We start from the raw sequence: 50,914 nt of genomic DNA, 5'->3' as shown, positions 1-50,914 counted from the left end.
ATCAATTGAAGAATTAGAATGTTTGTTAAATCATCTTTTAAATGAAGGAGGGTTAATTATAAAATGGGTACGAAAAATAAAAAACAAAGGCAATGCTGTTATCACAGTTTAAATGCGCAACAGCTTAACTATCAAGTACACAGGATTTTCTCCTTCTTTCCTCTTCCGAAGTCCCTGCTCCGAAGTCCCTGCTCCGAAGTCCCTGCTCCCTAAAAACCCATAAATTTGTACCTAATTGAAGTGCAAACCGCTGTATTTCTCTAGGGCGTGTCTGCAAACCCAATAATTTAGGTTAGAGAGATTTGCGATGCTCCTTTGGAGCCGCTAAAAGCGAACGCGAGCATAAGGAAGGGAATTTGGGCAAAGCCCGACCCTAAGCAAACGTTTTGCTCAACTTGACCATAAATCTTTCTTAGATCAACAGTTAAAAGATTTATTTTTATCTATAGCAGTCAGAAAAAACATGATTTCAACTAATGGTACTTTAGCCAAAATCAAGCCCAAATATAGCCCAAGCTGGCTTTATATCTAGGGCGTGTCTGCAAACTGTTGTATGCTAATTGACACTCCCCGCCCGCTTATGGACGGGGATTCTTGTTTCATAGAGCCAACTTGCGTGAACCTTGCCGGAGTCAGGAAGAGTAGAGGTCGATTCTCCGCAAGGGTATCGGCGTTCGCCTTTGGCGTGGCCTACGGCCAAGCCGACGCTACGCGAACGGATCAACGATCCAGGTTCCAGTATGCCCCACCGTACCTTACCTTTTTTTTACATATAGATAGATACTTTTTTTATCTAATTTTTTTTCATAGACGTTGTCTTGATGCAAAGCGCGAGTGGGGGAAACCACGGCAGTCGCTCATGGTTTGAAGTTACCGTAAGACAGGCTCGCCTTAATCAATAAGTTTTAACCCTTTTTTGCATAACCTACCAACCATAAAGGCTCAACGTAATCAGGTTTCGTCTCCGGGGAGACCCCCAAGACCGCGCTGCCTCCCCAAGACCGTAATGGTGCGCTTGACCCGTAATTAAATTCGCCACGGGTCGCACCTCTGCATCGCTTAAGTCGTGCTTACCAAATTACGCAATATGTATCTGATACATATTTTTTACGTTGTCTACTTATCATTAGATAGTATTTATCTAGTTTTTGGTTTCTTGTTGAGATTTTTAATAACACGCAGTGCGAAAACTGTCAAGTTTTCACTTAAAAAGAAAGCCGTCTCTAGAAGTTACCGTAAGAGTTAAGAAGCCTTAATTAATAAGTTTTAACCCTTTTGCTCATAGCCTGCTCCCAATAAATGCTTCTTAACTCTGAGGCGCGCGTCTCCTATAAGGACGGGGCGCGATTACCCAAAATTTTTGGTAAAAAGACGCACGGAAGTAGCACAAAAACGAATGGAGATTGCTAACAGAGGCGAGTTAACCGACGAACAGTGGGAAAAGCAAAGCGCCCTTATTACCACCTCAAAAAGCTTGGGAACGAAGTTACCGTAAGATAGGGTCGCCTTAATCAATAAGTTTTAACCCTTTTACCCATAGCCTGTCGCCCATAAAGGCGACCCTATCTAAGGTTTCGTCTCCGGACTGGAAAACCAGCACATGACAATCGTTCCATCATTAATGGGATTATCACCGATCTTGAGAACAGGCGCACCCTGGAGAGATTTACCTCCGGATTACGGAATTCACAGTACAGTCTCCAGTCGGTTCTACCGATGGCGAAAACCTGGTATTTGGGATCAAATTTGGGCAGGTCTTCAACAAAAAGCTGTAGCCGTTGGGCTGATTGATTGGGAAGTCCATTTTGCCGACAGTACCGTAGTCAGAGCACATCAACATGCGGCGGTCGCAAAAGAGGGCAACAAAACCAAGCTAAGCGGCGTAGCACTTGGAGGTTTCTCTACAAAAGTCCACAAAGCGAGCTGAAGGGTTTGGAAAACCAATGGTTTTTGTCCTAACATCAGCTTGTAGTCATGACACCATTGCTTTTGATGACTTACTGACTGGAGGAAAAGTCAAAGGAATTGGACTTCGAAGACCAAAAAGTCGATTTCGCTACTTTTTAGGTGATAAAGCTTACAGTAGTCAAGCAATTAGAGAAAAACTGCGTTTTCAGGGAGCAACCCCTATTATTCCCCCCGAAAAGCAATGAGAAAAAACGAGAACGCTTCAATCGGGGTCTGCAAACGAGAACGAAATCGAGTCGAACGACTTATTAATCGCCTCAAGCAAAATCGACGAATCGCAACTCGTTATGAGAAATATGCCATCAATTATCAAGCGATGTTGACTATTGCCTCTATATTACTCTGGCACGAGAAGTGCATGGGGTCAGATCAGTCAAACGAGCAGGGATTTTCAACCAGCCGTACCAGCAATCCCGGTGCTTGTTTACTACCTCCCGTTGATTAGCTGACGCCTAAGGGCTGATAGCACCTCAAGCAGCGTGCGCTACGCGCATATGCTTACGTTGATTTTATCCTAATCAGCATCCCCTGGTGAATAAATCACACCAGGTGTGTGGTCAGGATTAATTTCAACCACCAAGTCTACTAGATTTGGGTTTCGAGTCAGGGGTGTAATAAATAATTCTGGATGGAGAGCTTTCCAAAAATAGTTGACAAAATCTCTAATTTGTGAATCTTCCATCCCTGACTTACCCTGAGCAATCATCTGTTTCTCTGCCTGTAGTCGCCATTGCTGACTGAGGCGGTAGTCAGTAGGGTAGAGTACCATCAATCGGTCTAATCGTTCCCACAGGGGTACATAAAGCCTCAGTTGCTGATTCATATCCCGAGCAAACTCTCGGTCTTCCAAGGTATGAATCGGTTCTGGAACAGAGCCATCAAACGCTTCTGGCTCAATGGGTCGAACCCCAACAAACCACCCTTCAAACAATACAATATCAATACTTTCGACCACCTCTGGAGTGATTCGGTCTCCAGCCCCCCCAAAAGCTGATTTATCAAACCGAGGCACGAGGATTTCTGCGGTAGGGGAAGGGGATCGTAATTGGTCTAATAGCTGTAAACCCAGCTCAACATCATGAGTTCCAGGGGGACCACGCCAGATCAGCCTGCGGTCTTGTTCTTGAAGCTGTTGTCGCTCCTTGTAGGTTTTGTAGAGGTCATCGATAGACAGGCTGAGAGTGCGTTCGCTGAAAGCGGGACGAAGTCCATCGCCTAATTTGTGGAGAATCACACTTAAGACTGCCGCTAGAGTGGTTTTCCCGGTGCCCTGCCCTCCTAATATGCCCTGAATCAAAGGACGTCCCAGCTGTTTACGACAGGATACCAACTCCATGGCTAAAGGAAGCCAGAGGTTCCAGAGGCATAAGAGAGTCTTTTGCTGTGTTTCAGGAGTAGTTTCAAAATACGGTAGACGGAGAATATCTGGGTAGACTATCTCAAACAAATGCGATCGCGCTTGGATTACCTGTTCACCATTATCCTCTGTGATGCCAAACGCCTTTGCCTTTAGGTGATCAGCCAGTTCCTCAGCCAAGAGTTGCTGAGATTCAAGGGGATTGGGTGTTTTTCCTGATACCCACTGCTCGAGAATTTGACCAACGCTCTTGGTGTCACTTGTCATTTATCGTTTCTCGGTCAGTAGTTGCATCAGACGTCTCCCTTGTTAGGATTCAGCAGTAATTACTCAGCAGTGATTACTAACTCATTAGTAACTGATTACTATTTTAAGAGCCAAGCTTGAAGGCTTCTAAATACATACTGTATACCAGACCAATTTTAAAAGCATTGACTACATCTGCCAACCATGAAACCCGGTCAACGGTTTGATTTAATTGGCCTTTTGGAAATTTACCGCTATAAATCAACCGGTTAACTGCTTCTGTAAAAACAATCAACATCCCAGATAGTATCCATTCCTGGCCAGTTCCTGCTGTAGTACACAGGGCTTGTCCTACCAAGAAGCCAAACAGAAAGCTAATCAGGACCATCGACAGGCGTCGCCAGGGATTAGCAAACCATAGCCCCAGCCGCGTCCATAAAAAATCAACTAAATTATTAAGACGGGTATTCTGCATCTACTACACTCGTTGAAATAAGAATAACACACGTGTAGACCATGCTATCCGTTTTTGGAATAATGATAGCCTGCTAGACCTCAATCACACCCTAGCCCATTGATGAAGTTTACATTAGCTAATAGGTTTAAAAATTGGTGGCAATCTTGGCAACAGCATCCCACCACCATCTGGACACTTTCTATTCTGTGGTTACTCCTGATCAGCTGGCTAGCTTTTTTGTGGAATTTGGGCAACATCGGTTTAGTAGATGAAACTGAACCCTTGTTTGCTGAGGCCGCTCGCCAGATGACGGTGACAGGTGACTGGATTACCCCTTATTTCAATGGTGAGACTCGCTTTGATAAACCCCCCCTAATCTACTGGTTGATGGCAATTGGTTACCGGTTGATTGGGGTGAATGAATGGGCAGTAAGACTGCCGTCAGCCTTGAGTGCGATCGCATTAACTGGATTAGCCTTTTACACCCTACGATATTATGGGATTTCCCGTCCTGCTGCCTTTACCCCTGATGTAGAGTCAAGTCAGCACAGGGATAGCAAAATCAACTCTTCCTATCGCCAGCGCCAGTTGTGGATCTGTGCCTGGATTGGTTCAACCCTGATGGCAGTGAATCTTCAAACCATTATCTGGGCAAGAACCGGTGTCTCAGATATGCTACTCAGCGCCTGTGTCGGGGGTGCATTACTAAGTTTTTTTCTAGGGTATGCCCATCGAAACCATAGGAACACAGGAGCACAGGAGCTCGGAAGCAGCGAAAAAACTGTTGCTAAAAGCCCCTCACCCCCTCACAAATACCCTTGCCGTTGGTACCTAGCCTGTTATGTGCTCATTGCTCTAGCTATCCTTACCAAAGGACCAGTCGGTATCGTTCTACCCACACTAATTATTGGTGGTTTTCTGCTTTACCTGGGCAATGGCAGGGAAGTATTGCAGGAAATGTGCTTATTTAGAGGCATTGTGATTATTTTGGCTCTGACACTACCTTGGTATCTATTAGTAACCCTAGCCAATGGGCAAGCCTATATCGACTCGTTTTTTGGATATCACAATATTCAACGCTTTACTCGCACCGTTAACCGCCACGCTGGGCCTTGGTATTTTTATTTTCCAGTAGTACTAGTAGCTTTTGCCCCTTGGTCGAGCTACTTGCCGTTTGCGATCGCACGACTAAAATTTTGGCGGCGGGTGCGGTGGAGTAACTCACCCCGTTCTACTCATTTGGGTTTATTTGCTCTGTTCTGGTTTGTAGGGATTTTCGGCTTTTTTACCATTGCTGCCACTAAACTACCCAGCTATGTGCTACCCCTAATTCCAGCTGCCGCCATTCTTTTGGCTTTATTGTGGAGTGACCAACTCACCCATACTAGTACCCTTTCCTGGTCTGCCCGTGTGCCCCTTTCCCGATCCATGCTACTCAGTAGCCTATTTAACCTCTTGTTGTTAATTGCCCTTGCCACTGCCATTTTTTTGGCTCCCGAATATATCGGTAGTGGACCAGCAGCACCAGACTTACCGGAGCAGTTGCAAGAATCCGGCTTAATGGTGAGGGGAGGTATTATTTGGAGTATAACTGCTATTGTAGCAGCACTGTTGCTCTGGCGACGTTGGTTGTTTGGGCTATGGATAGTCAACCTAGTGGGATTTTTAGCCTTTCTTATTTTCGTGTTGACCCCTACTTTCTTGTTAGTGGATCAAGTGCGTCAATTACCCCTACGGCAATTATCTGCCATTGCTGTTCAAGAAAAGCAATCGTCAGAAGAATTGATTATGATTGGTTTCAAAAAACCCAGTGTGGTTTTTTACACCCAGCAACCCGTCACCTACATGAGCAAAGGTAAAAAAGCACGAAATTACATGAAAGAAATAGCAGTGACTCAGCCTTCACCTCCCTCCGTTTTGATGTTAGCTAGGAAGAAAAGGCTAAAGAAAGCCAAGCTAAAACCTGAGCAATATACTACCTTAGCTAGTCTTGGTCCCTATAAACTCATTCGCGTTTCCAAACAAGTTTTTGTTGATAAATCTAAAATTAAAAACTAAAAGTTTAGTTGTCACACTTCACACTTCACACTTCATACTTCATACTTCACAATTTTATTCAAATAACAAATTACTAATTATTAGCTGTTGACTAGTAAACCAAAATTGACATCATTATTTTACTTCTGTTGCTTAAGTTGTAATAGTTGATTTAGTCTGGGGCCGTGCTTGTCAGCCAGATTCCTCGGTCGATAATCAGGCCGCTTCATCCAGCGTTCTATTACACTCTGGTGAAGGTCATCAAAGTTATCCGAAATCTCCCGTAGCTTGCGCCCTGTGAACTTGAATAGACCCAGAGCATTGTTGAAATCAATATCATAATCAAGGTTGATACCAGTAGGAATTGCCCTTGGGTCAAACTCAAGACCAAGACCGATCTTGCCGATTGAGTCCATCATCCACTGCAGTGCGCCGTCGGACAAGCCGCTCTGCTCCTGGGAGCCACCACCGACGGAGCCGTGAACCCCTGGAAACCATACTTCACGAACAACCTGGGTCTGGGAAAGGTGGCTTTTGTCCATTGGCGTCACGTCAAAGACTTTGCGCTGCTCATCAATGGATACAGCGTGCAACCCATGCTCAATAATCGGACTCAAAGAGGTATCGTGGAATCTGTACCTCTTGTTAAACCTTTTGTCAAACCACAAAAAGGGGGATAAATTAGGGATACCAAGGGAACCAACCGTGTCCCAGCAGCCAAGCAAGGTAATGGGGACACTTTCTCCGTATTTTTTGCGGAATTCTACCATTTGTTGGTGATTGGGCTTGATATCCCGAGAGCGGTACATTTCGTAGGCTTCCGGAGCTTTACGGATCTCGGAGCGGGATAGCAAGCCTGATTTATAAATCATTCCAGCTAGACTGCGCACTGTATAAGCCCCACGGCTGAAACCGAATAGGTAGATTTCGTCACCAGGGATGTAGTTCAGGCAAAGAAAGCGATAAGCATCCTGGATATTGGTATCAATCCCTCTGCCAAAAGCGCCACCGAAAAGCTTGCTCTTCAGAGAGTCTTCTGTGCCAATTCCCTCATCGTAGAATACGATTTGTAGAACTCCGTGACTACCCAATGCTTTAACTGCCTGAGAAATCTTAACCACATTGCTTGGGTAAGTACTTGATAACTCTTGCCATGTTCCATCACAACATACCACAAGACGTTTCATGGTCTACCTCCTTTAAAAAACTTACTTACTCTTACTTACTATTTAAATTAACGTAAATACTTTCTAGCAACTCAGATTAAGCGACCGCTCCATTCATTAACCATAAGCAATACTATTGTTGGCACTTATTTTTGGTAATCTTACTATTTAATCATCCTTTTGTTAACCGTAAACAGTTTGTTGGTTTGCCGTTTTCATATTTATTTTTATGCTTGTTATTACGTTTTAACCTTGTCCTGTTTTTCGTTTAATTATTTTTAGTAAAACTAATTAAACATTACGATATTAATTAGCCACAAATATTAACTATGATTAAATATAAATGCTAAGGTAAACGTGAGATAAATCCAAATAACTTTGGCTGGATAGGAGGTGTCTTCTCCATATTAGCTTGAATTTCGAAAGAAGGCTCACGCCATAATCGTTGATTTGCCGTGGGCTCAATTGCAACCAACCAATATAGCAATTATCATAGCTATGAGGTACAAAATTTCGGGATTTTAGGGAACAGCGGATCACCGGAACAGCGGATCACCTGAAGAGAGAAGAGGGAAGAGGGAATAGGGAATAGGGAATAGGGAATAGGAATGCGCTGCATCAAAACAGGGAATCAACGTCAAAAAAGACTGTACCTCATAACTGCGATCAACGCTATAAATTGGGCGAAGGGCATCCTTATGGTATAATAAACTGATCAGATAGTTAGGAATTGCTGTTGTTTGTACTTGAATCCAAAAGAGGAAGGTTCAACAAAACAGTTTGGCATCATTGGCTTTATGATCCCCACGGCTGGCTTTGTTCGCAACAAGTGTCTCCAAGACTGGATGGACAATCACGGTGTCGGACAATATGACCGACTTGCATCCCACCCCTTTAAAGGGTTGGGTTCATGAGCTGCTTAATCTGTTTCAATAACTGGGTCATTGACTGAGAATGCCAGTGTACAATCTGAGTAGCAATTTTCTCAAGCAGCAACTCCAACTGAGAATTCGAGTTACTACTGTTACTACTCTGGATTACTGGATCGTGCTGCTTAGCCTCTAATCGATGATCCAAAACCAGAATGGGTGGTCGCTCTGGCAATTGAGCAAGAGTTATCAATCCTTTCGAATGTTCTGAAGGATTAGTGAGATCTGTTAATCGAATCAGCAGCAAGTCCACACTTTTTCCCTGAATTTGACGGTATACTTCTGCCCAAGAACAGGCCACTAAGCTGCAATAACCAGCAGTTTGTAAGTATTGAATCAGTGCCTGTAGCCAAGATGTTGATGATTTTCCGGCCATTGACAACCCGTAGGATAAGTGAGAGGATTCAAGGTTCAACCTGTTAACCTGTAACGGATTACCCCTAAACTTTGTCCTCTGCTCCCCCGTGTCCATCACTAAAATGGTAGGCTTGCAACTGATTCCAGCTGCCACTTGAATGACTTGCAGTATGGCAGCCATCTTTTGTTGATTATTTGGTGCTAAACAGGGATAGACCGAAAGACCAGTTACTTGATTAGCAGCTTCTGTAGTTTGGTGATCCAGGGTTACTAGTGGTAAAGTACTCAAGCAAGGATATGATGAAAACTGATTCAAGTAGATTAAAGGGTTTATCAGTCGAGCACCATTTAATACAATCACATCTGGATTCCAAACCCGGCTCAATAACTCAGCTTGATCGAAATCATCGGCTTCGAGTACCCGATAATTGAGGTCTAAGTTTTCTAGACTCAATAGTGAAGTTAACTCATAAGTCAGTGCAGACGAGTCAGGGTTCTGGTAGGACTCTACAGAATAGCCTTTTCGCCCATCACCAGGATTGAGATAGAGAATCGTTAGCACACTACTGGTATTACTCTCATCTTTAGCCAGCCGAGACAGGTTTTCTCGTAATGCTTCCTCTTGTACTGGCAGACTTAAGAAACCATCAGCTTTGTTGTGGGTGGCCTGCTGTTTTTCGGCCTGGGTGGCTGTTACCAAAACCGGGATGTGATTAGTTTGGGCATCGGACTTTAGCAGTGTTAGGACATCCCAACCAGAAAGTTTTGGTAGTAGGGGATTGAGTAAAATAGCATAGGGTTGTAGACGACGGGCTTTTTCGATTGCTTCCGTACCAGAGCGGGCAACCACCACCCAATAGCCTAAACTCTTGAGCTGTTCCGTCAATCCTTCCAGGTAACGAGGTACAGCTTCCACAATTAACACTAAACGGTTGGGCGTCGAAGATGGGGGGTGAGACCTTGCCGTAGGGGCAATCTCTGATAGTTGCTCATCCCAATTGTCCAATTGATCAGATGAAGCGTGGGGAGGACAGGGGGGGAAGAGTAAGGTAAACTGACTACCGAGCCCTGCCTTGGAAATAAACGAGACATCTCCACCATGCAAGTGAGCTAGATGTTGTGTTAAGACTAATCCCAGACCCGTCCCCTCAAAGCTACGAGTCAGAGGCTTTTCCAGCTGTTGGAATTTCTGAAAGATCAAGTGCTGTTTATCAGCAGGAATACCAATGCCAGTGTCCCAGACCGTGAAAGCAATCCAACCTTGCCACCAATTGACCTTCAGACCAATTTCACCACTGCCATCGGTAAACTTAAGGGCATTAGAAAACAGATGGGCCAACATTTGCCGTAAACGCAACTCGTCAGCAATCAGCATCTCTAAACTTGCTTCAATCTCTAGGGTGAATTTTGTGGGATAATCTCGATTGTTGTCCTCCGAGTGTTTTGAGTCTATTTCAGAGCGAGCCTGGTCATAAGCGCGATCGCATACAGTCCGAATTGGCACCGGTTCGAGGGTAAGTTTCAGTTGACCAGTCTCCATACGGGTCAAATCGAGAATATCGTTGACCACGGTCATTAGCTTACGCCCACTCTGATAAATTAACTGCGCATAACGGGATTGACGTTGATTGAGTTCCCCTAGGGCTTGGTCTTTCAACAAAGTTGACAAACCCAAAATCGCAGTTATAGGTGTTTTCAGTTCATGGCTAATACAAGCTAAAAACTCATCTTTGAGTCGGTTTAGTTGCACTAAATCAGCATTTTTTGCTGCCAGTTCTTGGGCAAAGAGTCGTTGCTCTGTGGTATCTTGAGCCAACACTAGGTACAATTGAGAGTTAGGTGACTCAGACCGAGATATTGGAGATGGGGAATAGTTAAAAGCTACCTTAGGCTCGCAACTGTCAGTTTCTAGTCCTCCTTCCCAAAGAGCAGCGATAGCAGGTGACAGAGGAATTTTGACAAACGAGAATACCCGCTCCTGGCTGTTTGAAAGAGTTGGATCAGTTGGCGCAGCGGTTTCCTGGCAGGGGGTATGGTTTGCCCCGGTTTTCTTGACTGGTGGTGAAAAGAGCAGCACGCGCTCGTGAATAGTGGTTGCTGCTTGATAGGGAGTATCAAGAGCACAGTATTGCCCAACAGCAGCTTGTTCAGATGTTTTGTCTCCCTGGTCACAAACATTGCCCACAGATAATGGCCATTGTCCTGGAGATCGAGGAGCAGATTGGTTATGGAAGGTTGGGGAATTCTGGGTATCAGGCTGACGCCACTGGAAGTCTAACGATGTCCTAGGCTCTTCCATCGATTGCTTCAAACCTTCCTTACTGACTTCCCTCGGTACATGATTAGATAAGAGACGATTGTAAGAAGAACGGTAGGGTATCTTTTCCCTAGCTCCAGGGTTTTTCATAGCAGAGGTAGTATTCTTAGTGCCTGTGGTGCTACTATTTCCCGGAGTCCCCTCGGATGATGTCTCAATCTGCTCACGCCAGGTCAGATTCTCAACTAAAACTTTTCCCGTCGAGGTTTGTATGCTTAGGGGTAATGGCAGTTGTTCTAACAGTTGCACTAAGGGTTTCATGCCCTTGAACTGGGCACTGTAAGTTAGGGCTTCTTCCTGAGTTTTCAGTCCTGAGTTGATTCGAGATGATAATCCTAGGGAATTGGCCCAAGAACTCTTGGCTGTTAATCCATAGTGTGGGTGGTGAGTCCTGAGGGGATTAGGGTTCAGTCCCTTGGGTTGAGTACGCTTTACTATCGATTCAGAACGTTGTTGGGTGAATGTGGATGCTAAGAATTTTAACAGCAGGCAACTGTTAAGGAGTCCGATAAATTTCTGGTCCCCATCTACTAATGCCCAGTGTTCCTGATCTGGGATGGGGAATTGGTTAAATTCTCTATCCCAGTTTCTGCCCAACTCCCCTAACCCCCCCTCCCTACTTCCATGGTCTTGTAGGTAGTACCAGAATTGGTTTAGACTCAGCTTACCTGGTAGGATGGTTATGGGTTCAATGATGTTTGGCTGTATCCAAGATAGTGGTTTGTGAAGAAAACCAGTTGTCATTGTTGCTCCTGAGCTACCTACCTTAGCGTATGAGAGCAGGTGAGGCATGATCTGCCTTAGGTTAACCACTCCCACAGGATATTGCTGTTCGCTGACTACCACAATCGAGTCATGCCTTGAAGCATGAAAAATATCAAGAATAGTAGCCAAATCAGAAGTCCTTTGACAAATAGGAACTAGCTCGGCAAATTTTTGGATACTGGGAGTAGGCATCGACATAACCAATCTAGCTTCAACAGCGGTTGAGCCCTACAGTAGCAACACATCCTCCTAAAGTAGCAACAAAGGAATTCACTCAAACCCAACAGGGCATGGGCGATCCCCTAATGCTTGAAGAGCAAGTACTTTTCAATATACTGCTCAACACTGGGCATATAGTGAGGCGCGAAATCAAAATTAATTTCAATTATCAGACTGTTTCAATTCAATTTAATTTATATTAAGCTCATTGTTAAAAAAAATGTTAAAATTTTACTGGTTTAAGGACTCTTATATAGTAAGAGTAACCAGTTTGTTATTCCAGACCTGTTGTGTTGCTTTCCCAACTAACCATATGTACGCTGATCAGTTCTGATTCCCTAGCTCAATCCCTTTCTCAGGTTTTGGGTAGCGAGCAGTATATTATACACTCTACTAGCTCCGAATCTGAATTTTTCGAGGTGGTTGAGCAACATAAACAGGATCTTGATTGTTTGGTATTGCAGGATACCGACACACTTCCCAAGGTGATCCACTACTTGTACCTGCAAGGAACCACCTTACCTGCAGTATTTTTGCGGTCGGACTCCCCAGAAATCCCCCCTAGGGTTGACAGCAATCAACAGCTGGCTTCTAACCAGACGACGGATAAATTCACCGCTAGGTCTAGCGCTCATCTGTTCCATCCGGCAGAAGTCGAACTTAGTATTCACCAATTACCTGAGATTGGCGATTTCATCCAACAGGCGATGACAGAGTTTTTGTCCCTAGCTCCCGCCTGTAACTTACCCAGGTCATCTGGCCCAGTTTATCCTAACCTCGCAGTAGCTAATTACAGTTTCTTGAGTAAGCAGCAGCATCGGTTAGCTGAAAAGCTCAGGGAAAGACTTGGATACCTTGGTGTGTACTACAAGAGAAATCCTCGGCTTTTTTTTCGTAATCTATCTCTCAACGACAGGGATGAGCTGTTAGAACACTTAAGATCACAGTATCGTCAAATTGTTCTACAGTACTTTGCACCGGGAGATACCCTAAACCAAGACATCGATCATTTTGTAGAACAAGTGTTTTTTGCGGATATTTCTATATCTAAGATTGTGGAAATTCATATGGAACTGATGGATGAATTTTCCAAACAGTTGCAGCTGGAAGGGCGTAGAGAGGATATACTGCTGGATTATCGCCTGACGTTAATCGACGTGATTGCTCACTTAGGTGAAATGTATCGCCGCTCCATCCCCAGAGAACTGTAAGATCAGCATAATCGGATCAACATTGAGTAGTAAGCTTGATGGGAGGCTCTCCTAAAAAACCGTTTCCTTGAGTTCCTTGATCCCTTGTATTGACCTTTAACCCATCTTCTCCTAAACTTAAGAGCCTATGAGTTCCTATAAAAAAACTTATGTTCTCAAGCTTTATGTAGCTGGGAACACCCCCAACTCCGTCAGGGCTTTGAGAACACTGAAAACTATTCTCGAACAGGAATTCCAAGGGGTTTACGCTCTCAAAGTAATTGATGTTCTCAAGAGCCCCCAACTAGCTGAGGAAGATAAAATTTTGGCAACACCAACCTTGGCAAAAGTTTTACCGCCTCCTGTGCGAAAAATCATTGGGGATCTCTCGGATCGAGAAAAAGTCTTGATCGGCTTAGATTTGCTCTATGAAGAACTCCGTGAAGGAGATTTGGATTTCTAAATATCTTATACCATTTTAGATTAATAGTCAAGATTTAGCAAGTCAGCAACACCATTAAACTTTTTTTTGATTAAGAACATTTACTTAAGACCAATATGAATCAATTTAATCAAAATGAACTATATCAAAACTCAGTAACAACGGTCGGTGTCCAGAAAATACGGACAATGATCGAAGGCTTCGATGAAATCTCTCATGGGGGTTTACCATCTGGTAGAACCACCCTGGTCAGTGGAACGTCTGGCACTGGAAAAACTCTATTAGCCGTTCAATTTCTCTACAACGGCATTAGCAATTTTGATGAAGCTGGTGTGTTTGTTACATTTGAAGAATCACCCACAGATATCAGCAAAAATGCATCAAGCTTTGGTTGGGAGCTAAATAAACTAGTTAATGAAGGCAAGCTATTTATTCTGGATGCTTCCCCGGATCCAGAAGGACAGGACATTGTCGGCAACTTCGACCTGTCTGCCCTGATCGAGCGTATTCAGTACGCCATTCACAAATACAAAGCCAAGCGAGTTTCCATTGACTCAATCACTGCCATATTTCAGCAGTACGATGCTGCTTCTGTGGTACGTCGAGAAATTTTTCGCCTAGTGGCACGCCTGAAAAGCATTGGCGTAACCACCATTATGACTACAGAGCGAGTTGAAGAGTATGGACCAGTAGCTAGATTCGGGGTGGAAGAGTTTGTCTCGGATAATGTGGTCATTGTCCGTAATGTTCTGGAAGGGGAACGCCGACGCCGCACTATAGAAATTCTCAAGCTGCGGGGTACCACCCATATGAAAGGAGAATACCCCTTTACGATTACGGATCAAGGGATCAATATCTTCCCCTTAGGAGCAATGCGACTGACTCAACGGTCTTCCATGGCCAGAGTGTCTTCCGGAATCAACACTCTTGATGTTATGTGTGGTGGTGGTTTCTTTAAGGATTCCATTATCCTGGCAACGGGTGCCACAGGTACTGGCAAAACCTTGTTAGTGAGCAAGTTTATCCAAAATGCTTGCATACAAGGTGATCGCGCGATTTTGTTTGCTTACGAAGAATCTCGGGCTCAGCTATCTCGTAATGCATCGTCTTGGGGCATTAATTTTGAGGAAATGGAACAAAAGGGTTTATTAAAAATTCTTTGTTCTTATCCAGAATCAGCGGGGTTAGAAGACCACTTACAACGGATAAAAACAGAAATTGCTGAATTTAAACCCTCTCGCATTGCCATCGACTCTCTTTCTGCTTTAGCACGGGGAGTGAGCAACAATGCCTTTCGGCAGTTTGTGATTGGTGTGACGGGCTATGCGAAGCAAGAAGAAATTACCGGATTTTTTACCAATACCACAGATAAATTTATGGGAGCTCACTCCATTACCGATTCCCATATTTCTACAATTACTGACACAATTATAATGCTACAGTATGTGGAAATTCGTGGTGAAATGTCCCGTGCTATCAATGTATTTAAGATGCGTGGCTCTTGGCATGATACAGGTATCCGAGAGTACACTATCAGTAAGGATGGACCAGAAATTAAGGATTCCTTCCGCAATTACGAACGAATTATCAGTGGTTCTCCCACTCGGATTCCCGTCGATGAAAAGAGCGAACTCTCTCGGATTGTTAAAGGCGTTCGTGATAAGTCGGGGGAATAATATCTAGTCTTATTAAGTAAGCATTCAGCTATCAGCATTCAGCTATCAGCTTTTGAATAAAACCAGTAAGCTGTCGCGTATTTAAACTCCCTTTGATTAAATCAGAAAAAAAAACTGAAACTCTTTTACATTCTGCCTTCTGCCTTCTGCCTTCTGCCTTCTGCCTTGGTGTTGTAGAATTTAAATGCACAACAGCTTAACCATTGGTTTAATCTCTGTTACGTCAGCTGACGGCACCTCAAGTAGCGTGAGCTAAAAGCTGACGGCACCTCAAGTAGCGTGAGCTAAAAGCTCACGGCTGACGGCTGAATGCTTACCTTATTAATCACTTCGTATTCAGGAAAATCGTTAATTGTTAATTGTTAATTGTTAATTGCTAATTCATCCTTTACCCCTTTGGGGAATTAAAAATTAAAAATTAAAAATTAAAAATTTACGCATCAAGTTTAGAACAAATTTTGAATTAATTAATTCCGGGTACAAGCCCCCACTGATTGTCATTTTGAATTAATAATTTTTAATTTTGAATTGGAGCGTTCGCGAAGCGTGACCAAAGGTCAAGCGAGTTGACTATTGACAATTTTCAATTTTCAATTTTCAATTGACGAAAAACCTTTAATGATAAGTAGTCAACTGGATACGATATGACCCTATCTCCTTCTGCGGATGGCTTCAACTCACTGTCAACGGATTTAGCAACACTGATTGACCAGCTACCTAATCTAGAAAATCGTAAATTGATCAAACGGTCTCTGGCAGTGCTAGTGCGACTAACTGGGGAAGAAATTGACCGTCTGGACTGGAAAATAATCACCGCTTCTCTAGAAGATATGGAGCGGGCATTTCAAGTTTTTTATCCCTATCGTCATGTTCGGAAAGTTACCATTTTCGGTTCCTCACGCCTTGCCCCAAATACTCCTGAATATCAGCTGGCAGCTGAATTTGCCTATCATTTAACCCAGCAGGGATTTATGGTAATGACTGGTGCTGGTGGTGGCATTATGGAGGCAGGAAACAAAGGTGCTGGCTCTAAGCATTCGTTTGGTCTGAATATTCAACTACCGTTTGAGCACGGATCAAATTCGTTTATCGCAGGGGATCCCAAGCTAATTGAGTTCAAGTATTTTTTCACTCGCAAGCTATTTTTCATCAAGGAAACGGATGCGCTTACCTTATTTCCTGGTGGCTTTGGTACTCAGGATGAAGCCTTTGAGTCTTTAACCCTTTGTCAGACAGGACGATTAGAACCAACTCCTTTAGTACTGATTGATAAACCTGGTGGCACCTACTGGAAAGATTGGGATGCTTATATTCACAAGCACCTCATGCAACGGGGTTTGATCAGGCCAGAGGATTCCAGTCTCTATACCATCACAGATAACTTAGATGTGGCTTACGAAACCATTAATCGGTTTTACCGGGTTTATCACTCTAGCCGCTATGTCAGAGATCAATTCGTGATTCGCCTCAAATCTGAGTTGTCAAACCCTGAGGTTGAACAGCTAAATCAGCATTTTAGCGATATCTTGGTTCAGGGACGGATTGAGAAAAGTCAGGTTTTACCGGAAGAACTACCTGATGAAACCGCTGAACTCCCCCGTCTGGTTTTCCACTTCAATCGACGAGATGTTAGCCGTCTTTACCAGCTACTCGCTACTATTAATCACATGGGTGTTTCCGAAGAAAGTACAACTCATCCGGAACTGAAATAAGGCTTGGATGCTTGCATCCTTAAAATACACAGGAGGCTCGACCAATGACCAATACCGGAAATGACCCACTCTCTTGCTGGTAATGGAATTAGAGCGACTTGATCTTAAAATTCCAGAAAGGGTGCTTGCGTGATCGCATCTAAGTCAACAGACTGCAATAATTTCACCCAATCCTTGATCAGCAGGTCATTGCTAGAATTTTGCTGACGTAGCTTAGCTAGAGCATTAAGGGTATCATACCAGATCCCTGATCTGGCATAGATAATCGCTTTCTGTTCTAATGTCGCTTGGTCTAACTGATTTTTGAGGGATGGGTTGAGTGACATCCGTTTTACCCACCCTGTCACTACAGGAGATCCCAGTCGCTCACATTTAACCACAAAGTACCAACGATACTGTTTACCAACCTCAAGGGAGGCGACTGTTGATGGAAGTTCGATGCCTACTACACTTGGTGAGGAAGATGAGGCAACAAATTTAGTCCAGTAGATTTCGTTATGGTTTTCATCTTGTAGCACAAACTCCAAAGGCAAGTCCGGTGTCAGGGCATAGGGAACATAAAACCAGAAGGTGGGATGAGAAACAACGGTTAAGCCGAAAACCGATTCTGATGCAATTTGACCCTCACTGGCAATGGTGGGGCTAGCAGGGACCAAGGCAGTCAAAGGTGGCTCGACTTTTGGACATCCCCCACGGCTTGCCGCTGCTTTTCGTTTACCGGGTACACCTCGTTCCGGTACATTTGGTGGCACCCAATCTAGACTGATACCTAATGGCTGTGGATTCCTTGAAGTAATTCGCTCTTGCTCTCGGTGGTTTTGAGCCACTTCTGCTGTTGGAGAACGTTGATTTGAGTCCAACCGGGAATTGCTAGGATTAGCTGTTGAAATCCCTGGCAAGGCAATACTGCTACTAAAGCTGACAATTGCTAATGCAATTCCTAAGATTGGCGGTGCTAACGGTAGTTTTATCTTGCTCATGATTCATAAAGAGTAATTTTGAAGGAATGTTTTCCTTGTAATTGGTCAGGTGATTGGTCAGTTGTTAGTTACTATCCCTAATTTTTTCGATATCGTTGCTAGGCTCATGATCACTCAATTGAGTGTATAGCGCTACGGGCAATGGCATTGGCAAGAGGCAAAATTTTACTACAAAAGCTTTTCAGGTTGTATCAATTTCCTAACCTTAATGGGTAGTGCTATATCTAATTTTTACTACTGACCAGTGATTATTTTCTATATCTAGTTTGGGGTCTTCAGTACCTTTTATGCGAAAGTTCCAGTTAAAAAACTCATAAAGCTTACTTTACAAGCGATGCAGCTTCGGAACAGGGGAGGCAGTGGGGCTAAAGGGGAGGCAGCTCGGTCTTGGGGGAAACCCCCACTCGCTATTGCCGTTTCCACGGGGCAAACAGCGGTGCGGACGAAGGTTTGCTTTGAATTACCGTAAGGAGAGGGGAGCCTTATTTCATGTAACTTAAAATTATTACTCTTTACCTATCGACTATAAACGCTCCCCCATCCTGCGGTTATGTCTTAACACCCAGCCCCTCCCCATGAGGAACTGCCGTGGTTTCCCCCACTCGGGCAATAATCAAGACAGGAAAATTCTGCTATTCAACTCACAAAATTTTCTGAATACGGCCTTTTTCCACTATTCCCTGCTCCGAAGTCCCTGCTCCGGAGTCCCTGCTCCGAAGTCCCTGCTCCGAAGTCCCTTTGCCAGACTGTTTATTTAGCATAACAAGTACATAAGAACCCTAGTTTGATCTACAATCTAGTAATTGAAGAATCCAGAATTTAAAAATGTTTCATTTTCAGGACTTACTTAGCTATTATAGCTGGTGAATTTCGACTATTTATTAGCATAAAATTATTATTTTGTCAACTGCATTTTGATAGATATAGATAGTTAACAGTTCCGGTAATTCATCCCCAGATCCAATCTATAATTTAGTAGGGGATAGGGATCCGTGTAGGAATTGTGAGAATTTTTGATGCCATATTCCCTACTCCCTATTCCCTACTCCCTATTCCCTTTGCTAGATGATGAGTCAATACTATTAGGATCGTGAAGTTTGGTGGCAGACATGAAAATTTACCAAAAATCTTTTTTGAATAACAAACTCTGTAGCATCCTCTTGTTGCTGACTGTGGGAGTAACATTACTCAGTAGCTGCTCCCCTAACAAAATGGAGAAGTGCAAGCTGATTGAGGTTGAACCCAGGGAAGTTGAGCTAGACATCAAGGACACTGATATTGAGGGATGGGAATTAGAGGTACTTTGTGGTGACCAACTTTGGGATATCCCATGGTCAGAAATTAATCGGCACTTCAAGATTGACCTGAAGAAGTATTACTCGAAGAATCCACAAGCAGCTCAACGGCAGCTGCAACGACTGGAGCAACGACTACTTTTCTATAAACCAGACAACAAGAGGGGAAATATCCTATACGGTTCTTTAGATGGCAATCCAGAGTTAGTTGGGGTGAAGGCGAAAAAAGATGATTAAGATTCAACCGGCACCAAGCCCAAGTCTCACCACCAAATACAATGTCTAATGTCTACTGACCCTTATGCTTGGCTAAAGCTATCCCTGGCCACGATTGAGAAAGCCAATTGGTATCGTTCAGTACAAACTCTACAAAGTATGCCTGGTGCTGTGGTGCAACTGGAAGGGCGAGAGGTGATTAACTTTGCTAGTAATGACTATCTGGGACTGGCGGGCTCTCCTCCTTTAATCGCAGCCGCAGTTACGGCTACTAAGGACTATGGTACTGGTAGCACTGGCTCAAGATTACTCACTGGACACCGGGAACTGCATCGAGAATTGGAAAATGCGATCGCATCTCTCAAACAAACTGAAGATGCGATCGTCTATAGCTCTGGGTATTTGGCAAATATAGGTACGATTGCGGCGTTAGTAGGGAAACGGGATTTAATCCTAGGGGATCAGTACAACCACTCCAGCCTAAAAAATGGGGCAATTTTGAGCGGAGCCCAGGTAATTGACTATGAGCACTGCAATATGGCTTCTTTGCAGGGTCAACTGATTCAATACCGACAACAGTACCGCCGTTGCTTAATTGTTACTGATAGCGTCTTTAGCATGGATGGTGATTTATGCCCCTTGCCTGAGCTATTAGGGTTGGCAAACCAATTTAATTGTATGCTCCTGGTGGATGAAGCCCATGCTACGGGAGTTTTGGGCGCTACAGGCGCTGGGTGTGTGGAACATTTTGGCTGTACTGGAGAAACGATTATTCAAGTTGGCACCCTCAGTAAAGCTTTGGGTAGTTTGGGAGGGTATGTTGCAGGTTCGGCAGTTTTAATTGATTTCCTCCGAAATCGTTCTCCTAGCTGGATTTACACCACTGCGTTATCTCCAGCAGATACAGCAGCAGCATTGGCAGCAATCCAAATTGTCCAACAAGAACCAGAACGGTGCGCTCAACTTAGGAATAATGTAGAGACTCTCAAACAGTTAATTACTCAACAGCTGCCTAATCTCAACTGTTTGCCCTCCGAGTCACCTATCCTTTGCATTTCCATAAATAGTGCTACTGAGGCTCTTGCTGTTGGGGAAACCTTGAAAGCAGCTGGTATCTTTGCCCCTGCTATTCGTCCTCCTACAGTGCCTACGAGTCGAATTCGGATCTCAGTTATGGCAACTCATACATTGGATCATTTCGAGCAGTTAGTTGCTGCTTTGGAGACCTGTCAGCTATAGCGCTAAATTGATCATGGCGCTCATTTTGGGTCAGAGTTAAAAATAGGTAATAAAACACGAGTTGGATAATCTCCTCCACAACTCACTATCAAAGTAATAATCTCAGCATCCATCAATCGACTTTCACCAGGAAAAGCCCCGGTGCCGGAATTGACTGGATAAGCGGGAAAACAAGCCCCACTTAAGCTCAAGCGCAACTGATTCCCTTGGGCAATACGCACAAAAGTTGCTTGGAATCGAATACGCCACGGATTAGTATTGTCTCCAGGATTCACCCGCCCATATCCCTGAGTGACATTGTAAACCCTGCCATCGGGATGGACTTCCGACAACACTGCACAGATATCAAAACTGGGAGTATCAGCTGTGCAAAACACCTCTACCAGCACATCCCCTACCAAATGTAAATTTTCTGCTAAGGGTGGAGAGGTGTAGGTTAAAACATCTGTGCGACAATCTATGGAAGTGCGATCGCATGAACCGACTGGCATGGCTGCATGACCCCCTATTGCTGGAACTGGACGCCAAGGGTCATGAACTAATAGATCACAGGATAGATCAAAGGTATGCTGGATTTGGGATACTCCCTGTGTCTGCGATCGCTGTTGCATTCCTTGAGACTCTTCTGGGACTAATTTTCCAGAATCTTCCCTGACACTGGCTAAACCGGAAGTTACCAGATAATAAGATTTCTGATTTCCATCAGGCCAACTATCAAAATAACGCCACCGATTAGTTCCCATCTCAAATAGAGAAACAGGGGGTTGCTCAACCACGTTGGTATCAATTCCTTTGAGGAACTGGTCAAACCAACGCACTTGCAAGCCATCAACGGGACTATTCGCCTCGGGACCGTAATCGACTGCTCCCACTTTACGCCCCCAAGGCAGGTGCGCCCAAGGTCCAATGATCAGATGCTGGGGCGAACTGCCATGAGATGCCATATCCTTATATAAATGAAGTGTCCCTCGCAAAAATGGGTCAAACCATCCGCCAATATGTAACATGGGCATGTCTACATCCGGCATCATTCCCTTGGGAGATAGTTTTTCCCAGTATTGATCTGGGTGAGGATGGTCTAACCAGTCGTGATAAAAGGAGTCTGGTGCTAAGTCTTGGAGAATTTGAGGCCGAGCCGGAATTGGGTCATACAGGGGTAAATTCCGAGATGCCGCATACAGCAGTTGATAGGCTTGCTCATCTCCCCGCAATCGTGCCGTTTCTGTTGCTAATTGTATCGCCCAACCCAGATTAGCTTGTAAACAAAACGCTCCTCCCTCATAGGCCCAATCGCTGTATAAGTCATAGCCAATCATCGCTGGACAGATCGTTTTCAGAGCGCTGGGATAGCTGGCAGCAGCGTACAGTTGAGTCATGCCCTGATAGGAAAAGCCATACATGCCCACATCCCCAGTGCTACCGGGTAAACTTGCTGCCCAGTTAACACTATCAAAGCCATCTTCCACTTCATGGGCAAACAAATCAAACTCACCGTCTGAAGTGCCCCTCCCCCTGACATCTTGAATCACCACAATGTAACCCTGGGTAGCATACCAAGTGGGATGAGCATAGACTACCGTAGATGCGATCGCTCTTCCATAGGGTTGCCGCATCAGCAAGACGGGAAACTCACCAGCACTATCGGGACGGTAGATATCCGCATCCAGCCGCACTCCATCCCGTGTTACCATTGATGCTGTTTCTTGTTTAACCTTCAACCTTCCAACCTTCAACCTTCCAACCTTCAACCTTCCAAACTTCAACCTTCCAACCTTCAACCTTCCAACCTTCAACCTTCCAACCTTCAACCTTCCAACCTTCAACCTTCCAACCTTCAACCTTCCAACCTTCCAACCTTCAACCTTCCAACCTTCAACCTTCCAACCTTCAACCTTCCAACCTTCCAACCTTCAACCTTCCAACCTTCAACCTTCCAACCTTCAACCTGTAACCTCTACCCATCCCAACATGGGGATAGCTACAAAATTCATCAACAAACTTACTAAAATCACCCCCACTATATTTAAAACTAATCCTACCTTAGCCATGGTAGAAATTGGAAAATATTCCTGAGAGTAAACAATGGCATTGGGACCAGTTGCGACTGGCAGCATAAAGGCGAAGGAAGCAGAAAGTGCGGCGGGCCACATCAACAAAGCAGGTGAAACATTTATAATCGATGCAGCAGTAGCTAAAATAGGCATGATCAGAGCCGTGGTTGCTATATTCGAGGTAACTTCTGTTAAAAATGTCATAAATACACAGATGCAAACTACCATCAAAACCGTTGAAAGTCCCTGCAATCCGATTTGTAAATTATCCCCTAGGAATTGAGATAATCCTGACGCAGCAAACCCTTTAGAAATTGCAATTCCACCCCCGAATAGCAGCAATATTCCCCAAGGAATTTTTACAGCGGTTTCCCAGTCTAGGAGGTTTATTTTATCCCCCGTCTCTGTTTTCACAGGAAGTATAAACATGATAACAGCAATTAGGGCAGCCACACTGGAATCATGAACAAAGTTAGCCACCCCCAGATAGGTTGCCCAACCAGTTAATGTAAAGGAACCGATGGTGATATCTGCCCTAAAAATCCACAACAATGCTGTTAACCCAAATAAAATGGCAACGTATTTTTCTCCCTGAGACATTTTTACCAGTTTCTGGACTTCTTTGTCTGGAATATTAAAATAGTCTGACGATAAAGTGTTATTATCAAGCTTTACTGTAATTTTCGTTAAATAGATCCAAGTTAACAAGATAAATATAAAAACAGCTGGCACTCCCACCATCATCCATTGATAAAATGTAATCGGGGTATTGTCTGGAAAATTTTCTTTTAATTGTGCCAGAAATATCAGGTTAGGTGGCGTCCCGATCGGGGTGCCAATCCCACCAATATTAGCGGCGTAGGCAATTCCCAGCATTAGCGAAGTTCCCAGAGTTTTACCTACATCAATTTTGGGATTGACAAGAGCCGTTTGTTCGATGATAGAGATAGCTATTGGCAGCATCATCAAGGTTATAGCTGTATTCGATATCCACATCGACAATACTGCTGTTGCTAGCATAAACCCCAAAATTAACCTGGTCGGTTGGGTACCAATAATGCTAATAATGTGGAAAGCAATCCGCTGATGTAGATTATATTTTTCAACCGCTTTAGCAATAAAAAAAACTGTCATAAATAGCAATACTACATCAGAAGCATAGGCGGAAGCAACCTCTTCAGCAGAAACAATTCCTAAAAAGGGGAATAAACCCAAGGGAATTATCGAGGTGGCCGCAATTGGGATAGTTTCAGCAATCCAAAAAATTGCCATGAGAAGCGTTGCTCCTAGCATTTTCACAGCAGTTGGTGGTAAATTTGCAGGGAGTAATGCTGGAAAAAATGAAAGGAGCCAGCATAGGGTAAAAATACTAACTCCTAGGTAAAAGCTTTTTTTCATCAATAGGACTTACGCAGTAACTCTACTTCTATTAGTAAGATGCTTTCTTAACGAAGCCTACACTATAAGTGAGTTTGGAGTCCAGTTTTCCGTAAGTCCTGTTATTGCTGGATTGAACAATTCTGGGATTTTACTAAATACGAATTTATTAACAGTTCCAGATATCCAGCTATTTAATTATTCAACATAAATTATTCAGCAAGCTACCAACACATCTTGACGCCCAAGCACTCTCAAATCCTCTTCATCGAATTCAACCGGTGTACCACTGCGAACCAGTTCAGCAAAGTCCTCATTAGGCACCATCCAGCACAGGGTATATAAACGCTCAGTCCCAGTATTTCTAATTTCATGAATTCCTGTAGGCGGAACTAATAACGTATCTCCAGTCCGCAGCGTAACGATTTTGCCATCACAGCTAGCTAGCCCTTGACCCTTGAGGATATAGAACATTTCTACTCCAATTTTATGATAATGGAGCGGAGTCTTTCCTCCTGGCTCAAAAATCTCTACACAAAATGTTATTGAAGCATTAGCACTGTCTGGATCAAAGACAATAGCTAAGCGATTTTTATCTTGGGGACTAATACGATAAGCTTGGTAGTCTTTGGGAGATCTAACTACGGGAATCATGCAACGATTATCCATGGTTGATTTATTACTGTTGAGGGTTGACTGTTGAGAAGTTAATTGAGAATTTAATTAGTTAAGTGCTTTGAGACTTGTTGGAGAATCTTTGACAACTCAAAGCCAAGGATTGGTTAGGATTATAAGTGGTAACTTTTATTCAATAATTTTAGTCAATAATCTAGTAAGATAGTCGCCGCATAGTCTTAGACTAGTTGCAGTTTACTTTATCTACCAATCCCTAGCTATTAAATTTAATATTATCTAAATTTTTGTTGGGCGATTGACTTAATCCGGGAGAGTTTGTAAAGAAATATGAAATAGCCCTTGAATTCCCCTACACCCCACAGCCTATAATTCACATTTTTGTTTGGGGCGATTGACTTAATCTGGGAGAGTTTGTAAAGAAATATGAAATAGCCCTTGAATTCCCCTACACCCCACAGCCTATACTCCACATTTTTTTTGGGGCGATTGATTTACATCTGAGACAGTTTGTAAAGAAATATAAAATCGCCAGTGAATTATCCTAGATCCCACAGCCTATACTCTAACTCAACCAGCAATCTCTATTGGTCTCTAAGTACGTAATAAATAGGGGTAGGTAGTAAATCGGTAGGGGGTTGACAAAATTACCTTTTACCTGATTGTTTTTAGGGTTTTCCATGGCGTCGCATCAGATAATCCAAGATTCGGTCTAATCTTTCGACAGCAGCATTAGTCGAAACCTGTTGTTTAGCGAGTTGTTCTTGTAGAGCCGTGCATCGCTCGATACTTGGAGTAAGTGATCGCTTGGATTCAATTACTAAACATCTGAAACAGTTTAGTTATCCTGTGATGACCATCCCGTGAATCTTGATGAGATTTTACTTCCTGTTGCTGGAGTAGGGCATTCTCCAACACTTGTTCAATGCGATCGCATAAAATAAATTCCATTTGGTTACGCACATCGTCCGGCACGTCAACTAGGTCTTTCTGATTCTGTTGGGGTAATAGCACTCGTTTGATACCAGTCCGGTGCGCTGCTAACACCTTTTCTCGCACTCCACCAATGGGGAGTACTTCACCACTGAGGTTAATTTCTCCGGTCATGGCAGTATCCGTGCGTACCGATTGATTCATCAACAGGGATGCGATCGCTGTTACCATAGTTACCCCTGCAGAGGGTCCATCTTTGGGAATTGCACCGGCTGGCACATGGAGGTGTAAGCCATTATCTTTGAATGCACTCAAGTCAATTCCCACAGATGCAGCATGAGACCAGACATAGGAGCGAGCAATCTGAGCCGACTCCTGCATTACTTCCCCAAGCTGACCGGTGAGCATCAAGTCTTTACCCTGGGGTAAAAAGACAGCCTCAACAAAGAGGACTTCTCCCCCTTGGAGAGTCCAAGCCAGACCTGTGGCTACTCCAGGTTGTGTAGTTTTGCGGATCTGTTCGAGCAGAAAGCGCCTTGGTCCGAGTGAGGCTTCCAACTGTTCCGGATTGATTGCCATTGGCTCAGTTTTACCATTGGCATACTGAACGGCAACTTTGCGGCACAGAGTCCCCAGTTGTTGCTCTAGTTTACGTACTCCTGCCTCACGAGTGTAGTTTTCAATCACCTGGCGTAGGGTTTCTGTGGGTAGTTCCACAGCATTAGCTGGCAGTCCTGCCTTTTCGATCTGTCGAGGCAATAGATATTTCTGAGCGATCGCAATTTTCTCCTGTTCGGAATACCCGGATAATTCAATAATCTCCAGCCGATCTATGAGGGGAGGGGGAACACGAGATAGGTCATTAGCGGTACCAATGAAGATAATCTGGGACAGATCGAAGTCCAAATCCAAGTATAGGTCTCGGAAACTATGGTTTTGCTGCGGATCAAGGATTTCTAGTAATACAGAGGCAGGGTCACCACGATAGTCCATGCCGACCTTATCCAACTCATCTAGCATAATCACTGGGTTCTTCACCCCAGCTCGATATAGCGCCTGTATAATCCGACCTGGCATAGCACCGATATAGGTGCGACGGTGACCCCGTAATTCTGCCTCATCCCGTAATCCACCCAGGCTGACTCGCTCGAAGGGACGACCTAAAGCATGAGCAATCGAGCGACCTAGACTGGTTTTACCTACCCCCGGAGGACCAGCAAAACAAATTACTGTACCGATGGTGTAGCGCTGATCTGGTTTCTGTGGCTGTTCAGCATCCCTTGTTTCGAGATCCTGCTGAGTCCAAGCCATTTGTTTGAGCTTGAAGGTAGCTAGGTGTTCGATAATACGTTCTTTAATTTTGGTCAGGCCATGGTGATCGGCATCAAGGACTTCCCTAGCATGTTGCAGATCCAGGTTGTCCTGCACCGTCTTGTGCCAAGGCATCTCTAACAACCAGTCGAGGTAAGTGCGAATCACTCCACCTTCTGCCGAGGCATTCCCAATACGTTCTAAGCGAGCTAATTCTCGTTTCGCTTGCTTTTGGGCAGTTTCCGGTAATTGGCCTTCCTTGATCCGAACCCGCAATTCCTCAATTTCCTGACTATCGGGATCCAGCTCACCTAATTCCTCTTGAATTTGCTTCAGTTGCTGGCGCAGGAAGAATTCCCGCTGCTGCCCCTCAATTTCCTTTTTCGTCTCTCCCAGAATTTCTCTACGCAGGCGCTGGACTTCTACCTCCTGCTTCAAATCCGCCAGCATTTGACGCAAGAGCATCTCCAGGTTTTCCTCCTCTAACACTGCCTGCATTTCCGGAACATCCTGCTGTAACAAGATGGAGGTCTGGTAAGCCAACTGCGCTGGATCATCGCTATGTAATAAGACTGCTAAAAGTTCTTCAGGGAAGTTGGAATTTAACATAGCAGCCTCTTGCCAAAGGGATTGAATCGCACTAGTTAGGGCTGCTAGGGTCTGTTGTTCTGTTCCTGCTGCGATCGCTGTTTCTGTAGTAACTTGAGGCAGGAGTTGATAGTTAACAGTGTAGGTGGGTTCGGTCTGAATTAATTGCTCAATTCGGACTCGCTCGAGACCTTCAATGATCAGTTGGACTGGTCCGATGGGTAGTCGGCTTATTTTTTTGACCACAGCCAGGGTAGCAACCGGATAGATCTCGTCGAGGCTATTAATTTCAGCTTTTTCGTCTTCTTCCAGTTTCCCCTGGGCTTCTGGGCGAATCGCAGCCACAATTAGCTGCTTGTGCTCAGTCAGCATAGTTGACTCAGCTACTGCCACAGAACGACGCCTACCTGCTACGATTGGCAGCGTAATCCCTGGCAGTAACACAATGTTGCGCAGGGGAAGTAGTAAGCTGGTTTCCAGCTGTTTCTCTTGCCTGGAAAATACGCTAGCAGTGATATCCATAAAACCTTCCTCTCCCATCGATTCACGTTCTGCCTTTCGCCATCTCCGGGATATTTTGGTTGCAGGGAGCAGGTAAGCAATCTCAACAGCTCACTTTAGCCTGTATTTCAATTTTATGGTATTTTTTTTATGTTTATATAGGCTAAACCCTATTATTAATATTCTACCTTATCGATTTTTTCTTGCCATTCTTGGAAAGCTCTTAAGGCTTCATCCGGCATCAATTGAATTATTGGGAGTTTGCGATCGCTTATCGGCAAGTCCAATTCCTCGTAAATGAACTGGTCATCAAATCCAATTTGAGCGGCATCAGCTTTAGTATTGGCATAGTAAACTTTGTCTAGCCTAGCCCAGTAGATCGCCCCGAGGCACATCGGGCATGGCTCACAGCTAGTATAGAGTTCGCAACCGGTCAGTTGAAAAGTCTGTAAGACCTTGCAAGCATCACGGATAGCTACAATTTCAGCATGTGCGGTGGGATCATTAGTGGAGGTGACTTGATTATGAGCTTTGGCAATAATCTCTCCATCCTTGACAACCACTGCTCCAAATGGACCTCCCTTTCCAGAGCGAACGCTGATCACAGATAGAGCAATTGCCTCATTCATAAAGCGACTGTTGGGCTGTGTCATGAATTTCCATGGTTTAGAATTCTCGCTTCGCCATGATAGCTCAGTAGTCAGGAGCGCAATTTTGAAGAAGGTGGGTTACGGCGCTTTTCAAGACTGATTGCTAATCGATCAAAATCTTTCCCGCGCCTCACCCACCCTACTGGACTGACATCTCTAAAAATGTAGCTTGGCTTGAACGAAGGGAAATTTGAAGAAGGTGGGTTACGGCGCTTTTCAAGACTGATTGCTAATCGATCAAAATCTTTCCCGCGCCTCACCCACCCTACGCAATAGCTAGGGGTTTGCCTTAACCTCGTGTCATTTTGATGTGCTCCATAATTATCTGCTTCCTAGCCTCTGATAAGGAAGGCTGCTCCTGAGGCAGTTCCGTAGTTTTCTGCAGGTGCTCCATGATTTTCTGTTTGCGTTGTTCTTCTGAAGTAGCCATAGTTAATATGTTGATAAATATTGTCTTACATTAATTTATGTTAAAATTTATCGGATCAAATGGCAAGCTCAAATCCCCATCTTCCCCTAAGGCTTGAAGCTGCTGGAGTTTTTGGGGTGCTAAACCCAGCATCTGTTGAGCTTTGTTGATCTTTGATATAATGTATAGTTTTAAATCCCATACCGAAGTTCTTCTCAATAAGCTGGTGGTTCCGATTGCGTTCGCGAAGCGGTTCTTTTGGAACATTGAATTGTCCACAATCCCTGTCAAAAAATTTTTTTCTTAGCTTGATAGAGAGGATGCTTAGCAGTTATCAGCACTTTGTAAATTACCCAATTCATAACTGCTATAGAGAGTAATTATATAATAAAAAAATGACCTATTATTAGCTTCGGAGACCAAACTAATGGTAGTGACGAAACCGAGAGCAGATCGGGTGGTTTTACATAACATTTCCTGGGAACAGTTTGAAAATATGCTGCTGGATTTAGGTGACCATCGCTCTGCTCGTTTAGCCTATGATTATGGTACCATTGAGATTATGACTCCCTTACCTGAACATGAATATTATAAAGAGGTGATTGGTGACTTAGTTAAAGACCTGGCAGATGAACTAGATTTGGACTACGAAAGTTTAGGGTCAACAACCTGGCGGCGAGAGAGTAGCTTAGCTGGGCTAGAAGCAGATAATTGTTTTTATATCCAAAATGAAGCGGCGATTCGAGGCAGGTTGGACTTAGATATCAACCAAGATCCCCCCCAGATCTCGCTCTAGAAATTGATATAACTAGTAAATCACTGCCTCGTTTGCCAATCTATTCTCGCTTAGGAGTCCCAGAAATCTGGTGCTATGATTCTGGCAAACTAACAATTTACTTACTGCAAGAGGGTGAGTATGTAGAACAAGCAAAGAGTAGGGTTTTTCCTGAGTTGCCGATTCAAGAGCTTCCTAGTTTAATTGAGCGCCATCGGGCTGATGGTAGGCGGGCAATTCGGCGAACAGTGCGAGATTGGGCAAGGAACTATTTTTAAAACATTCGATATTTTTGGATAATATTTAAGTCATATTAATGTCAAGTAATAAAGAATTATAGCGTTAATCATACTTATAAGATAAAGTCAAGTTTATTCCCCCTACTCCCTACTCCCTACTCCCTACTCTCTAAAATTCCAAGGGCTTGACACTCCCCGGTCATTAGACGCGGGGATTCTTCACTCAACGACCCAGCTTGCTGAACCTGACCGGAGTCAAGAACAGTAGAGGCCAAATCTCCTGAAGCGTATCGGCTTTCGCCGACGCTACGCGAACGGATTAATAATCCAAGTTCCGACGTGCCCCGTCGTACTTATGGCTCTATTACGGATGTTGATGGCGGCATTGTGGTCTCTATCTAGCTGGCAACCACACTTACAGGTGTGAGTCCTAGTCGATAGAGACTTTTTGACAACTTCGCCACAATCAGAGCAGTTTTGACTGGTATAGGCAGGATTTACTGCAACAGTTATCCTGCCAAACTTGGTTCCAAAATGCTCTAACCATTTCCTGAATTGGTACCAACCAGCGTCATTAATAGACTTAGCTAGACAGTGATTTTTTGCTAAATTCTTAACTCTTAAATCTTGCCTTCGGCACGCTGCGCGAACGTAAGCGACCAAATCGTTAGATTGGATTACGCAACGTGCCAGTCCTTTGGCATGTTCTTGACGTTGCCTACTTATTTTAAGGTGTTGTCTACCTAGTCTATTAACCGCTTTCCTGCGATTGGATGTTCGCGTAGCGTGGCCTACGGCCTTGCCTTTCTTTTTTCGGGAAACCCGACGTTGATAAAACTTTAATCTCTTTTCCCCGATTCTATAGAATCGGGGGTTAGGTTCAGATCGACCGTTAGAATCTGTATAGAATTCCTTAAGTCCTACGTCTAGTCCTATTATTTCGCCAGTGTAGGGTAGTTCTTCTTTTACGTTAACTGCAACGCAAAATTGAACATAGTACCCATCAGCACGTTTGACTATCCGAACCCGATTAATTTGCTTCTTGTCGAAACGCCATAAGTCCCAGGTGCCCTTGAGCTTAAGTTTTCCAATCCCTTTCTTGTCCGTGAACGTTATCGATTTTTTGTCAGGGGATAGCTTCCACCCTGACTTCTTGTATTCGACAGAACGAGCACGTTTCTGGAACTTTGGGAAACCCTTATTGCCTGGAATTTTCTTCTTGCAATTATCGTAGAAGTGAACAATCGATGACCATGCCCTCTCGGACGCAGCCTGACGGGCGGTAGAGTTTAATTCATTAGCAAAGGAGAACTGTTTAGCCAGGATTTTAGAATACCTGCTAAGGTCACTTTTTCCTGTGCCTTTATTGTCTAACCACAAACGAAGACAGCTATTTCGGATAAACTTAACCGTCCGAATGGCTTCGTCTATAGCTGAATATTGGGACTCTTTGCCTTTCGCTTTAAACTCTAATATAATCACCGAATTTCGACCTATTTTGATATAAATTTATACTAACATTAGTCTAGAAATCTGTAAAGCACCAGTCAATACTTTTCTCACGGCGACTAAAGTCGCTATGAGCTTTCATCCCCGGTTTGAAAACACGGGGCTTTCAGCTTGGGGAGTGCCGTAACTAACTTACCCAAGTTAAAACCCCTATAACTGGTATAGTTAGAACGGCAAACCATCAGATGCTCTACCAATCAAAGTATGCCTAAGGCTGATGTTATTGGATTAGGACGGTCAGGTCTTGCAGCCGCAAGACTCCTAAGAAAAGAAGGTTGGGATGTCACTCTCAGCGATGCCGCTAGCCCTGAACGCATCGCTGCACGTTATACCCCAGAAGACTGGCAACACCAACAACAACAGCTTGCCAGAGATCGAATTAACCTTAAACTGGGTTATTCCCTAACCCTAGAGTCTTCAGACTTACCCGAGCTGATTGTAGTTAGTCCTGGTGTTCCCTGGGATATACCAGTGTTAGTTGCGGCCAGGACCCAAGGCATTGAAACCATAGGGGAAATTGAACTAGCTTGGCGTTATCTCCAATCCTGTCCATGGGTAGCTGTTACTGGTACTAACGGCAAAACTACTACCACCTCCCTGATTGCTGCTATTTTTCAAGAAGCTGGTTTCCATGCCCCCGCCTGCGGTAACATTGGTTATGCGGCTTGCGAACTACTGCTAGCACCAGAAATCAATGGCAAAGCCCAGGAAACATCCCCAATCGATTGGGTAATTGGGGAAATCAGTAGTTACCAAATCGAATCTTCCAAAGACCTTGCCCCTCGTATTGGTGTCTTGACAACCTTGACCCCTGACCACCTCAGCCGCCACAAAACCCTGGAAAACTATTATGACATCAAGGCATCTTTACTGCGTCGCTCCCAGTTACAAGTTATCAATGGGGATGACCCTTACCTGGGGAATTTGGGAGTAAACTATTGGCCCGATGCCTATTGGATCAGTATCACAGGTGGTCAGGGGGACAGGAATTTTAAACCTTGGGCTTACATCGAAGATGACTGGGTGATAGCAGACTCAGAACCGATCTTGCCAGTGAAATCCTTACAGATGGTCGGAGATCACAATCGGCAAAATTTATTAATGGCAGTGGCAACAGCACGATTGGCAGGAATTGAGAAAAATGCGATCGCATCCGCCATTGCCAAGTTTCCTGGTGTGCCCCATCGCCTAGAAAAGGTGATTACCTGGCAGGGGATAGACTTCATCAATGATAGTAAAGCCACCAACTATGATGCGGCTCAAGTCGGTTTAGCCTCAGTAGCTGCACCCACTATTCTAATTGCTGGTGGTGAAGCCAAAGCTGGTGATGATACCAGTTGGATTGAGACCATTAAACTCAAAGCAGCGGTTGTCTTACTCATTGGTGAGGCAGCACCTGCTTTTGCGGCACGCCTTAAGGAAGCTAGCTACTCCAGTTACGAAATTCTGGAAACTATGGCGAAAGCGGTACCAAGAGCAGCAGAACTGGCTCAACAGTATAATGCGAGTGTTGTCCTGCTTTCTCCCGCCTGTGCTAGCTTTGACCAATACCAAAGCTTTGAACATCGCGGGGATGATTTCCGCAGGTTGTGTCAGCAGCAGTTCAGTACTATAGCAAAGGGAACAGGGAACAGGGAACAGGGAACAGGGAGCAGGGAGTAGGGAATATGGCATCAAAAATTCTCACAATTCCTACACGGATTGCTATATTTAGCCAGTAACTCAGGGTAACTTCCATAATTGGAGAGTCATATTATGTCTAGCCAAAACTTTCGCAAGCCAGAATTTAGCAGAGAACTGCGCTTAGGACTAGTAGTTTATGGTGGAGTATCTCTAGCGATTTATATGAACGGCGTTTGCCGGGAATTTTATAATGCTGTTCGCGGTCGAGGTATCTATAAACTTGTTAAAGCTCTTACTGATTCTGATATTATTGTTGATATTCTCTCAGGCACCTCAGCGGGAGGGATTAATGGGGTTCTGCTTAGCTACGCTTTGACCAATAGTAGTCAGGATGAAGTAATCGATTTTGAAAACTTTGCCCAAATTTGGCGGGAAAATGGCAACATCCGCAAGCTCATGCATCAACCTAGCCTTAGTCAAGGTAAAAATGATGGAGAATCTATTTTAGATGGCAAGGGCTACTATCAAGATGCACTAGCTAAAGCCTTTGAGCAAGGGCAGAGTAATAAAAAGAAAGCACCCTCAGACGAGTGGGTATCTTCGTTTAATGAATTAGATTTATTTGTGACAGGAACTGATATTGTAGGACGGGTTGATACCGTTTTTGATGATACCGGACGGGTGATTGATCTTAAAGACCACCGCACTATCTTTCATCTCAAGCACCGTCAAGGTCGCAAAGAGCCCTTTAATCCCAATTTTAACCCAAACAATTCAACGGTCCAAGACACCTATCAAGCTCTGGCCAAACTGTGTCGCATTACATCTTGTTTTCCAGTTGCCTTCCCTGTAGTTACCGTTGAGTTAGATAATCCTAGCAATCAGGTCGATGCCAAGTTAGTAGAATGGGGAATCCTTAACAATCGCAAGTTACCGGAAACCCCTCCAACCGGTGGGTATCAATTGCACTTTGTGGATGGAGGGGTGCTAGATAATCGGCCTTTCAGTTACACCATCAAAGAAATGTATTATCGTGCCGACTATTATCCAGTTGAGCGCAAGTTATTTTATATCGATCCCAGTCCAGATAATTTTGCTGGCAGCCAAAAGTTTAATCAGATGCCAAAGCCTGATGTCTGGGAGGTGATCCAGGAGTCGTTGTTAGGAATACCGACCTATGAAAGTATTAGTAATGATTTGGGGTTAATCAAAGACCGTAACCAGAAAATCCAGCGCTACCAGTCTCTACTAGCAGATGCGGAATCCCCCTTATTTGCTAAGGCTGACAACTCCCAACAGACAACGCTCCCAGTTGAGACGGGAATTTATTGGCGTAGTCGTCTGATTAGCTTACGCGATCGCACATTACCTCTAGTCTTGAGAATGTCTCAAGTCAGTAGCACCAAATCTTACCAAGAAACCTTAAACAAGCAAGTCCTTTTAGATCAAATAGCTAAGCTACTGACGCAACACATTACTGAACCGGAAAAACTGAAAAATCACGACATTATTATCGAAGACCCTAGTCAACAGATTAGCAATCTCGATATCGAATATGCCTTAAGGAAGCACTTCTATATCGTTAAAAAAGTTTGTCAGTTGATGAATCAGGAGCCATCATTATCAGAGTATAAAACGCTCCAATCCCTAGCCTTAAGGCTAGGTCGTCACATTAAACTCCTAGAAGTCCTTAAGATGGCATTAACTAAGCTGTTGAATCATCCCCAGGTTAGTCAATCCTTCTATGACCTGATATCATCCTTTCAAACGAATCAAAGTTCCGAGTCTACGGATAATCTGCGTAGTCAGATTTACAACCGTCTACTCCGGTTATACCGTTTCTTGCTCGATGCTGAGGGGCTAGCAGAATTTGTACCACAAAACCATCAGCAATCTTATTTAGAAAAAGTCCCAGCCTATTTATTGCAAAAATTACCAGAAGCAGCAGAACAATTAGCTGCTAAATCTGAAACCCAGACAGTTGGAAAAACCACCATGGACTGGTTGCCCCAGCCACTAATTTCCAGCATTTTTGAACAATTTCAGCAAAAAGTTAATCAACTAGAGCAAGAACCAAATCAACTTCAAAAAATCTGGCTTGCTGAAAAATATAAAGATAACGATACGGAAAATAATAGTAACCAATACTCTTCGGTTTTGTGTAAGATAGAGGAAGCATCAGAGAAATTCATTGAACTAAGTGGGCTAAATCAGTCTGAAGAACTCTTGACTCGTTTTAAACGATTTCGAGAACTCGATCAAGTTCTGTATCCCTTTGAGTATCTATCTGAAATTGAGGAAAAAGACCTGATCGAGACGATTCGGATTAGTCCAGATGATGCTCAGCTAGGTTTTGGTAAAGGGCAAAAATTAGATAGTAAACTCGCGGGAAATACCTTAAATGCTTTTGGCGGTTTCTTTAAAAAGTCTTGGCGTTCCAATGATATTATGTGGGGGCGCTTAGACGGATTAAACCGGATAGTGGAAGCTTTACTTACTCCTGAAGGTATTGCTAAGTTTCCTAATTTTTTGAAACGACAAGCTCAAGAATATAACATTCCTGAAGCGGGAGAAGAATTTGATCAGTTTAAAGAACAGTACTTAGATTTTTTAATTCAAGAGTCTTTCCCTAACGCTACGGCTGATCACCAGGATAAAATTAAAGATCATCTACGTAAGCTGGCAACTCCTAATCCAGATCTTTCTGAAGCTGATCTTAAAACAATACTGGATGATTTAGTCTTGGAAGGACATCGTGATATTCTCAGCACTGACCTACAGAATGTGATTGAAGATGAAATTTCTGAACAACTAGAGTGGAGTAACCAGCGAGTTCAACCTGCTGCTCCTAACGATAGTCTAACCACAAGTCAAACCACAATACCCCAGTATAGTCTAGTTCAGGGTAGTTTTAGTGAAACAATTAGTCTACTAGCAGCTCAGGAATTAGCTAGGAAAAGCATTGACTCGTTACCCCAGGGTAAAGAAAAGTTCTTTCTCAACCATTACCACGTGGGTTCAGAGACATTGTCAAATGATATTCCCACTACTATCCTAACCAATCTGGCTACCCGAGCTGCCCTGATTGTGCGAGATATGCTGATCACTGTATTAGGCGATCGCACCCCAGGCTTCGGTAGTAGTTTGATCTATCAAATCTTCAATCAATCCTTACAACTATTTTATTGGTGGCAACAGATTACCCAATCATCAGGGATTAAAAAGGGTGATGGTAGTCGCCAGAAGTTAATTTCCCTGGTAGTGCAAGTAGCCTTGTTGCTGATTGCTATCCTGTCTGTGGTTATTATCATATATCGGTCATGGGTATGGTTTGCGATCGCATTTATTACTGGCCTGTTGTCTTGGCTTTTAGGGAATCCTTGGAAAGCTATAAAAGAACGATTAATTATCAAGGATTAATTATCAAGTATGTGTGCGTTGACGTAGCGATTCTCCTTTGGAGACACTACGTCAACCCATAGCTGTTTGCCCCATCTCCCGCTAACCCTTTCGGGCAAAGCCCGACGCTGCGCGAACGGGTATAACGGGAGGGGAATTGGAGTTGAATGATGGGCAATAGTTCGGGAGTAATCACAATTACCAATTACCAATTACCAAGGTCGCTAAAAAGATTGCTGCATCGCTTTGAGTTGCTCTAGCTGTTGATGTTGTTGCTCCATTTGCAGTGACAGGGAATCACACACTAGCTCACATAGCTCAAAGATAAAGGGATTAGCTATTTGGTAGAAGACATTGATTCCTTGTTGATTGCGAGTTACAATCCCTGCTTTAGCCAGGATTTTTAAATGCTTGGATACATTGGCTTGACCTAAGCCTGTTTCTTCGATAATTTGACTAACATTTTTTGAGCCGGACTTCAGACAACAGATAATCTGCAAGCGACTTACTTCAGATAAGACTTTAAAGAAATCAGCGATCAGGGTCAAGGAAGTAGGGGATAACTGGGATATCTCACAGTCTGGAGGTTGCTCAGTCCTCAGAGAGGATTTTGGCAAAGAACTTTTAAGCATAATAGATTGGCTGACAGTGGGAATCAAGACTAGGCTTTATCTATTATATTATTATACGGTAGTCTTAGGGAGTCGGGAATAGGGAGTCGGGAATAGGGAGTAGGGAGTAGGGAGTAGGGAGTAGGGAGTAGGGAATAGGGAGTAGGGAGTAGGGAGTAGGGAATAGGGAGTAGGGAGTAGGGAGTAGGGAATAGGGAGCCATCCCTTTATTACTCTCTAATACTGCTAAGGCAAAAGCGTATTTTTGCCTATCTAAAAACTTTATTAATGGCTCTAAAAAAAACGCTTTAAAAGAAATTACTTAAATCATAAAAATAATAGCTAAAATACCATCAATACCAAAAAAATAAAGATACAATAAAAAACAGGCGTTACTGATTAATGGGATGATTGAGGGTAATTAGTAATTGGTAAGCTGTTGCCCATTTAAATTGGATATTATTCAGTTATAAAAATAACCCCCTGCTCCCTGCTCCCTGCTCCCTGCTCCCTACTCCCTGCTCCCTACTCCCTACTCCCTACTCCCTACTCCCTACTCCCTAAAACCAAAGATTTTGTACCTCACCCAAAAGAACGCCCCCTAACAGTTGTATCTAGTCCTAAAGTCAAAATAAAAATGTCTAGCGATTTCCGGCTTCGTACTCTCAAACCTCAATATGAACAACTTTTTGCTACTTGTCAGCTCAGACGAAGCTGCCTAGAGCCAACTGGCCGCATTGCTCAAGAAATCCTCCAACGGCGAGGAGACTACGGATTAGTGGAACGGCAAACGGGGGTGCCTTGGTGGTTTGTCGGAATTTTGCACTATCGAGAGCTGGACTTTCGAGACGCTCACTTGCACAATGGCGACTCTTTAACTAATAGAACAATTCGCTACCCACAAGGACGACCCATTGCTCCACCAGCTAACGGACAACGATACACGTTTGTTGAGAGTGCGATTGATGCACTGCGCTGGAAACAGTTCCACACTGCCAAAGACCACTCAATCGGTGCAATGCTATGGGGGTTTGAGCTGTGGAATGATTTCCGTGATGCTAAGGGGGGGAATAATTCCGAGTACCTCTGGAATGGCACCAATCACTTTAGTAGTTCACAGCATTGGAATCAATGGCTGGTAGGTAAGAGTAATGACTCCTATGGTCAAGGGCACAAGATAGGAGCAGCAGCAATTGTTTGGTATCTGTATTACCAAGGAATGCTCGATCAACCGTTACAGTTTGCCAGTCCACAATTTTCTGTTAATTGGCAACAGGCAAGCAACACGGGATCAATTCAGTTCCTCGATATGCTCAGAGGTTATGGGAAACTGCCTCATCAAGATGCAGCACTAGCTTGGCTGCAACAACAGCAGTCGCCATCAGTGCTCACTGAATTTGCTCGTCGCTGGCAGGATGATGCTGATCGCAAATTAGTCTCTGTGGGGAAGTCTGCTGTTGTACAACTGCCCAATGGCACTCAGTTACCGAGTAATTTTGTACTTCGGCAACAATCTCGGAAACCAGAAAGTCGAGGCACTAGGCCACAGACAGCTATTAGGCTAAGAGTACTGAGCGATACTTTCTTTAAAACAAGCACCCAACAGTCCTATCAGCTGAAAGACTCACAAAAAGTTTTCGTCAAGGCAAACACTGAGTTTGAGATTACATCGGATCAGCCAGCAGAGAATAAGCATATTCAGGTTGTCCTGGCCAATGTTGCTTTAGGCACACCACCAAGAAAAACCTGGTACGTCTTCTGTGACCATGTTGAAATTGAAGGCAGTGAACCCAATAACGCACCTAAGGATCAACAACAATCTGACTTAATTAAGATTAACTCTGACAAGACTGGTCCAATTCAGTTGCCTGGATATGACAAAACGGTTTACCTATCGGAGGCGATTATCACTGGTGGTCACTTTAGTTGGGCAGAGGCAACCAAAAATGGTACCCGCATTCCTACGGAGAAAAGTATTGTGGAGAACATTCTCAAAATTGCTGAGGTCATGGAGGAAGTTAGGGAATACTTTGGCAATCGCCCCATCCTGGTTAACTCTTGGTATCGCGACCCAGTAACCAATCGCCAAGTTGGTGGTGCATTACGCTCCCGTCATCTTTCTGGGGATGCTGTGGATTTTGTAGTTGAGGGGATATCGCCAATGTCGGTGAATAGACGCCTGGATTCCTGGTGGGGTTCTCGAGGTGGTCTAGCCAGTGCCAGTTCTTTCACCCATATTGATGCCCGAGGGTATCGGGCAAGGTGGAGTTATGGTTTTTGATATCATCGAGGCTTGGATCCCATTGTATCCCAATTGTATTGGCAAGATTGAGAGACGGGGGGCTGATTGACTGACAAAATTCCTAAAACCATTGCCAAGGTTTCACTATCTTAAACCAAATCTACGAAGCTAGAAAAGTCAGTCAACCAGGGTATCTGACATCATTAGGATTTTATCTAGGATAGCTGTGCTCTAAACCAAACACCTTCCGATCTCCTGGTGAAAGCTGATAAATTTTAGCTGTTTGCAACCACTCATATATAGCCTCCGGCTTGAGCCACACCCTGGCAGTGCCATTGCTGAAAGCAGTGAGGATTTTGGTGCCATCGGGAGAAAAGACGGCGGAGTTCACAGCAGCATTATGGTCTCTCATCACCAGGATTAACCTACCGTTTAAATCCCACAACCTGGCAGTTTTATCCTCAGAAGCAGAGAGAATTGTTTTACCATCGGGAGAAAACACCGCTGAATTAACATCAAACATATGTCCTTTCTCACGACCTCCTCCAAAGGTTCGGATCAGGTTTCCATTCAAATCCCACAGCTTTATCGTGTGATCTTCTGAAGCAGTGAGAATTGTTTTACCATCAGGGGAAAAGACGGCGGAATTCACAACATCGGTATGTCCTTTAAAATTAGTAATTATTTCTCCCTTCAAGTTCCACAACTTCGCAAGTTTATCGTTAGAAGCCGTAAGGATTTGCTGGCGGTTAGGAGATAGGACAGCGGAATTAACTACCCCCTTGTGTCCTTTGTACTCTGATATTTCTATAAGTTCACTGCCACTAAAATTCCATAACTTGGCAGTTTGATCGTAAGACGTAGTCAGAATTTGCTGGTCATCTTGGGAAAAGCTGGCAAATTTAGCACCATTCCTACCAAATATCGTTAAGTTATTATAGTGATCATGTAAATTAATAGCCATGATCAGGCGATCGCCTTTTCCATTCCATAACCGGGTTTTGCCATCATCGGAAGTCGTGATAATATAGTTACCATTAGGGGAGAAAGCTGCTGTTTTTACAGCACAGTGATTCCAGACATCACAGCCATGAGGAAGTTGCTTGAGTAATTTTCCCCTCAGATCCCATAAATAAGCGTTTTTATCGGTAGTGGCTGTCAATATTTTTGTGCCGTCAGGAGAAAACACAGCAGAATTCACAGGTGCTGAATGTCTAAAACTAGAATTAACTGGTTGTTGGGTGATATCCCATAACTTGACTGTCGAGTCATCAGAAGCGGTGATTAGTTTGTCTCCATGGGGAGCAAACGCTGCAGTAGTAACCGATAATTGATGACCGATTAAATTAGCGATCGCGTTTCCATCCAAATCCCAAATTTTGGCAGTATTATCATCACTAACGGTAATAATGTGATTACCGTCTGGGGAAAACAAGGCTTTTTTGACTGCCTCGGAATGTCCTTTCAAGGTGTTAATTAATTTTCCATCCTTATTCCATAATTTGGCAGTGCCATCTTCAGAAGCAGTAAGGATTTGATCACCGTCTTGGGAAAATAAAGCTGAATTAACCCAACCGCTATGTCCCTTAAATATGTGGATAAGCTCACCATTGTGCTCCCACAATTTAGCTGTCTTATCTTTACTGGTAGTAATAATTTTAGTTCCGTCTGGAGAAAATACCGCAGAGGTAAGACCGCAATGAGAATCCTTTATATGTACATGCCAACAGCTGTCCTGATTTAGAGTTGTGATCAAATTCCCATCGTTATCCCATAATTTCGCAGTTTTGTCCCGTGAAGCGGTGAGAATTGTCTGACCATCAGGAGAAAAGACGGCAGAGACGACGATATCTTTATGCCCGCTCAAGGTCTTAATTAGTTGTCCCTGTTTATCCCATAATTTAGCCGTATTATCATCAGAAGCGGTGAGAATTGTCTGACCATCTGGGGAAAAGACGGCAGAATTAACCTGGCACTGACCGTTGCGGACGCAATCATGCCCTTGTAAGGTATTGAGCAAATTGCCTTCCTTATCCCACAACTTAGCTGTTTTATCCTCTGAGGTAGTCACTATTGTGTTGCCATCTGGGGAAAATACAGCAGAATTAACCCTAGCAGAATGTCCGGCTAAGGTAGTGATTCGCTCCCCCTTGAGATTCCACAATCTTGCTGTGGTATCCTTTGAAGCTGTGAGAATTCTACTACCATCCGGCGAGAATACTGCACTAGTCACAGCCCTTTTATGTCGCATATTGGCATAGTAAAAAAAGAAGCGGCGATGAATTGCTGAATGGTAGGCTATACTCAGCAATTGTGAAACCTCAGGCACTTGATGGGTATTGTCAATCTTATAAGCAGCCTCGGCAATGCGTAAAGCCTTCGTCGGGTGTCGTTTTAAAAACGTCCTTGCTTCTGAGAGAAGATGCTTGACTTTAGCAATTTTGAGGTTATATTCAGCCAACTTCTTTTCTTGAATTTGATGGATAAGAGTGCCAACAGCCGCTACCAATGCTATAATGACTCCGACAATAAATAATTTTTGTTGTCTAACTCTTTTCTTCTGTTCTGCTAGTCGTGCTTTCGCTTCCTTTGTACGTTCCTCCTGCAACCGTAGGATTTCTGCTTGTCGCTGTTTTTCGGCTTCTCTTGCCGCTTCAATAGTGTTGTTACTAGCTTCAATAAATTCCTTCTGTAAAGGAGTTGGGGGAGGATATTTATGATTTTGCTCAGCTTCCAGGAACCAGTTTTGGGCAATGGAAAACTCAATCCCCCGCAACAGCAAGTCAGGACTTTTGTGGTTTTTTTTCCATTCCAAGGATCGCTGAGACAACTTGGTATGGTTATGGACATACTCTCGGTCAGTATCTAAAGTTCTGATCAATTCACTGAAATTGGCATAAAAATCTCCCCGATAATTTCTAAAATCTATCCACTGTATCTTAGCTAATGAGGGATGTAACACTTCTGCTGCTACTTCGTGATGTAATATGGTCACAAACCGTTTATTTAAACTCTGAGCGTATTCCACCTCATCTGCACAATAGGGTGAATTCACTGAGCGAGGGGAAATAATAAATAGAAAGTTGTCACAATTTTCAATACCCCGATATATTTCCTGCTGAAAATCACTCCCTGGAGGAATACTTTCTTGGTCAAACCAAGTAGTTTTTCCCTGCATCTGGAGTGCCTCGTTTAACTTACGGGCAAAATCGGAATCTGCTCGGGAATAGGAGATAAATACTTCTAAAGAGGATGAGGGGATTTGATGGCTACTTTCAGTAATAAATTCGTGATGAAGGGGTAGGGGAGGATAAGAGTTGCGTTGCTGATTAAGAGTGAGCCAATTTTGATAATATCGCAAATTGTATCCCCGCAGTAAAATGCTGGAATTACGATTTTGATTTTTCCATTTAATCGCCTTTACTAATAACGTCTTATGGTCTTCGTAGTAGGGCTGATCCTGATGCAATACCTTAATAATTTTGTCAGCATCAATGCGGTATTTAGCTTCATCATTATAGGTAGTAAAGTCAATAAATTGTAACCCTCTGATATGGGGAGGGATGCACTGTAGTTCTGTGGATTCAATCAAGAGGGGAATAATCCGTTTATTGTTAACCAATGCGTGGGTGATTTCTTGCTGACAATAGTCTGATTTGAGGGAAGCAGGTGAGATTAAGTAGACAATATTATCAGCTCCATCAATCCCTTGATAGACTACGTCTTGGAATCGGGTACCGGTTTGAATATCGCTCTTATTAGTCCAAACAGTAAAGCTTTTCCGCATTAATGTTTTAGCAATTTTCTGCATCACCGGCTTATCTTGATCGGCGTAGCAGATAAATACCTGGGTCAGAAGGTTATTGGCATTCTTTGTGCTTTCACAAATAAACTCACACTGTAGGTCTGTAGGAACACAAGGAGGTTGCTGATCATGAAACCTAACCTTTAGCCAAGATTGAGCCTGTTTTTTATCTTCTCCAATTAACAAGTAGTTGGTTTGTTTGTGATGTCTAGACCACTCCAATGCCTTGACTAAAATTTCCGTATGTTGTCTGACGTAATCACTTTGATGGTGGATTACCTTAAGTAACCCAGCCAACGATGTTTCAAAATCCTCTGTATTATCTCGGAAATAGACCCAGTTAATTTGTCTGATCATTGGATGCATCTTATCCCAACAATCCGTAGGTTCAACATGGAGTAGAGGGATGATGCGTTTGTTGAGTTGAACGGCGAGTTGAATCTCTTTGAGACAATAGGGAGATTTTACTGAATGGGGAGCAATGATAAACAAGAAGTTATGAGATTTTTCAATGCCATCATCAATTTGATTTTGGAAGTCTACACCCAGAGGAATATCCTGTTGGTCAAACCAGATGCTGAAACCAAGTTCGGTTAATCCTTGGTGTAGTTTGGTAGCAAATGCTTTGCTATCAGCTCGTCCGTAGGAGATGAAGGCATCGAAAAAAGTCTTCATGTTTGGTAGTTAAGTAGGAATTATAGGTAGTAGCTATTTGAGGGGAACTTGGGCTCACAAGTTTCAGAACCTACAGTTATAGAATTCCCTAACATTCTACTAACGTAACAGTTTTACCATTAGCTGCTTAGCAGTCAGCAGTCAGCAGTCAGCAGTCAGCTCACTCCTTACACTAGGCTGCATCCCCTGAGTATTGTTGTCTAGAAAATGTCTATAAAATTAAAGCATGTGCTCAGCTCGTTGGACAAAGGTGTAGAACTGTTCCCAACCGTTGTAGCCTCCATTGACTAGCCTGCGGACTTTCCGCCAGTCTCCATCTCTGGCCGCTTGATACACCTTGCGGTCATAGAAATAGCAGGCTAAAATTTGAGCAGCAATTTTGGGATTGAGGGCAAGTTCCGGATTCTTTTCTAAGGTGCTGCCTAGACCAATTTTTTGGCCGTAGTCCCTGTAGTTAGCCCGACCGGTAATTTGAATAAAGCCGCGCCCATGATAGCGGGCTCCATCTCCTGGTTGGGTATTGCCCAAGTCTTTGCGACCTTCGTACATTTTGGTGAAGTATTTGGAATCACCGTATTCATCGATAGGACGGAAACCACCGGTTTCGACACCGATAGTAGCGATCGCAGCAATCAAGGTTAGCTTATCTAAAATCTTCTTTTCCTCAAGACCAGCCAGCACGTCTGGTAGATAAGTCTGGACATCTTTGAGGGGACACTTGAGAATATCAGCGACTACCTCAGGGGTTACAAAATTGGATTCGGGAGGACAGGGGACGGAATCCTGAGAGTCCTGAGTTGGAGGAGTCAGGTCATGGTTGTTGTTTTCGGTTAAGGGAGTGCTTTCGAGTTGTTCGAGTTGGTTAGGTTGAGTCAACTCATTCTCATCCTCTTCTTGCCAAACCATGGGAGTATTGTTTGAGGCTGAGGTTGTTAAATCATCCAATAAGACGATGGAGGGAGTTCCGCCATTACTGCTGGTTTTGAAACGATTGGGTTCGATTTGGCTAGGATGAACAAACTCATCCCCGTCTTCTTCCTGCCAGATTCTTGGAATATCGTTAGCAGAGGGGTTGGCTGGAGCATTAAAGGTATTGCTTGGGTCAAATTCCTGAGGAAAGGGATTACCAGGGTTACCCCCTCTGAGGGGGAAATCATTTGGTAATTGGGTGGCTTCTGGAATCCGTGGCTGTTGTAATTTTTCGTTGAATTGTGACTGAGCCATACCTGGGTTTTGAGCTAGGTTTTGAGTTAGGTTTTGAGATAGGATTAACTCTGTTTGTTCCCTGACCTGTTCCTGGTCTTGCTCAAGCTCGCTTATGTATCCTTCTACATCTTTCCTGATCAGCACCTCTACACGGGAGGAAAAATGGGTAAATGCCTGGGTGTGCTTTTCTACACGTCGGTAAGGTCCACTTAACTGAAGAAATTGCCAGCCTTCTATTTTCATAGCTTCTGCGGTGTTGCGATACTGAGTGTAGTGTTTGCCATATTGAAATAGCTCTTCTAAAGCAGCGCTAATTGCCACTACCTGACTCAGTCCAAAGGCAGTCCAACCCAAGGCTACTCTGATTTTACCGTCGCTGCTGTTGATACCGACTAAAGCCGGAACAATTACCCCTCCGATAATGGTCATCATTCGCAGGGCATAATAGTGGTTGCGACACTGATTGGCTCGCTTGTCTAACCACAAAACTTGGTCGAGCCAGCGAGCTTTGATAAACCGCTTCTGCAAATCCGATAGATCAATCCCATCAATCAACCCACCTATCTCTTCTTTAAATTGTTCCTGATAAGACCGTTTTTTTCCCATGATTCACTCGTCCTGTTTACTTGAGAGGATTCCCCAGAGCTATATAGCACTAAGCATTAAGGTGTTTGACATTGAAAAAAGCAGCAAAAGCAGTTGTAGTCAACTTTTGCCTATTGCTAGCATGCCCTTGCGCGTAGCGCTATACATGTATGGATTTTTTTTTGGGATTCATCACCCCAGTTATAACCGATAATTATTGCAGCCTGGGTAAGGACAAATGCTCAAGTTTCGAGTATAGTTTAATCGGGGAAATAATCCCCTTTTTTTCATGGTGGTCACGGGAATTTTGCGGAAGCGAGCCAAGCAACCTGTATTGGAAATTTTTATAAAAAAAAGGCAGTAGCAATCTCTAGAAGTGTGAGGATTCAGCTAATGCGCTACAGATGGTGCTACAGATGGTGCTATCAGCTATCAGCTAAAGTATAGCGGTTTTTATCCTAATGAGGTACACATAATTTTTGTCCTGTTCCCTCTTCTGATTTCCCTGTTCCCTGTTCCCTGTTCCCTGTTCCCTGTTCCCTAAAACCAGAAACTCTGTACCTCACCACATTAAAAACCGCTATACTTTACTCACCTCCGGATACTTTATCAAGGCCACTTTCCAACAGGTCGAGCATTTCTGTTAGCCATTTTCTAGCACTTTCTTCAGTTTCAAAATGGCGATTGGCATAGTCACCCACATCTTTCCAGGGAAAGGAGCGAGAAGCCAAAGCAACCCGTCCTTCGGCAATTATGGTACGATGCCACTTGGCAAGTTCTGGATTGTTGCAGCCAAGAACTACCTCTTGATCACTTTTACCTTCAAAATCAGCTTCAGCAAACTCCCCAGCAAGAAAACTGTAGAGATTTTCGTAGTTAGGTTTTTGGCTCATGGGTAGATTTTTGGTGTATAGTTAATGGCTAATGTTGAGTAATGACTTAAGATTGGAGAATTAGAGACTGAAGATTAAATAAATACAAGATATTATAGTTTAAGCAAGGGTCAGTCTAAACTATAATATCTACAATCTACAATCCCCTGATCAGTTATCTAGCGGGATATGACGTAAGAAGTAAGCAATCTCCCTTTGCTGTTTTTTTCATAACCGCACGCAACTTCCTACTATTATAAATATTGCTCAGAGAAGCAGGACGGCTAGCCACACGACCAACTACTTCCCTAGCCCTATAGTTAACAGCTCGCTTTTCACCTCTAGCAGCATCAAGAACCCAACGATTTAATCTATTCCGGTTGGCTCTCAAAGCAGCTTGAATATTAGTGGCAGCAGTTCCCAAATCGCTATAGGTGCTAGCTGCGCTGATTCTGGGAGCATTAATTAATCGGTCCACTAGTTGTTGATCACTTTTACCAACATGGCGATCAATGGTGTGACCACCGAGGTACTCCTGTCGTTGTAACCAGTCGGAGGAAAAATTACTCGGCACGCATTGCGCAAAAGCTGATTGACTCAAGCAGAAACTCTGTACAAGAGTCAAAACAGCCAATAGTCCAGCACTCTTGGCTAGGGATTTTTTCCAATGGGTAAGCATCTTAAATAATGTCTGTTTTTACCTACTATTCCCAGCAGCTTTTTGATTGTAACATCCTGAGCGACTGCATCAAGACAATGAAAGGAGGGTCAATAGGCGACTGACTGTATTAGGGATGAGCTCATTGCCCTCAAAGCTGTATAGAGTAAAATTTTGATGAATATATTAATTTTGGTTAAGTCAACCTATGTCTAATCAAGAAATTCGGCCAGAAGCGCAACCGTTAATCGATCGCTCTATAGAGGAGAAAACTAAGGACTTTTTGGAGATAGGAAGAATTGCTGGTCTTAATACAACATCCGATTGTGCAGGCGCTGATCTCAGCGGTGCTAATTTGAGTAGTGTTAACCTCCGTCGTGTCAATTTGAGTGGTGCTAACCTCAGATGTGCTATCCTGGGGGATATCAACTTGAGTAAGGTCAATCTGAGTGATGCCAAATTAGAGAAAGCCCGGTTGGTAAATAATGTAGGATTTTCTGAATAAATGAAGCTTGAATTGAAGGAAATGGTAGCAATTTTTGAAGATGCCAATGATAATAATGGTTTGACAATTCTGAATCGTTAAATACAAGGTAATAGAGAATAAGGCAAGAGGGCATAGGCAAAAGGCAAAAGGCAAGAGGAACCCACCCCTAACCCCTCCCAGGAGGGGAAGGCAAGAGGCAAAAGGCAAGAGGCAAAAGGCAAAATTTAATAAAGTATATAGGTATTTTGGGTAACTCTTCCCGATTCCCGATTCCCGATTCCCGATTCCCGATTCCCGATTCCCGATTCCCGATTCCCGATTCCCGATTCCCGATTCCCTTTTTTTATCAATCCTATGTTTACATTTAAAATAATATTATGTCTGAATTTACTCCAAAAGAATGGGGTGAAATACGAGAAACTTTGGCTGACGATCCTACTAAGTATGGATTGCCTAAACGGGAATATGGCTCGGTGGTGTTGGGGTCATTTAATATCAGAAAACTGGGGGCGGTAACTAAGCGCAGTCCTCAAACCTGGGATTTTTTGGCTCATGTTTGTAAGCACTTTGATTTGCTCGCTGTCCAAGAAATCATGGATGACCTGAGTGGTTTCCAGGAGTTGAAGGGGCGGATGGGGTCAGAGTTTGGTATGATTGTGTCTGATCGAACTGGGGTGTTTCCTAATGAACCAGGATTAGGGGAAAGACTGGGATTTATATATAATTTGTCGATGGTTAAGCGGGGTGAAGTGGTCTCAGATATTTCTTTTGACCGTACTAAGGTGTTAGAAACCTTGGCTCGTAACTATGATCAGGTCAATCAGGCTATTTTACCCTATGTGGAATATCTAAAAGAACTGGATCAGTGGAATTTAAATCAGTTAGGGAAACGCCCGAAGAAGCCGAATGTTAGGATGCCAGTGTTTCTAACGTTTGCTCGCCAACCGTTCTGTGTCAGCTTTAGAATTGTTGGTCATCCTGGTACTAACCCCTATGAGTTTATGGCGGTTAATGCTCATCTGTATTTTGGTGACTATATCTCAGATCGCCGTCAGGAATTTGATGCACTGATGGCATGGATATTAGGACGGTTTATCCAACAGGATAGAGCCTATTATCCCAATTTTATCTTATTAGGGGATCTGAATCTAGATTTTGATAATCCTACTACAGACCGTGACCGGATTGAAAAGCATATCAAGATGTTTAATGCTAAGGTGAGAGGGGAAGCAAATGTTAATTTTCCGTTCTTAGATCCCCATCCACAGACAAACCAAGTCTTGCGCACTAATGCTAGATTTACGGAAACCTTTGACCAAATTGGTTTGTTTAATTGGGATCAGCGTCTTCCTACTTATAAGGAACATTCCTCTATGGGTGAAAACCCACGAGGACCGGATTATGGTGTTTTTAATTTTGTTGAATTGTTTAGTGATGCCTTATACAACCGAGGGGTTAGTGAGTTATCAGTATCCCAGAAGAAGGCATTTTTTCGACGGTTTGAACATGAGGTAAGTGACCATTTACCGTTGTGGTTACGACTCCCGTTGCCGGATTGAAGTTGCTGATCATTTTGCTAGTTTGCTTAATCAATTCTTTTAAACAGCAGATTGTATCTTCGGCAAACTGCCCTTTGGTGAGTTCAGGGGTAATGTTAATGGCAAAATCAACAATATGACTAGCGATTTCTGGGGGTAAATCACCAACTAGGTCTGGATTATCTATCAGTGAATCCCGTCTGTTGTTATGGTAGGTCATGATTATTGGATTATTTGCTTGTGTTACTAAGCTAATTAAGAGTATACTATAGGAAAACCGTATTTTTAACTAAGTTAGGGAACGGGGATTGGGGAAGTTTGGGGAGATAGGGAGATAGGGAGATGGGGAGATAGGGAGATAGGGAGTATTGAAACAAGCGATTCGGCGTTCGCGCAGCTTGGCCTACGGCCACAGCCGACGCTACGCGAACGCATTTACCAAACTCTTCACTTCAATGGTTACCCATTAGTCATTGTTGCTATTTACAATAGCGCTATATTTGACACGGGGAAATAAGGATAGCGCTAGGGGATGAGATGCGATCGCACAAACCCATAACAATAGCGCTAGAGGATGAGATGCGATCGCACAAACCCATAACAATAGCGCTAGAGGATGAGATGCGATCGCATGATTGGGGCGATGGACAAAATTTTGATGACTAAGATGACTAGAAATTTGCCATTATCCTAGCTATTAAGGGTTGAGTATTAACGGTCAACGGTCAACACTCAACCCTTAACACTCAACCGTCAACTTTCAACTTTCAACTTTTAACTTTCAACTCCCAAAACTCTTCTAAGCGTTTTGAGAGGATCCCTTCTTTTTTCCCAGCAGCAAGCTAGCACCAAGCACACTTAACCCTAAAATAGTAGCAGGCTCGGGAACTTTACCCACTTTAGCGTAAGTGACACTACCTTCTCCAGAACCGAGAAAGAAATCACCATAGGTAAAGAAGTCACCTCCTATGCGGTCATTGTCTTCGTCACGGATTTCAAAGGGAAAATCGAAAACGAAGAAATTGGGAGCAAAATTCAATCCCAAAAGCTCCCCATCCTGAAAATCAACGTAGGGACCTACAGGAAACAAGAAATCATCTTCTTCAGTGTAGGTGACATCATTAAAGTCGAAGACTACCGATAGGTCATCGCTCCGAGAGTTGAATCTTTCGAATCCGCTGTCAAATTGGAAGGTGTCATCATAGGTAAAATACCCCTGATAAGAGTTGCCAGCCAAATCCCCTGTCTCTACATCTACGGTAAAATCATATTTGATAGTTGCAGCAGAAACAGGTTGGGTTGGCATTACAGCTAGACCCAAAGCCACACTAGCGGCTGCCAAAACCCCTGACTTATGGAAGAGATCAGCCATCGTAAAATTCTCCTTGTTTCAACCTGGTAGAGCGTCTTGAATCAAGCGCTAGTCTTTTAAAACTCGTAAGCATTCAGCCGTCAGCGGTCAGCCGTGAGCCTAAAGCTCACGCTGCTTGAGGTGCTTATTTTATTCAAAAGCAACTCAAGTAGCTTGGCCACAAGCCTTTGGCTGATAGCTGATAGCTGATAGCTGATAGCTGATAGCTGATAGCTGATAGCTGATAGCTGATAGCTGATAGCTGATAGCTGATAGCTGATAGCTGATAGCTGATAGCTGATAGCTGATAGCTGATAG

At 43.7% G+C, this 50,914-nt stretch carries 38 protein-coding genes and 3 pseudogenes; 19 read left to right on the top strand and 22 right to left on the bottom strand.

Annotated features, from left to right (window positions below; genetic code table 11):
• The first annotated feature begins 1,621 nt into the window (after positions 1 to 1,621).
• From F6K63_RS28095 to F6K63_RS38060, 3 genes and pseudogenes are all read left to right on the top strand, one after another.
• Positions 1,622 to 1,927, top strand: a complete 306-nt coding sequence (locus F6K63_RS28095) for an IS5/IS1182 family transposase (RefSeq protein ID WP_008182331.1) — start codon at positions 1,622 to 1,624, stop codon at positions 1,925 to 1,927.
• Between the two features lie 16 nt (positions 1,928 to 1,943).
• Positions 1,944 to 2,153, top strand: coding sequence for a transposase (locus F6K63_RS28090; RefSeq protein WP_008182333.1), 210 nt, complete (start codon positions 1,944 to 1,946; stop codon positions 2,151 to 2,153).
• A gap of 35 nt (positions 2,154 to 2,188) precedes the next feature.
• Positions 2,189 to 2,314: pseudogene (locus F6K63_RS38060) on the top strand (IS5-like element ISMra2 family transposase); the annotation flags it as partial.
• A 168-nt stretch (positions 2,315 to 2,482) separates the two neighbouring features.
• On the opposite strand, the gene F6K63_RS28080 reads toward F6K63_RS38060, so the two are convergent.
• Positions 2,483 to 3,592, bottom strand: a complete 1,110-nt coding sequence (locus tag F6K63_RS28080; RefSeq protein WP_287313730.1) for a glycerate kinase — start codon at positions 3,590 to 3,592, stop codon at positions 2,483 to 2,485.
• Positions 3,593 to 3,695: 103 nt separating this feature from the next.
• The gene (locus F6K63_RS28075; protein WP_008182338.1) at positions 3,696 to 4,046 is read right to left on the bottom strand and encodes a DUF565 domain-containing protein; all 351 of its coding nucleotides are present in this window, start codon (positions 4,044 to 4,046) and stop codon (positions 3,696 to 3,698) included.
• A 102-nt stretch (positions 4,047 to 4,148) separates the two neighbouring features.
• Between F6K63_RS28075 and F6K63_RS28070 the strand changes: the two genes are divergently transcribed.
• Positions 4,149 to 6,086: an ArnT family glycosyltransferase gene (locus F6K63_RS28070; protein WP_008182340.1), complete on the top strand. Its 1,938-nt coding sequence runs from the start codon at positions 4,149 to 4,151 to the stop codon at positions 6,084 to 6,086.
• Positions 6,087 to 6,205: 119 nt separating this feature from the next.
• Here the strand turns inward: F6K63_RS28070 and F6K63_RS28065 are convergent, their stop codons facing one another.
• From F6K63_RS28065 to F6K63_RS28055, 3 genes are all read right to left on the bottom strand, one after another.
• Positions 6,206 to 7,252, bottom strand: a complete 1,047-nt coding sequence (locus F6K63_RS28065) for a T6SS phospholipase effector Tle1-like catalytic domain-containing protein (RefSeq protein WP_008182343.1) — start codon at positions 7,250 to 7,252, stop codon at positions 6,206 to 6,208.
• Between the two features lie 475 nt (positions 7,253 to 7,727).
• Complete coding sequence (locus F6K63_RS28060; protein WP_287313728.1) at positions 7,728 to 7,850, bottom strand: hypothetical protein; 123 nt, start codon at positions 7,848 to 7,850, stop codon at positions 7,728 to 7,730.
• 275 nt (positions 7,851 to 8,125) lie between these two features.
• A complete protein-coding gene (locus tag F6K63_RS28055; protein WP_008182345.1) occupies positions 8,126 to 11,791 on the bottom strand; it encodes an ATP-binding protein in 3,666 nt (1,221 codons plus the stop codon).
• Positions 11,792 to 12,108: 317 nt separating this feature from the next.
• Here F6K63_RS28055 and F6K63_RS28050 point away from each other — a divergent pair, with 317 nt between their 5' ends.
• The 4 genes from F6K63_RS28050 to F6K63_RS28035 all read left to right on the top strand — a co-directional run bounded on the left by F6K63_RS28050 (position 12,109) and on the right by F6K63_RS28035 (position 16,838).
• A complete protein-coding gene (locus tag F6K63_RS28050; protein WP_008182350.1) occupies positions 12,109 to 13,029 on the top strand; it encodes a circadian clock protein KaiA in 921 nt (306 codons plus the stop codon).
• A gap of 127 nt (positions 13,030 to 13,156) precedes the next feature.
• Positions 13,157 to 13,471 carry a circadian clock protein KaiB gene (kaiB, locus tag F6K63_RS28045; protein WP_008182352.1) on the top strand — a complete coding sequence of 105 codons (315 nt, stop codon included), beginning with the start codon at positions 13,157 to 13,159 and terminating at the stop codon, positions 13,469 to 13,471.
• Between the two features lie 95 nt (positions 13,472 to 13,566).
• Positions 13,567 to 15,126 carry a circadian clock protein KaiC gene (gene kaiC, locus F6K63_RS28040; protein ID WP_008182354.1) on the top strand — a complete coding sequence of 520 codons (1,560 nt, stop codon included), beginning with the start codon at positions 13,567 to 13,569 and terminating at the stop codon, positions 15,124 to 15,126.
• A 644-nt stretch (positions 15,127 to 15,770) separates the two neighbouring features.
• A complete protein-coding gene (locus F6K63_RS28035) occupies positions 15,771 to 16,838 on the top strand; it encodes an LOG family protein (RefSeq protein ID WP_008182356.1) in 1,068 nt (355 codons plus the stop codon).
• Positions 16,839 to 16,942: 104 nt separating this feature from the next.
• Here F6K63_RS28035 and F6K63_RS28030 read toward each other — a convergent pair whose 3' ends face one another.
• Complete coding sequence (locus tag F6K63_RS28030) at positions 16,943 to 17,818, bottom strand: DUF928 domain-containing protein (RefSeq protein WP_008182359.1); 876 nt, start codon at positions 17,816 to 17,818, stop codon at positions 16,943 to 16,945.
• Between the two features lie 1,100 nt (positions 17,819 to 18,918).
• On the opposite strand from F6K63_RS28030, the gene F6K63_RS28025 reads away from it, so the two are divergent.
• Positions 18,919 to 19,350 carry a hypothetical protein gene (locus tag F6K63_RS28025; protein WP_137985829.1) on the top strand — a complete coding sequence of 144 codons (432 nt, stop codon included), beginning with the start codon at positions 18,919 to 18,921 and terminating at the stop codon, positions 19,348 to 19,350.
• A gap of 48 nt (positions 19,351 to 19,398) precedes the next feature.
• Positions 19,399 to 20,568: an 8-amino-7-oxononanoate synthase gene (gene bioF, locus F6K63_RS28020; protein ID WP_008182365.1), complete on the top strand. Its 1,170-nt coding sequence runs from the start codon at positions 19,399 to 19,401 to the stop codon at positions 20,566 to 20,568.
• A 20-nt stretch (positions 20,569 to 20,588) separates the two neighbouring features.
• Here the strand turns inward: bioF and F6K63_RS28015 are convergent, their stop codons facing one another.
• The gene (locus F6K63_RS28015; RefSeq protein ID WP_287313726.1) at positions 20,589 to 22,259 is read right to left on the bottom strand and encodes a CocE/NonD family hydrolase; all 1,671 of its coding nucleotides are present in this window, start codon (positions 22,257 to 22,259) and stop codon (positions 20,589 to 20,591) included.
• 12 nt (positions 22,260 to 22,271) lie between these two features.
• On the opposite strand from F6K63_RS28015, the gene F6K63_RS28010 reads away from it, so the two are divergent.
• On the top strand, positions 22,272 to 22,574 hold the full coding sequence (locus F6K63_RS28010; protein WP_287265534.1) for a hypothetical protein: 303 nt from the start codon (positions 22,272 to 22,274) through the stop codon (positions 22,572 to 22,574).
• On the opposite strand, the gene F6K63_RS28005 is transcribed toward F6K63_RS28010, so the two are convergent.
• The 6 genes from F6K63_RS28005 to F6K63_RS27980 all read right to left on the bottom strand — a co-directional run bounded on the left by F6K63_RS28005 (position 22,509) and on the right by F6K63_RS27980 (position 29,300).
• On the bottom strand, positions 22,509 to 24,017 hold the full coding sequence (locus tag F6K63_RS28005; RefSeq protein ID WP_502708370.1) for an SLC13 family permease: 1,509 nt from the start codon (positions 24,015 to 24,017) through the stop codon (positions 22,509 to 22,511). The two genes, F6K63_RS28010 and F6K63_RS28005, sit on opposite strands and share 66 nt — an antisense overlap.
• Before the next feature lie 195 nt (positions 24,018 to 24,212).
• Positions 24,213 to 24,665, bottom strand: a complete 453-nt coding sequence (locus F6K63_RS28000) for a cupin domain-containing protein (protein ID WP_008182370.1) — start codon at positions 24,663 to 24,665, stop codon at positions 24,213 to 24,215.
• Positions 24,666 to 25,442: 777 nt separating this feature from the next.
• Positions 25,443 to 27,983 carry an endopeptidase La gene (gene lon / locus F6K63_RS27995; protein ID WP_287313724.1) on the bottom strand — a complete coding sequence of 847 codons (2,541 nt, stop codon included), beginning with the start codon at positions 27,981 to 27,983 and terminating at the stop codon, positions 25,443 to 25,445.
• Positions 27,984 to 28,138: 155 nt separating this feature from the next.
• Complete coding sequence (locus F6K63_RS27990) at positions 28,139 to 28,615, bottom strand: nucleoside deaminase (protein WP_071107245.1); 477 nt, start codon at positions 28,613 to 28,615, stop codon at positions 28,139 to 28,141.
• Positions 28,616 to 28,901: 286 nt separating this feature from the next.
• Positions 28,902 to 29,042, bottom strand: coding sequence for a hypothetical protein (locus F6K63_RS27985; protein ID WP_193431551.1), 141 nt, complete (start codon positions 29,040 to 29,042; stop codon positions 28,902 to 28,904).
• 30 nt (positions 29,043 to 29,072) lie between these two features.
• Positions 29,073 to 29,300 carry a hypothetical protein gene (locus tag F6K63_RS27980; protein WP_287313721.1) on the bottom strand — a complete coding sequence of 76 codons (228 nt, stop codon included), beginning with the start codon at positions 29,298 to 29,300 and terminating at the stop codon, positions 29,073 to 29,075.
• Positions 29,301 to 29,448: 148 nt separating this feature from the next.
• Here F6K63_RS27980 and F6K63_RS38055 point away from each other — a divergent pair.
• Positions 29,449 to 30,074: pseudogene (locus F6K63_RS38055) on the top strand (Uma2 family endonuclease).
• Positions 30,075 to 30,190: 116 nt separating this feature from the next.
• On the opposite strand, the pseudogene F6K63_RS27965 reads toward F6K63_RS38055, so the two are convergent.
• Positions 30,191 to 31,517: pseudogene (locus F6K63_RS27965) on the bottom strand (RNA-guided endonuclease InsQ/TnpB family protein).
• A gap of 231 nt (positions 31,518 to 31,748) precedes the next feature.
• On the opposite strand from F6K63_RS27965, the gene murD reads away from it, so the two are divergent.
• Together murD and F6K63_RS27955 are read left to right on the top strand one after the other, a co-directional pair.
• Positions 31,749 to 33,206: a UDP-N-acetylmuramoyl-L-alanine--D-glutamate ligase gene (gene murD, locus F6K63_RS27960; RefSeq protein WP_071107242.1), complete on the top strand. Its 1,458-nt coding sequence runs from the start codon at positions 31,749 to 31,751 to the stop codon at positions 33,204 to 33,206.
• 93 nt (positions 33,207 to 33,299) lie between these two features.
• On the top strand, positions 33,300 to 36,587 hold the full coding sequence (locus F6K63_RS27955) for a patatin-like protein (RefSeq protein ID WP_071107241.1): 3,288 nt from the start codon (positions 33,300 to 33,302) through the stop codon (positions 36,585 to 36,587).
• A gap of 46 nt (positions 36,588 to 36,633) precedes the next feature.
• On the opposite strand, the gene F6K63_RS27950 is transcribed toward F6K63_RS27955, so the two are convergent.
• From F6K63_RS27950 to F6K63_RS27940, 3 genes are all read right to left on the bottom strand, one after another.
• On the bottom strand, positions 36,634 to 36,771 hold the full coding sequence (locus tag F6K63_RS27950) for a hypothetical protein (RefSeq protein ID WP_154659748.1): 138 nt from the start codon (positions 36,769 to 36,771) through the stop codon (positions 36,634 to 36,636).
• 19 nt (positions 36,772 to 36,790) lie between these two features.
• The gene (locus F6K63_RS27945; RefSeq protein ID WP_071107239.1) at positions 36,791 to 37,198 is read right to left on the bottom strand and encodes an ArsR/SmtB family transcription factor; all 408 of its coding nucleotides are present in this window, start codon (positions 37,196 to 37,198) and stop codon (positions 36,791 to 36,793) included.
• Positions 37,199 to 37,262: 64 nt separating this feature from the next.
• Positions 37,263 to 37,400 carry a hypothetical protein gene (locus tag F6K63_RS27940; protein ID WP_158026823.1) on the bottom strand — a complete coding sequence of 46 codons (138 nt, stop codon included), beginning with the start codon at positions 37,398 to 37,400 and terminating at the stop codon, positions 37,263 to 37,265.
• A gap of 414 nt (positions 37,401 to 37,814) precedes the next feature.
• On the opposite strand from F6K63_RS27940, the gene F6K63_RS27935 reads away from it, so the two are divergent.
• Positions 37,815 to 39,458 carry a D-Ala-D-Ala carboxypeptidase family metallohydrolase gene (locus F6K63_RS27935; protein ID WP_287313711.1) on the top strand — a complete coding sequence of 548 codons (1,644 nt, stop codon included), beginning with the start codon at positions 37,815 to 37,817 and terminating at the stop codon, positions 39,456 to 39,458.
• Positions 39,459 to 39,630: 172 nt separating this feature from the next.
• Here F6K63_RS27935 and F6K63_RS27930 read toward each other — a convergent pair whose 3' ends face one another.
• The 4 genes from F6K63_RS27930 to F6K63_RS27915 all read right to left on the bottom strand — a co-directional run bounded on the left by F6K63_RS27930 (position 39,631) and on the right by F6K63_RS27915 (position 47,241).
• Positions 39,631 to 43,899, bottom strand: coding sequence for a TIR domain-containing protein (locus F6K63_RS27930; RefSeq protein ID WP_287313709.1), 4,269 nt, complete (start codon positions 43,897 to 43,899; stop codon positions 39,631 to 39,633).
• 219 nt (positions 43,900 to 44,118) lie between these two features.
• The gene (locus F6K63_RS27925) at positions 44,119 to 45,711 is read right to left on the bottom strand and encodes a DUF4231 domain-containing protein (RefSeq protein ID WP_287313707.1); all 1,593 of its coding nucleotides are present in this window, start codon (positions 45,709 to 45,711) and stop codon (positions 44,119 to 44,121) included.
• Between the two features lie 566 nt (positions 45,712 to 46,277).
• Entirely contained in the window at positions 46,278 to 46,583 is a 306-nt protein-coding gene (locus F6K63_RS27920) for a hypothetical protein (protein WP_071107227.1), read from the bottom strand.
• Positions 46,584 to 46,737: 154 nt separating this feature from the next.
• Positions 46,738 to 47,241 carry an RNase A-like domain-containing protein gene (locus tag F6K63_RS27915; protein WP_287313705.1) on the bottom strand — a complete coding sequence of 168 codons (504 nt, stop codon included), beginning with the start codon at positions 47,239 to 47,241 and terminating at the stop codon, positions 46,738 to 46,740.
• Positions 47,242 to 47,428: 187 nt separating this feature from the next.
• On the opposite strand from F6K63_RS27915, the gene F6K63_RS27910 reads away from it, so the two are divergent.
• The 4 genes from F6K63_RS27910 to F6K63_RS27895 all read left to right on the top strand — a co-directional run bounded on the left by F6K63_RS27910 (position 47,429) and on the right by F6K63_RS27895 (position 49,911).
• The gene (locus tag F6K63_RS27910) at positions 47,429 to 47,725 is read left to right on the top strand and encodes a pentapeptide repeat-containing protein (RefSeq protein ID WP_287313702.1); all 297 of its coding nucleotides are present in this window, start codon (positions 47,429 to 47,431) and stop codon (positions 47,723 to 47,725) included.
• Between the two features lie 227 nt (positions 47,726 to 47,952).
• Positions 47,953 to 48,075 (top strand): hypothetical protein, encoded by a 123-nt coding sequence (locus tag F6K63_RS27905; protein ID WP_267872015.1) that lies wholly within the window; start codon positions 47,953 to 47,955, stop codon positions 48,073 to 48,075.
• Positions 48,076 to 48,084: 9 nt separating this feature from the next.
• Positions 48,085 to 49,266, top strand: coding sequence for an exonuclease/endonuclease/phosphatase family protein (locus F6K63_RS27900; protein ID WP_008182401.1), 1,182 nt, complete (start codon positions 48,085 to 48,087; stop codon positions 49,264 to 49,266).
• A 516-nt stretch (positions 49,267 to 49,782) separates the two neighbouring features.
• Positions 49,783 to 49,911: a hypothetical protein gene (locus F6K63_RS27895; protein WP_267872016.1), complete on the top strand. Its 129-nt coding sequence runs from the start codon at positions 49,783 to 49,785 to the stop codon at positions 49,909 to 49,911.
• Positions 49,912 to 50,044: 133 nt separating this feature from the next.
• On the opposite strand, the gene F6K63_RS27890 is transcribed toward F6K63_RS27895, so the two are convergent.
• Positions 50,045 to 50,617 (bottom strand): PEP-CTERM sorting domain-containing protein, encoded by a 573-nt coding sequence (locus F6K63_RS27890; RefSeq protein WP_287313700.1) that lies wholly within the window; start codon positions 50,615 to 50,617, stop codon positions 50,045 to 50,047.
• Between the last annotated feature and the right edge of the window lie 297 nt (positions 50,618 to 50,914).

Origin of the sequence: Moorena sp. SIO1G6 (genome assembly GCF_010672795.1) — a bacterium.
GTDB classification, from domain to species: Bacteria; Cyanobacteriota; Cyanobacteriia; order Cyanobacteriales; family Coleofasciculaceae; genus Moorena; species Moorena producens.
Note: the sequence above shows the minus strand (reverse complement) of the source record. Positions and strands in the feature narration are given on the sequence as shown.

Coding starts and splice junctions, on each gene's coding strand:
- F6K63_RS28095 (WP_008182331.1), top strand. CDS start 1,622: ATGGGATTATCACCGATCTTGAGAACAGGCGCACCCTGGAGAGATTTA.
- F6K63_RS28090 (WP_008182333.1), top strand. CDS start 1,944: ATGGTTTTTGTCCTAACATCAGCTTGTAGTCATGACACCATTGCTTTT.
- F6K63_RS28080 (WP_287313730.1), bottom strand. CDS start 3,592: ATGACAAGTGACACCAAGAGCGTTGGTCAAATTCTCGAGCAGTGGGTA.
- F6K63_RS28075 (WP_008182338.1), bottom strand. CDS start 4,046: ATGCAGAATACCCGTCTTAATAATTTAGTTGATTTTTTATGGACGCGG.
- F6K63_RS28070 (WP_008182340.1), top strand. CDS start 4,149: ATGAAGTTTACATTAGCTAATAGGTTTAAAAATTGGTGGCAATCTTGG.
- F6K63_RS28065 (WP_008182343.1), bottom strand. CDS start 7,252: ATGAAACGTCTTGTGGTATGTTGTGATGGAACATGGCAAGAGTTATCA.
- F6K63_RS28060 (WP_287313728.1), bottom strand. CDS start 7,850: ATGCAGCGCATTCCTATTCCCTATTCCCTATTCCCTATTCCCTCTTCC.
- F6K63_RS28055 (WP_008182345.1), bottom strand. CDS start 11,791: ATGCCTACTCCCAGTATCCAAAAATTTGCCGAGCTAGTTCCTATTTGT.
- kaiB (WP_008182352.1), top strand. CDS start 13,157: ATGAGTTCCTATAAAAAAACTTATGTTCTCAAGCTTTATGTAGCTGGG.
- kaiC (WP_008182354.1), top strand. CDS start 13,567: ATGAATCAATTTAATCAAAATGAACTATATCAAAACTCAGTAACAACG.
- F6K63_RS28035 (WP_008182356.1), top strand. CDS start 15,771: ATGACCCTATCTCCTTCTGCGGATGGCTTCAACTCACTGTCAACGGAT.
- F6K63_RS28030 (WP_008182359.1), bottom strand. CDS start 17,818: ATGAGCAAGATAAAACTACCGTTAGCACCGCCAATCTTAGGAATTGCA.
- bioF (WP_008182365.1), top strand. CDS start 19,399: ATGTCTACTGACCCTTATGCTTGGCTAAAGCTATCCCTGGCCACGATT.
- F6K63_RS28015 (WP_287313726.1), bottom strand. CDS start 22,259: ATGGTAACACGGGATGGAGTGCGGCTGGATGCGGATATCTACCGTCCC.
- F6K63_RS28005 (WP_502708370.1), bottom strand. CDS start 24,017: ATGAAAAAAAGCTTTTACCTAGGAGTTAGTATTTTTACCCTATGCTGG.
- F6K63_RS28000 (WP_008182370.1), bottom strand. CDS start 24,665: ATGGATAATCGTTGCATGATTCCCGTAGTTAGATCTCCCAAAGACTAC.
- lon (WP_287313724.1), bottom strand. CDS start 27,983: ATGGATATCACTGCTAGCGTATTTTCCAGGCAAGAGAAACAGCTGGAA.
- F6K63_RS27990 (WP_071107245.1), bottom strand. CDS start 28,615: ATGACACAGCCCAACAGTCGCTTTATGAATGAGGCAATTGCTCTATCT.
- F6K63_RS27985 (WP_193431551.1), bottom strand. CDS start 29,042: ATGGCTACTTCAGAAGAACAACGCAAACAGAAAATCATGGAGCACCTG.
- murD (WP_071107242.1), top strand. CDS start 31,749: ATGCCTAAGGCTGATGTTATTGGATTAGGACGGTCAGGTCTTGCAGCC.
- F6K63_RS27955 (WP_071107241.1), top strand. CDS start 33,300: ATGTCTAGCCAAAACTTTCGCAAGCCAGAATTTAGCAGAGAACTGCGC.
- F6K63_RS27945 (WP_071107239.1), bottom strand. CDS start 37,198: ATGCTTAAAAGTTCTTTGCCAAAATCCTCTCTGAGGACTGAGCAACCT.
- F6K63_RS27940 (WP_158026823.1), bottom strand. CDS start 37,400: ATGGCTCCCTATTCCCTACTCCCTACTCCCTACTCCCTATTCCCTACT.
- F6K63_RS27935 (WP_287313711.1), top strand. CDS start 37,815: ATGTCTAGCGATTTCCGGCTTCGTACTCTCAAACCTCAATATGAACAA.
- F6K63_RS27930 (WP_287313709.1), bottom strand. CDS start 43,899: ATGAAGACTTTTTTCGATGCCTTCATCTCCTACGGACGAGCTGATAGC.
- F6K63_RS27925 (WP_287313707.1), bottom strand. CDS start 45,711: ATGGGAAAAAAACGGTCTTATCAGGAACAATTTAAAGAAGAGATAGGT.
- F6K63_RS27920 (WP_071107227.1), bottom strand. CDS start 46,583: ATGAGCCAAAAACCTAACTACGAAAATCTCTACAGTTTTCTTGCTGGG.
- F6K63_RS27915 (WP_287313705.1), bottom strand. CDS start 47,241: ATGCTTACCCATTGGAAAAAATCCCTAGCCAAGAGTGCTGGACTATTG.
- F6K63_RS27910 (WP_287313702.1), top strand. CDS start 47,429: ATGTCTAATCAAGAAATTCGGCCAGAAGCGCAACCGTTAATCGATCGC.
- F6K63_RS27900 (WP_008182401.1), top strand. CDS start 48,085: ATGTCTGAATTTACTCCAAAAGAATGGGGTGAAATACGAGAAACTTTG.
- F6K63_RS27895 (WP_267872016.1), top strand. CDS start 49,783: ATGCGATCGCACAAACCCATAACAATAGCGCTAGAGGATGAGATGCGA.
- F6K63_RS27890 (WP_287313700.1), bottom strand. CDS start 50,617: ATGGCTGATCTCTTCCATAAGTCAGGGGTTTTGGCAGCCGCTAGTGTG.